This is a genomic window from Salibacterium sp. K-3 (assembly GCF_054052005.1).
In genome coordinates this window covers 1,663,404-1,721,074 of record NZ_JBSVZE010000001.1, presented here as the reverse complement: position 1 = coordinate 1,721,074, position 57,671 = coordinate 1,663,404, and the positions used below count along the sequence as shown (strand labels likewise).

62 protein-coding genes (2 of these 62 cut by a window edge) are annotated in these 57,671 nt (G+C 49.4%); all 62 read right to left on the bottom strand.

Going from position 1 to position 57,671, the window contains the following annotated elements:
* On the bottom strand, positions 1-221 hold the 5' portion of the coding sequence (gene rbfA, locus ACW9JV_RS08575; protein WP_457333290.1) for a 30S ribosome-binding factor RbfA. It extends 133 nt beyond the left edge of the window; the window shows 221 of its 354 coding nt (coding positions 1-221); its start codon is at positions 219-221; the stop codon falls past the left edge of the window.
* A gap of 16 nt (positions 222-237) precedes the next feature.
* Complete coding sequence (locus ACW9JV_RS08570; protein WP_457333288.1) at positions 238-516, bottom strand: DUF503 domain-containing protein; 279 nt, start codon at positions 514-516, stop codon at positions 238-240.
* On the bottom strand, positions 513-2,663 hold the full coding sequence (gene infB, locus ACW9JV_RS08565) for a translation initiation factor IF-2 (protein WP_457333286.1): 2,151 nt from the start codon (positions 2,661-2,663) through the stop codon (positions 513-515). The genes ACW9JV_RS08570 and infB overlap by 4 nt, the downstream gene beginning before the upstream one ends.
* 18 nt (positions 2,664-2,681) lie before the next feature.
* A complete protein-coding gene (locus tag ACW9JV_RS08560; RefSeq protein ID WP_457333284.1) occupies positions 2,682-2,984 on the bottom strand; it encodes a L7Ae/L30e/S12e/Gadd45 family ribosomal protein in 303 nt (100 codons plus the stop codon).
* Positions 2,981-3,256 carry an RNase P modulator RnpM gene (gene rnpM, locus ACW9JV_RS08555; protein ID WP_457333282.1) on the bottom strand — a complete coding sequence of 92 codons (276 nt, stop codon included), beginning with the start codon at positions 3,254-3,256 and terminating at the stop codon, positions 2,981-2,983. The genes ACW9JV_RS08560 and rnpM overlap by 4 nt, the downstream gene beginning before the upstream one ends.
* Before the next feature lie 19 nt (positions 3,257-3,275).
* On the bottom strand, positions 3,276-4,469 hold the full coding sequence (gene nusA / locus ACW9JV_RS08550) for a transcription termination factor NusA (protein WP_457333280.1): 1,194 nt from the start codon (positions 4,467-4,469) through the stop codon (positions 3,276-3,278).
* Positions 4,470-4,526: 57 nt separating this feature from the next.
* On the bottom strand, positions 4,527-4,997 hold the full coding sequence (gene rimP / locus ACW9JV_RS08545; RefSeq protein WP_457333278.1) for a ribosome maturation factor RimP: 471 nt from the start codon (positions 4,995-4,997) through the stop codon (positions 4,527-4,529).
* Between the two features lie 194 nt (positions 4,998-5,191).
* Positions 5,192-9,490 (bottom strand): PolC-type DNA polymerase III, encoded by a 4,299-nt coding sequence (locus ACW9JV_RS08540; protein ID WP_457333276.1) that lies wholly within the window; start codon positions 9,488-9,490, stop codon positions 5,192-5,194.
* A gap of 31 nt (positions 9,491-9,521) precedes the next feature.
* A complete protein-coding gene (locus ACW9JV_RS08535) occupies positions 9,522-11,222 on the bottom strand; it encodes a proline--tRNA ligase (protein ID WP_457333274.1) in 1,701 nt (566 codons plus the stop codon).
* A gap of 48 nt (positions 11,223-11,270) precedes the next feature.
* Entirely contained in the window at positions 11,271-12,533 is a 1,263-nt protein-coding gene (rseP, locus tag ACW9JV_RS08530) for an RIP metalloprotease RseP (protein WP_457333272.1), read from the bottom strand.
* Positions 12,534-12,546: 13 nt separating this feature from the next.
* Positions 12,547-13,695 (bottom strand): 1-deoxy-D-xylulose-5-phosphate reductoisomerase, encoded by a 1,149-nt coding sequence (locus tag ACW9JV_RS08525; RefSeq protein ID WP_457333270.1) that lies wholly within the window; start codon positions 13,693-13,695, stop codon positions 12,547-12,549.
* Between the two features lie 36 nt (positions 13,696-13,731).
* On the bottom strand, positions 13,732-14,532 hold the full coding sequence (locus tag ACW9JV_RS08520) for a phosphatidate cytidylyltransferase (RefSeq protein WP_457333268.1): 801 nt from the start codon (positions 14,530-14,532) through the stop codon (positions 13,732-13,734).
* Positions 14,533-14,546: 14 nt separating this feature from the next.
* Positions 14,547-15,308 carry an isoprenyl transferase gene (locus tag ACW9JV_RS08515; protein ID WP_457333266.1) on the bottom strand — a complete coding sequence of 254 codons (762 nt, stop codon included), beginning with the start codon at positions 15,306-15,308 and terminating at the stop codon, positions 14,547-14,549.
* A 166-nt stretch (positions 15,309-15,474) separates the two neighbouring features.
* Positions 15,475-16,032 carry a ribosome recycling factor gene (gene frr / locus ACW9JV_RS08510; protein WP_457333264.1) on the bottom strand — a complete coding sequence of 186 codons (558 nt, stop codon included), beginning with the start codon at positions 16,030-16,032 and terminating at the stop codon, positions 15,475-15,477.
* Positions 16,032-16,751 carry a UMP kinase gene (gene pyrH, locus ACW9JV_RS08505; protein WP_457333262.1) on the bottom strand — a complete coding sequence of 240 codons (720 nt, stop codon included), beginning with the start codon at positions 16,749-16,751 and terminating at the stop codon, positions 16,032-16,034. Before pyrH ends, frr begins: the two co-directional genes overlap by 1 nt.
* A gap of 161 nt (positions 16,752-16,912) precedes the next feature.
* On the bottom strand, positions 16,913-17,794 hold the full coding sequence (gene tsf / locus ACW9JV_RS08500) for a translation elongation factor Ts (protein ID WP_457333260.1): 882 nt from the start codon (positions 17,792-17,794) through the stop codon (positions 16,913-16,915).
* Between the two features lie 147 nt (positions 17,795-17,941).
* The gene (rpsB, locus tag ACW9JV_RS08495) at positions 17,942-18,736 is read right to left on the bottom strand and encodes a 30S ribosomal protein S2 (protein WP_457333258.1); all 795 of its coding nucleotides are present in this window, start codon (positions 18,734-18,736) and stop codon (positions 17,942-17,944) included.
* 154 nt (positions 18,737-18,890) lie between these two features.
* Entirely contained in the window at positions 18,891-19,403 is a 513-nt protein-coding gene (locus ACW9JV_RS08490; protein WP_457333256.1) for a DUF6115 domain-containing protein, read from the bottom strand.
* Positions 19,404-19,414: 11 nt separating this feature from the next.
* The gene (locus tag ACW9JV_RS08485; protein WP_457333254.1) at positions 19,415-19,726 is read right to left on the bottom strand and encodes a hypothetical protein; all 312 of its coding nucleotides are present in this window, start codon (positions 19,724-19,726) and stop codon (positions 19,415-19,417) included.
* Between the two features lie 33 nt (positions 19,727-19,759).
* Complete coding sequence (locus ACW9JV_RS08480; RefSeq protein ID WP_457333252.1) at positions 19,760-21,148, bottom strand: DUF342 domain-containing protein; 1,389 nt, start codon at positions 21,146-21,148, stop codon at positions 19,760-19,762.
* A gap of 110 nt (positions 21,149-21,258) precedes the next feature.
* Entirely contained in the window at positions 21,259-22,029 is a 771-nt protein-coding gene (locus tag ACW9JV_RS08475) for a FliA/WhiG family RNA polymerase sigma factor (RefSeq protein ID WP_457333250.1), read from the bottom strand.
* Positions 22,030-22,108: 79 nt separating this feature from the next.
* Positions 22,109-22,612, bottom strand: coding sequence for a chemotaxis protein CheD (locus ACW9JV_RS08470; protein WP_457333248.1), 504 nt, complete (start codon positions 22,610-22,612; stop codon positions 22,109-22,111).
* Positions 22,609-23,244, bottom strand: a complete 636-nt coding sequence (locus ACW9JV_RS08465; protein ID WP_457333246.1) for a chemotaxis protein CheC — start codon at positions 23,242-23,244, stop codon at positions 22,609-22,611. Before ACW9JV_RS08465 ends, ACW9JV_RS08470 begins: the two co-directional genes overlap by 4 nt.
* A gap of 12 nt (positions 23,245-23,256) precedes the next feature.
* Positions 23,257-24,312 (bottom strand): protein-glutamate methylesterase/protein-glutamine glutaminase, encoded by a 1,056-nt coding sequence (locus ACW9JV_RS08460; protein WP_457333244.1) that lies wholly within the window; start codon positions 24,310-24,312, stop codon positions 23,257-23,259.
* Complete coding sequence (locus ACW9JV_RS08455) at positions 24,309-25,190, bottom strand: MinD/ParA family protein (protein ID WP_457333242.1); 882 nt, start codon at positions 25,188-25,190, stop codon at positions 24,309-24,311. The genes ACW9JV_RS08460 and ACW9JV_RS08455 overlap by 4 nt, the downstream gene beginning before the upstream one ends.
* Positions 25,183-26,310: a flagellar biosynthesis protein FlhF gene (gene flhF / locus ACW9JV_RS08450; protein WP_457333240.1), complete on the bottom strand. Its 1,128-nt coding sequence runs from the start codon at positions 26,308-26,310 to the stop codon at positions 25,183-25,185. Before flhF ends, ACW9JV_RS08455 begins: the two co-directional genes overlap by 8 nt.
* Positions 26,310-28,343, bottom strand: coding sequence for a flagellar biosynthesis protein FlhA (gene flhA, locus ACW9JV_RS08445; RefSeq protein ID WP_457333238.1), 2,034 nt, complete (start codon positions 28,341-28,343; stop codon positions 26,310-26,312). The genes flhF and flhA overlap by 1 nt, the downstream gene beginning before the upstream one ends.
* A gap of 36 nt (positions 28,344-28,379) precedes the next feature.
* Positions 28,380-29,462: a flagellar biosynthesis protein FlhB gene (flhB, locus tag ACW9JV_RS08440; RefSeq protein ID WP_457333236.1), complete on the bottom strand. Its 1,083-nt coding sequence runs from the start codon at positions 29,460-29,462 to the stop codon at positions 28,380-28,382.
* 1 nt (position 29,463) lies between these two features.
* Positions 29,464-30,243: a flagellar biosynthetic protein FliR gene (gene fliR, locus ACW9JV_RS08435; protein WP_457333234.1), complete on the bottom strand. Its 780-nt coding sequence runs from the start codon at positions 30,241-30,243 to the stop codon at positions 29,464-29,466.
* A gap of 4 nt (positions 30,244-30,247) precedes the next feature.
* Positions 30,248-30,517: a flagellar biosynthesis protein FliQ gene (fliQ, locus tag ACW9JV_RS08430; RefSeq protein ID WP_457333232.1), complete on the bottom strand. Its 270-nt coding sequence runs from the start codon at positions 30,515-30,517 to the stop codon at positions 30,248-30,250.
* Positions 30,518-30,531: 14 nt separating this feature from the next.
* Complete coding sequence (gene fliP / locus ACW9JV_RS08425) at positions 30,532-31,212, bottom strand: flagellar type III secretion system pore protein FliP (RefSeq protein ID WP_457333230.1); 681 nt, start codon at positions 31,210-31,212, stop codon at positions 30,532-30,534.
* On the bottom strand, positions 31,209-31,883 hold the full coding sequence (gene fliO, locus ACW9JV_RS08420) for a flagellar biosynthetic protein FliO (RefSeq protein WP_457333228.1): 675 nt from the start codon (positions 31,881-31,883) through the stop codon (positions 31,209-31,211). Before fliO ends, fliP begins: the two co-directional genes overlap by 4 nt.
* Before the next feature lie 22 nt (positions 31,884-31,905).
* Positions 31,906-32,268 carry a response regulator gene (locus ACW9JV_RS08415; protein WP_457333226.1) on the bottom strand — a complete coding sequence of 121 codons (363 nt, stop codon included), beginning with the start codon at positions 32,266-32,268 and terminating at the stop codon, positions 31,906-31,908.
* A gap of 25 nt (positions 32,269-32,293) precedes the next feature.
* Entirely contained in the window at positions 32,294-33,523 is a 1,230-nt protein-coding gene (gene fliY, locus ACW9JV_RS08410; protein WP_457333225.1) for a flagellar motor switch phosphatase FliY, read from the bottom strand.
* A complete protein-coding gene (gene fliM / locus ACW9JV_RS08405; RefSeq protein ID WP_457333223.1) occupies positions 33,513-34,508 on the bottom strand; it encodes a flagellar motor switch protein FliM in 996 nt (331 codons plus the stop codon). Before fliM ends, fliY begins: the two co-directional genes overlap by 11 nt.
* 33 nt (positions 34,509-34,541) lie before the next feature.
* Positions 34,542-34,973, bottom strand: coding sequence for a flagellar basal body-associated protein FliL (gene fliL / locus ACW9JV_RS08400; RefSeq protein ID WP_457333221.1), 432 nt, complete (start codon positions 34,971-34,973; stop codon positions 34,542-34,544).
* Between the two features lies 1 nt (position 34,974).
* Positions 34,975-35,187: a flagellar FlbD family protein gene (locus tag ACW9JV_RS08395; RefSeq protein WP_457333219.1), complete on the bottom strand. Its 213-nt coding sequence runs from the start codon at positions 35,185-35,187 to the stop codon at positions 34,975-34,977.
* A 61-nt stretch (positions 35,188-35,248) separates the two neighbouring features.
* Positions 35,249-36,046 carry a flagellar basal body rod protein FlgG gene (gene flgG / locus ACW9JV_RS08390; RefSeq protein ID WP_457333217.1) on the bottom strand — a complete coding sequence of 266 codons (798 nt, stop codon included), beginning with the start codon at positions 36,044-36,046 and terminating at the stop codon, positions 35,249-35,251.
* An 83-nt stretch (positions 36,047-36,129) separates the two neighbouring features.
* Positions 36,130-36,528: a TIGR02530 family flagellar biosynthesis protein gene (locus tag ACW9JV_RS08385; RefSeq protein ID WP_457333215.1), complete on the bottom strand. Its 399-nt coding sequence runs from the start codon at positions 36,526-36,528 to the stop codon at positions 36,130-36,132.
* A 29-nt stretch (positions 36,529-36,557) separates the two neighbouring features.
* Positions 36,558-37,037 (bottom strand): flagellar hook assembly protein FlgD, encoded by a 480-nt coding sequence (gene flgD / locus ACW9JV_RS08380; RefSeq protein WP_457333213.1) that lies wholly within the window; start codon positions 37,035-37,037, stop codon positions 36,558-36,560.
* Between the two features lie 9 nt (positions 37,038-37,046).
* The gene (locus ACW9JV_RS08375; RefSeq protein ID WP_457333211.1) at positions 37,047-38,456 is read right to left on the bottom strand and encodes a flagellar hook-length control protein FliK; all 1,410 of its coding nucleotides are present in this window, start codon (positions 38,454-38,456) and stop codon (positions 37,047-37,049) included.
* 26 nt (positions 38,457-38,482) lie between these two features.
* The gene (locus tag ACW9JV_RS08370) at positions 38,483-39,052 is read right to left on the bottom strand and encodes a MotE family protein (RefSeq protein WP_457333208.1); all 570 of its coding nucleotides are present in this window, start codon (positions 39,050-39,052) and stop codon (positions 38,483-38,485) included.
* Between the two features lie 15 nt (positions 39,053-39,067).
* Positions 39,068-39,505 (bottom strand): flagellar export protein FliJ, encoded by a 438-nt coding sequence (gene fliJ / locus ACW9JV_RS08365; RefSeq protein ID WP_457333206.1) that lies wholly within the window; start codon positions 39,503-39,505, stop codon positions 39,068-39,070.
* 6 nt (positions 39,506-39,511) lie between these two features.
* On the bottom strand, positions 39,512-40,825 hold the full coding sequence (gene fliI, locus ACW9JV_RS08360; protein WP_457333204.1) for a flagellar protein export ATPase FliI: 1,314 nt from the start codon (positions 40,823-40,825) through the stop codon (positions 39,512-39,514).
* Positions 40,812-41,606: a flagellar assembly protein FliH gene (gene fliH, locus ACW9JV_RS08355; RefSeq protein ID WP_457333202.1), complete on the bottom strand. Its 795-nt coding sequence runs from the start codon at positions 41,604-41,606 to the stop codon at positions 40,812-40,814. Before fliH ends, fliI begins: the two co-directional genes overlap by 14 nt.
* A complete protein-coding gene (fliG, locus tag ACW9JV_RS08350; protein ID WP_457333200.1) occupies positions 41,599-42,612 on the bottom strand; it encodes a flagellar motor switch protein FliG in 1,014 nt (337 codons plus the stop codon). The genes fliH and fliG overlap by 8 nt, the downstream gene beginning before the upstream one ends.
* A gap of 12 nt (positions 42,613-42,624) precedes the next feature.
* Positions 42,625-44,205, bottom strand: a complete 1,581-nt coding sequence (gene fliF, locus ACW9JV_RS08345) for a flagellar basal-body MS-ring/collar protein FliF (protein ID WP_457333198.1) — start codon at positions 44,203-44,205, stop codon at positions 42,625-42,627.
* 38 nt (positions 44,206-44,243) lie between these two features.
* On the bottom strand, positions 44,244-44,558 hold the full coding sequence (fliE, locus tag ACW9JV_RS08340) for a flagellar hook-basal body complex protein FliE (RefSeq protein ID WP_457333196.1): 315 nt from the start codon (positions 44,556-44,558) through the stop codon (positions 44,244-44,246).
* 14 nt (positions 44,559-44,572) lie between these two features.
* Positions 44,573-45,037: a flagellar basal body rod protein FlgC gene (gene flgC / locus ACW9JV_RS08335; RefSeq protein ID WP_457334672.1), complete on the bottom strand. Its 465-nt coding sequence runs from the start codon at positions 45,035-45,037 to the stop codon at positions 44,573-44,575.
* Positions 45,038-45,064: 27 nt separating this feature from the next.
* Complete coding sequence (gene flgB / locus ACW9JV_RS08330) at positions 45,065-45,460, bottom strand: flagellar basal body rod protein FlgB (RefSeq protein ID WP_457333194.1); 396 nt, start codon at positions 45,458-45,460, stop codon at positions 45,065-45,067.
* Positions 45,461-45,879: 419 nt separating this feature from the next.
* Positions 45,880-46,662 carry a GTP-sensing pleiotropic transcriptional regulator CodY gene (gene codY, locus ACW9JV_RS08325; RefSeq protein ID WP_457333192.1) on the bottom strand — a complete coding sequence of 261 codons (783 nt, stop codon included), beginning with the start codon at positions 46,660-46,662 and terminating at the stop codon, positions 45,880-45,882.
* A 23-nt stretch (positions 46,663-46,685) separates the two neighbouring features.
* The gene (gene hslU, locus ACW9JV_RS08320; RefSeq protein WP_457333190.1) at positions 46,686-48,074 is read right to left on the bottom strand and encodes an ATP-dependent protease ATPase subunit HslU; all 1,389 of its coding nucleotides are present in this window, start codon (positions 48,072-48,074) and stop codon (positions 46,686-46,688) included.
* A 17-nt stretch (positions 48,075-48,091) separates the two neighbouring features.
* Positions 48,092-48,637, bottom strand: coding sequence for an ATP-dependent protease subunit HslV (gene hslV, locus ACW9JV_RS08315; protein ID WP_457333188.1), 546 nt, complete (start codon positions 48,635-48,637; stop codon positions 48,092-48,094).
* 2 nt (positions 48,638-48,639) lie between these two features.
* On the bottom strand, positions 48,640-49,563 hold the full coding sequence (gene xerC, locus ACW9JV_RS08310) for a tyrosine recombinase XerC (RefSeq protein WP_457333186.1): 924 nt from the start codon (positions 49,561-49,563) through the stop codon (positions 48,640-48,642).
* 148 nt (positions 49,564-49,711) lie between these two features.
* Entirely contained in the window at positions 49,712-51,787 is a 2,076-nt protein-coding gene (topA, locus tag ACW9JV_RS08305; RefSeq protein WP_457333184.1) for a type I DNA topoisomerase, read from the bottom strand.
* A 233-nt stretch (positions 51,788-52,020) separates the two neighbouring features.
* Positions 52,021-52,857 (bottom strand): DNA-processing protein DprA, encoded by an 837-nt coding sequence (dprA, locus tag ACW9JV_RS08300; protein ID WP_457333182.1) that lies wholly within the window; start codon positions 52,855-52,857, stop codon positions 52,021-52,023.
* Between the two features lie 94 nt (positions 52,858-52,951).
* Positions 52,952-53,866, bottom strand: coding sequence for a succinate--CoA ligase subunit alpha (gene sucD / locus ACW9JV_RS08295; protein WP_457333180.1), 915 nt, complete (start codon positions 53,864-53,866; stop codon positions 52,952-52,954).
* Positions 53,867-53,886: 20 nt separating this feature from the next.
* Positions 53,887-55,047, bottom strand: a complete 1,161-nt coding sequence (sucC, locus tag ACW9JV_RS08290; protein ID WP_457333178.1) for an ADP-forming succinate--CoA ligase subunit beta — start codon at positions 55,045-55,047, stop codon at positions 53,887-53,889.
* Positions 55,048-55,304: 257 nt separating this feature from the next.
* A complete protein-coding gene (locus ACW9JV_RS08285) occupies positions 55,305-55,466 on the bottom strand; it encodes a hypothetical protein (protein WP_457333176.1) in 162 nt (53 codons plus the stop codon).
* A gap of 46 nt (positions 55,467-55,512) precedes the next feature.
* Complete coding sequence (locus ACW9JV_RS08280; RefSeq protein ID WP_457333174.1) at positions 55,513-55,788, bottom strand: EscU/YscU/HrcU family type III secretion system export apparatus switch protein; 276 nt, start codon at positions 55,786-55,788, stop codon at positions 55,513-55,515.
* Complete coding sequence (locus ACW9JV_RS08275; RefSeq protein ID WP_457333172.1) at positions 55,785-57,596, bottom strand: hypothetical protein; 1,812 nt, start codon at positions 57,594-57,596, stop codon at positions 55,785-55,787. The genes ACW9JV_RS08280 and ACW9JV_RS08275 overlap by 4 nt, the downstream gene beginning before the upstream one ends.
* 18 nt (positions 57,597-57,614) lie before the next feature.
* Positions 57,615-57,671 carry the 3' portion of a ribonuclease HII gene (locus ACW9JV_RS08270; RefSeq protein ID WP_457333170.1) on the bottom strand. Its footprint extends 711 nt past the window's final position, so only the last 57 of its 768 coding nucleotides appear in the window; the start codon falls outside the window, past its right edge; its stop codon occupies positions 57,615-57,617.

Here is a 57,671-nt window from a genome sequence, read left to right as displayed (position 1 = left end):
ATAAAGCCGCGTGCTTTCTGGAGAGCTTTGATGGTATCTTCCTGATCTTCCTCGTTGCCAAGTACCGTGACAAACACACTGGCCTGCTGCAGATCGCCGGTCACATCGACTCCTGTCACCGTGACAAACTGAACACGAGGGTCTTTTACTTCCCTGGCGAGGATATCAGCCATTTCCTTTTTAATCTGTTCTCCTACACGGTCCGCTCTGACGTTGCTCATGTGATATTCCTCCTTTCTAGAACCACTCAAATTCGGTTATGGTGCGTTCCAGTTCCGGATGCCGGTCAATCAATTCCATGGCTTTCTGCAGCTCCTGTTCCACGACGATACGGTCCCGGTTCACGGATACGATGGTAAATGCCGTCCGCTGCCAGAGATCGTGATGATCCATTTCAGCAGCGGCTGCATTCAGCTTCTGTTTCACTCTGGTTGTCACACTTTTGACAACAGCCCGTTTTTCTTTCAGGGAGCGTGCTTCATAAATGAAACATTCGCAGTGAAGGGCTCCGATCATGCCGGCTTAACTTCCTCCATTACATATGCTTCAATGATGTCGCCTTCTTTAATGTCATTGAATTTTTCGATGGTTATACCGCACTCGTATCCGGACTGTACTTCTTTCGCATCGTCCTTATACCGTTTCAGGTCATTGATTTTTCCTTCGTGGATGACCACCCCGTCACGGATCACACGGATATTAGAGTCTCTTGTGATCTTGCCTTCCGTTACATAGCTTCCCGCGATGGTACCGATACGTGATACTTTAAATAGCTGGCGCACTTCGACCTGGCCGATTACTTTTTCCTGATAGACAGGATCAAGCATGCCTTTCATGGCCGATTCGATCTCCTCTATAGCATCATAAATAACACGATGGAGGCGGATGTCTACTTTCTCGGACTCAGCTGTCCGTTTCGCATTGGCGTCCGGACGGACATTGAATCCAATAATAATCCCATTGGAAGCGGAAGCAAGGATGACATCGGATTCTGCAATGGCTCCTGCTCCGGCATGAATGATGTTGACTTTCACACCCTCCACATCAATCTTTTCAAGTGAACCTTTTACAGCTTCAACAGACCCCTGCACGTCAGCTTTGACAATAACATTGATTTCTTTCATTTCATTTTCCTGAATCTGGCTGAAGAGATCATCAATGCTGACTTTCGCCGTCTGGCTCCGTTCTTCTTCGCGGGCTCTTACAGCGCGGGCTTCGCCAAGCTGCCGGGCTTTCTTTTCATCCTGGAACTGCACAAACTGATCACCTGCGAGCGGCACCCCGTTCAGTCCGGTGATTTCAACCGGGGTGGACGGGCCTGCCGATTTCACCCGTTTGCCTGTATCGCTCACCATGGCCCGGATTTTACCGTACGTATTGCCGACTACAAGCGGATCGCCGACATTCATGGTACCTTCCTGAACAAGCAGGGTGGCCACTGGTCCGCGTCCTTTATCCAGTTCGGCTTCCACCACGGTTCCACGTGCCCGTTTGCCGGGGTTGGCTTTCAGCTCTTCCACTTCTGCTACGAGCAGAATCATTTCAAGCAGTTCATCCAGTCCCTGGTTGTTAATGGCAGATACGTTCACAAATATAGTGTCTCCGCCCCATGCTTCCGGCACCAGTTCAAATTCGGTAAGCTCCTGCATGACACGGTCCGGATTTGCGCCTTCCTTATCCATCTTGTTAACGGCAACGATAATTGGCACTTCCGCTGCTTTCGCGTGGTTGATTGCCTCTTTTGTCTGCGGCATCACACCGTCATCGGCTGCAACCACGAGAATCGTAATATCGGTGACCTGGGCGCCGCGGGCTCGCATGGTAGTGAAGGCGGAGTGACCCGGTGTATCAAGAAATGTGATTCTCTTATCGTTTTCTTTCACCTGATACGCGCCGATGTGCTGGGTGATTCCTCCTGCTTCTCCTTCCGTCACTTTCGTATGGCGGATCGAATCAAGCAGCGTCGTTTTACCGTGATCGACATGGCCCATAATGGTAACAACCGGAGGACGTTCTTCGAGCGATTCCGGATCATCATGTTCCACCTGAAGGTCGAGATCAAGTTCGTCGACTTTCACTTCTTCCTCAACGTCTACATTGTAATCACCTGCGATCAATTCGATGGATTCCTTTTCCAGGTCTTCATTAATCGTAGCCATTACCCCAAGGTTCATCAGCTTTTTAATGATTTCCGAAGATTCCTTGTTCAGCTTATCCGCCAGCTCTCCGACGGTCAGAGTGCCGGTGAAAGTGATTTTTTCCGGAGTGGGGGCCTGCTGTTTACGCTTCTGGCCGCCGCTGTTCTTTTTATTCTTTTTGCCTTTGTGCTGGTTGTTCTGGTTGTTCTGTTTTTTATTTTTCGGCTGGTTCTGGTTCGGCTGATTCGGCTTTTTCCGATTCCCCTGGCTTTGGTTATTACTGCGTGCGCCCTGCTGATTATTATTTCCCTGGTTACTGTTTGCGGATTCTTTTTTCTGTCCGCCGCCATTGTTCGACGGTGCATCCTGTTTTTTATTTTTCCCTTCCAGCTTCGCAATGGTGTCGTCATCAATCACCGACATATGATTGGAAACCGGTATATCCATATTTTTCAGTTCATTCACTACTTCCTTACTGGATTTATTGACTGTTTTGGCGTATTCATAAATTCTCATCTTACTCATTAAGCATAACCTCCACCTTTATTCATCCAGCATGGTCATCAGCCTTTCTGCGAAACCTTTATCTGTTATGCCGACAAGCACCCGGCTTTCTTTGCCGACGGAGGCGCCGAGCTCCTGCCGGTTTCCGGTGATATAGAACGGGATCTGATAATAGCTGGATTTATCTTTAAATTTTTTTTTCGTATTCGGTGAAGCATCCCCGGCAATAAGGACAAGAAACAGAGAACGGTTTCTGATTCCATCCAAAACGACTCCCTCACCTGTTTTCACTCTGCCTGCCTTAGCGGCAAGACCCAAAAACGAATAGATCGATGCTGTCATCGTTTTATTCCTTTCTTTCTTTCCTCCAGCAGACGGTCATAATCTTCTTCGGTTACCTTGATGTTCAAATGACGGGATAGAGCATCTTTACGTTTGGCCTCCAGAAAACACTCTTCGCTGTTTGTAATATAGGCGCCGCGGCCGTTCTTTTTTCCGCCGGGATCCACGAACACTTCACCTTCCGGACTTCTCACCACCCGGATCAGCTCTTTTTTTTCAGCGGTGCTTCCTGTGACAATGCATTTTCTTATCGGCTTTTTTTTCTTCGCCATCCTCTCTCCCTTTCTGACATCAATATTCTTCCTCTATGTCGTCTTCGTCTTCAGGCTCCTCCTCTTCGGTATCCGCCTGGAAAAGGTCATCGTCCTCTTCAGCATCGTCTTCCTGCCCTTCTGCCGGAAGCGTTCCGCGGGCTCCGTAGGAAGGATTTTCAGGGTCATATAAGCCGCTTTCAAGTGCTTCGGATTCACTCTTGATATCAATCTTCCAGCCGGTCAGTTTCGCGGCCAGCCTTGCATTCTGTCCACGTTTGCCGATCGCAAGAGACAACTGGTAATCCGGTACGATGACCAATGTGCTTTTATCCTCTTCATCGACTTTCACATCCAGTACTTTGGAAGGGCTTAAGGCGTTGGTAACATATTCAAACACATCGTCGGAATAATGAACAATGTCTATTTTTTCGCCTTTCAGCTCATTCACAATCGTCTGTACCCGCTGCCCTTTCGGCCCTACACAAGAACCGACCGGATCGACTTCCGGATCTTCGGCATATACCGATATTTTGGAACGGTCCCCGGCTTCACGGGCCACGGAAAGAACTTCCACGGTACCATCATAAATCTCCGGAACTTCCAGTTCAAACAATCGCTTCAACAGTCCCGGATGAGAACGGGAAATCAGAATCTGAGGCCCCTTTGTCGTCTTTTCCACCTTTGTAATATACACTTTCAGGCGGTCATTGTGGCGGTAGGATTCATTGGGCATCTGCTCGCCCTGCGGAAGCAGAGCTTCCACCTTGCCCAGATCCACATAAATAAACCGGTTATCCTGGCGCTGGACGATACCGGTCATGATATCTTCTTCGCGGTCGATAAAATCAGAATAAATGATACCCCGTTCTGCTTCCCGGACGCGCTGTGTTACGACCTGTTTAGCCGTCTGAGCGGCGATTCTGCCGAAATCTTTCGGCGTGACCTCCAGTTCCACGACATCATCCAGTTCATAATTCGGGTCGATCTCCCCGGCTTCTTCCTGCGATATTTCCAATCTCGGATCAAATACCTCTTCGACAACCTCCTTGCGGGCAAATACGCGGATGGTGCCGTCGTCCCGGTCAATATCGATCCGCACATTCTGGGCTTGGTTGAAATTCCGTTTGTAGGCGGAAATCAAGGCAGCTTCTATCGCCTCGATAATAATTTCCTTTTCGATTCCTTTATCTGTTTCCAATGTGGACAGGGCGTCCATAAAATCACTGTTCATGAGTATCGGTTTCCCCCTTCACACCGGCTGCGGGTCTCATCTTACTGCCGGGGTCTGTTAAAATTGGATCGCAAGTCTTGCTTTGGCCACCTTGTCATATGGCACATGACGAGTGGCGGTTTTTTGTTTGTCCTGTGTTTCAATCGTAAGCCAATCTTCATCAAAAGCTGCAAGGGTTCCTTCAAAAGCTTTTTCGCCGTCCACCGCTTCATAAGTCGTTACATATACATGCTTTCCTACAGCACGGGAGAGGTCCTTTTTTGTTTTCAATGGACGTTCGGCCCCCGGGGATGACACATCCAGATAATACGCACCCTGGATCATATTTTCCTGATCCAGCGCCTCGCTCAGTTTTTCACTGACATTGCTGCAGTCTTCAATATCGACACCGTTTTCCCCGTCAATAAAAACTTTAAGAAACCAGTGCTTTCCTTCTTTTTTATATTCAATATCAACAAGCTCCAGGCCCATCTCTTCAATGAGGGGCTCTGCGAGCTCAGCTGCCTGGTCTTTAATCCTGTTACTCATCGCCTGCCTCCTTTACTGCGCTGACATAGCTTTCCCGGTATTCCACATCTCTTTCTCCACCGGTTCAAAACCAGATCCGGCGGGCAAAACGAAAGAGTGGGCTGCAACCCACTCTTCTCCGGACGTGCTTATTCGAGGTATCTGTTTCAAATCTTACCACAGTGTTCCGGTAAATGCAAGATAACCCTGCCTCTTCAAAACAGGGAGAGCTGGTTCGATTCCGGGAGTCCGTCCAGACAGCCGTGCAGATCAAGATGCTCAATAACCGTTTTGGTTGCCCTGCTGCGCTGCTGAAGGTCTTCTTTGGAGAGAAATTCACCGTCGGCGCGCGCTTTCACAATGTTGGCGGCGGCATTTGTGCCAACCCCGTCCAAAGAATCAAACGGAGGAATCAGACTGTCCCCGTCGACGACGAATTCACTCGCTTTGGAACGGTACAGGTCCACTTTCTGGAAAGAATACCCCCGTTCACACATTTCCAGAGCCAGTTCGAGCACGGTAACCAGACTTTTTTCCTTAGGAGAAGCTTCCAGACCTTTTGCCTGGATTTCTTGAATTCTTGACCGGATCGAAGCACCACCTTTTACCATCGTCGGTATTTCAAAATCACCGGCACGCACCGTAAAATACGAAGCATAGAAAAGGATGGGATGATGGACTTTAAAGTAGGCAATACGGACAGCCATTAATACATACGCTGCTGCGTGGGCTTTTGGAAACATATACTTGATTTTCAGGCAGGACTCAATATACCAGTCCGGTACTCCGTGGTTCTTCATTTCCTCGACCCATTCCTCTTCCAGTCCTCTTCCTTTCCGGACAAACTCCATGATTTTAAACGCCAGCGAGTGCTCGACGCCCTTATAAATCAGATAAACCATAATGTCGTCACGGCATCCGATGACATCTTTAAGCTCACACGTACCGCTCCGTATTAATTCATCAGCATTGCCGAGCCAGACATCAGCTCCGTGCGAAAGCCCGGAAATCTGCACCAGTTCGGAAAACGTGGAAGGGTTCGTTTCTTCCAGCATCTGACGGACAAACCGCGTTCCAAATTCAGGAATCCCATACGTCCCCGATTGACAAAGGATTTGTTCCGGTGTCACTCCAAGGATTTCCGGCCCGCTGAAAATTTTCATGACATTTTCATCATCAACTGGTATATCGTTCGGATCAATGCCGCTTAAATCCTGAAGCATACGGATCACAGTTGGATCATCGTGCCCGAGGATATCCAGTTTCAACAGATTGTCATGGATGGAATGAAAATCGTAATGGGTTGTTTTCCATTCCGAATCCTTATCATCGGCAGGGAACTGGATAGGGCTGAAATCATGAATATCGTATTCATCCGGCACAACGATAATGCCTCCGGGATGCTGGCCGGTTGTCCGTTTCACTCCGGTGCAGCCGGAGACGAGCCGGTCGATTTCCGCCCCCCGGTAATACGCGTCCAGGTCATTCTGATATCCTTTCACGAAACCGTACGCGGTTTTATCCGCCACGGTGCCGATCGTTCCTGCACGATAGACGCGATCTTCACCAAACAGCTCTTTCGTATAATTGTGGGCATATGGCTGATAATCCCCGGAAAAGTTCAAATCAATATCAGGTACTTTATCTCCCTTGAATCCTAGAAAGGTTTCAAAAGGAATGTCATGCCCGTCCTTCTGATACGTCGTCCCGCAGTTCGAGCAAGGTTTTTCCGGAAGGTCAAACCCGGAGCCGACCGAGCCGTCATTGAAGAACTCAGAATGGCAGCAGGACGGACACACATAATGCGGAGGAAGCGGGTTCACTTCGGTGATGTCGGTCATAGTTGCTACAAATGAAGAACCGACCGACCCCCGCGATCCGACAAGATACCCGTCTTCCAGCGACTTTGTCACGAGTTTCTGGGATATTAAATAAATGACGGCAAAACCGTGGCCGATAATGCTTTCCAGTTCTCTTTCAAGACGTTGTTCCACGATATCCGGCAGTTCTTTCCCGTAAATGCGTTGTGCTTTGGTATAACACATATCCCGGATTTCCTGGTCGGACCCTTCAATGTTCGGCGTATACAAATCGTCCGGCACCGGTTCCAGGTGTTCTATCTGCTGCGCCAGCCTGTTCGGCGTATGAATGACAACTTCCGCCGCTTCGTCCTCTCCGAGAAACGAAAAGCTTTCCAGCATTTCCTGTGTCGTTCTAAATGGTACATCGGGCAGCGTCTGCTTATTGAGCGGATTCGCACCGCCCTGGGAAGCAATCAGGATTTTCCGGTAAATATGCTCTTCCGGTTCAATATAATGGGCGTTTCCGGTGGCTGCGACCGGTTTTTGGAGCTCTCTGCCGAGCCGGATAATTTTCTGGATAATATCAAGCACCGCATCTTCGCTCTTCACCAGTTCCTTTTCGACCAGATGTGCATAATTCGCGGGAGGCTGCACTTCCAGATAATCATAAAATTCCGCAGCTGATCTGGCATCTTCCCACGATTTCTGCATCATCGTCTCAAACACTTCGCCTTTATCACAGGCTGAACCAACGAGAATGCCATCCCGGTGTTTCTGCAGTTTGGACCGCGGAATCCGCGGCGTCCGGTAAAAGTAATCTACATGCGACAGCGAGACAAGCTGGTATAAATTTTTCAGTCCTTCCTGCGTCTGGGCGATTAACGTGCAGTGGGAAGGACGGAGGCGGTGAAAGTCCCCCTGCCCCATGTTCCGGTTCAAATCCTTGTGGATCGTAAGATTCTGCTGCAGTGCATCTTTCACCATTTTCCAAAGCAGATAACCGGTGGCTTCCGCGTCATAAATGGCACGGTGATGGCTCACAAGCTCGATATCAAACGTTTTGCACAACGTGTTAAGGCGGTGGTTTTTTAAATGCGGATACAGGAACCGGCCCAGTTCCAGCGTATCAATGACTGGATTCGCCGCTTTTTCAAGTCCGGCTTTTTTATATCCTTCATTTAAAAAGCCCATGTCAAAACCGGCATTGTGCGCAACCAGTACGGTATCGCTGCAGAACGCGTGAAAGTCACGGAGAACATCTTCTACTTCAGGCTGATTTTCAAGCATATCATCCGTAATTCCTGTTAAATCCGTAATCGTAGCTGTCAGTTTTTCATGCGGATTGGCAAACGACTCGAACCGGTCGATAATTTCTCCGTCTTTTACTTTCACAGCAGCCAGTTCAATGATCGTGTCATACACGACGGACAATCCGGTTGTCTCGACGTCAAACACAACATATGTATCGTCGGCAAGCGGCCGGTCTGCTTCATTGTAAGCGATCGGTACTCCGTCATCGACAAGATTGGCTTCCATGCCGTACAGCACTTTTACTCCATGTTTCTTTTCGGCTTCATACGCTTCCGGGAAAGACTGCACCACAGCGTGATCCGTAATGGCAACAGCTTCATGGCCCCATTCGGCGGCTTTTTCAATGTAGCCGGATGCCGTGGCGACCGCATCCATCTGGCTCATGACGGTATGAGCATGCAGTTCCACTCTTTTTTCCCCGGACTCATCATGACGCACGGAAGGATCCACCTCTGTCACGTCATTTGCTATCATGACCAGATCACGGACGTACATATCGTTTTGTATGCCGCCGCGAACCTTCAGCCACATCCCTTTTTTAACCGCCTCATACTGCGGGACGTCCTCTTTGTCACGGGAAAACATTTTCACGAGAATAGAATCGGTATAATCCGTGATTTTGAATGTCAGCAGCGTGCGGCCGCTCCGCAGCTCTCTTGTCTCCGCTTCAAATACGTACCCCTGGGCGGTGATGCGCCGTTCCTCGTCTTCAATGGACTCCAGTGGGAGCGGGTCGTCTTTGATCGGATAACCGATCTGCAGTTTCCTTGCAGCCTGTTCCTGTTGGTTCTGCTGTTCCTGTTTCTTTTTCTCCATCATCGCTTCTACGACTTTGGACTGATCTTCCTGTTTCTTTTGTTCTTCGAAACGGGCCACTTCTTCTTCCGATGTCTCCACCGATGCAGCAACTCTGCAGGCAGGAAAACCGAACGACTGAATGATGTCATTCAGCGGTTCCTGAAGCTTTCGTTCCAGCATCGTTCCCTCTGCTTCATTCTTACAGGAAACAAACAGCGTATCATTCTCCACTTCCGGCGCCCCGCCGTTTAAGCGCTGACGCAGATACGGAGCGATGCCTTCCAGACGGGCGGTAATGGAAGGCCAGTACTCCGGAAGATGGTCCAAAGGAAGCGGTGCCGGATCATAAGTAATGGAAAACCGGACAGTGGCAATGTGGCGGAAAGCCTGCAGCATACGTTCCTGCAGACCGGCAAAGACCGTATAGGGCAGATGGCTGTTTAAGATGAAATAGAAGTGCCATGTCTGGCTTTCTTTATTGATGGACAGCTTCTGAATGCTTCCATCCTGCAGATAAGCATGTACCTGGTCTTCGGGCATGCCGATCTGCTCCATCAGAAGCTGGAAACGTTCTTTTCTTATCTGCTCGTCCTCACTCGTCATGGTAACCCCCCTTTCCAGTTACAGCACGACGTCAGCTGAATAATGATAAGAGATAACCGGCAAGACGGTCTGCGTGCACTTCTTCCATATCACCGGTCTGCCTTGTTTTCACTTCCACTATCCCGTCTGCTGCTTTTTTACCGCATGTAATCCGGACCGGCATTCCGACCAGGTCAGCGTCCTTAAACTTTACGCCCGCTCTCTCGTTCCGGTCATCAAACAGAACGTCGTAGCCTGCCTGACGGAGCGTGTCGTAAAGAGATTCACCGAGTTCCATCTGGTCTTCCTGTTTTGCGTTCAAAACGAGAAGGTGCAGGTCAAACGGCGCAAGGGCTGCCGGCCAGCTCAAGCCGTCTTCGTCATGATGCTGCTCAATGACCGCCGCCAGCGTCCGGCTGACACCGATGCCGTAACAGCCCATCAAGAGGGGCCGGGAACGACCGTTTTCATCAAGGTAAGACGCTCCAAGCGCTTCACTGTATTTCGTTCCAAGTTTAAACACGTGACCGACCTCTATGCCTTTGGCGAATTGAATCGTTCCGGTTTCATCGGGTGCAGGATCTCCTTCTTGTACAAAACGGAAGTCCCCGTACTGCTCCACCTTCATATCGCGTTCCGGATGGACATGAAGCAGGTGTGTATCCGCCTCATTCGCCCCGCACACCCCGGAAGAAACACTTTTCACGGCATAGTCCGCCACTACTGTCACATCTTCCGGAACTCCAACAGGGCCGATGAACCCGGATTCTGTGCCAAACAGCTCCCGGATTTCCTCCTCTTCTGCAAGCCTGACCTGTCCGGCATCAAACGTATTCCCGATTTTTATGTCATTCAGCTCATGGTCCCCCCGGCATACAAACAGCACCGGTTTGTCGTCGATCATAAAAAGAACCGACTTGAAGAGTCGTTCCGCCGGCAGGGAAAGATAAGACGAAACATCTTCTATCGACCGCACCTCCGGGGTATGTACTGTTTCCCTCTCTTCTGCGGGACTTCTTAGAGTGTAAACATCCGGAAGGTCGGCAATTTCAAGATTCGCTGCGTAATCGGAAGCATCGGAATAGGCAATCGTATCTTCCCCGACATCGGATAATACCATAAATTCGTGGGTTCCGCCTTTTCCGCCTATCGCGCCCGCATCGGCTTTAACCGCCCGGAAATCAAGACCGCACCGTTTAAATATATTAGAGTAGGCCTCATACATAGAATCATAGCTCAGAGCCAGGCTTTCTTCATCCGGATTAAACGAATAGGCATCTTTCATAATGAACTCCCTGGAGCGGAGCACCCCGAAACGCGGACGACGTTCATCGCGGTATTTGGTTTGAATCTGATACAGATTGACAGGGAGTTTTTTGTAGGAGTTCAGTTCATCACGAACAAGGCTCGTGATCACTTCTTCATGGGTCGGCCCCAGTACAAACTCCCGCTCATTGCGGTCATTTAACCTCATCAGTTCAGGGCCGTAATCGCCGAGACGTCCGGATTCTTCCCACAGCTCCGACGGCTGCACCGCCGGCATGAGAATCTCCTGAGCCCCGCTTTTATCCATTTCTTCCCTGATAATCTCTTCGACGTTATTCAGCACTCTTTTACCGAGCGGAAGATAGGAATAAATACCGGAAGCTGTCTGGCGGATAAGGCCTGCCCGCAGCATAAGCTGGTGACTTGGAATATCTGCACCCTGCGGTATATCCCGTAAGGTAGGATTAAATAAAAACTGCTGTCTCATACGTAAGACCCTCTTTCATCTGTTTTATGATCACTGCCGCCCCGGGCTTTACAGGAAGAAGTTATTAATATCGTTCCAGGTGACGACCAGCATCAGCAGAAATAACAGCGCAAATCCGAAAAAGTGGATCATGCCTTCTTTCTGCGGATCGACCGGTTTGCCGCGGACAGCTTCATAGCCGATGAACAGCAGCCTTCCTCCATCCAGGGCTGGAAGCGGGAGCAGATTGACAATCCCGAGGTTCACACTGATCATGGCCGCAAACTGAATCAGAATTACAATTCCCATGGATGCTGCTTCGCCTGTATAGTTGTAAATGCCGACCGGTCCTGAAACAAAATCAAGCGAAAAATCCCCTGTCACAATCATGCTGAGCGTATCCAGTATCACTGTTGTCACTTCGATAACCTGACCGGCTCCGTACTGTAAGGACCCCAGCGTCGAGTATTCAACAGGCTTATGAACTCCAACTATTCCGACTTCCTGTCCCGAAGCCTCGATAGTACGTGTATCGGTTTCCACCGACGCCATCCGCTGCTCTCCGTCACGGGTAAATTCAATATCGATTTCTTGATCAGGGTATTTCTGAATGACAGATGTCATTTCTCCCCAGTTTTGAACGGATTCTCCGGCAATAGACACGACCTGATCACCTTGCTGCATCCCGGCTTCCTCAGCCGGACTGCCACTTTCAAGTTCGCCGAACTCCGCGTCATTCTGAGGCACGCCGTTGATCAATCCAATCAGCAGAAAAACGACAAAGGCCAGGATAAAGTTCATGAACGGTCCGGCAAATATCGCCAGAGCTTTCCTGAGCGGTGATTTCGAGCGGAACTGTCTATCCAGCGGAGCAATCTGCTCCGGCTGCTCATCCACGATCAGATCACATTTATCATCGACATAAAAGGTCTGCATCTCTTCCTGGTCATCCGTATACGCTTCAATGATAAGGCGGTTTTCCAGGTCAATCCGTTCCACGGAAACGACTTTGGCTTCCGGGTGTTTGGATTTATTGTTCACAATGATCTGTCCTACCTTATCGTCTTCCTGAAAAACCAGTCCTACTTCATAACCCGGTTTGATCTGGACTTCTTCCGGATCCTCTCCCGCCATGCGGACAAACCCGCCAAGCGGCAGAAGACGCACGGTATAAACGGTTTCATTGCGTTTTGTGGAAAATATTTTCGGGCCGAAGCCGATCGCAAACTCCCGGCAGAGAATCCCCGCTTTTTGGGCCACATAAAGATGGCCCCATTCATGAACAGCGACCAGAACCCCGAACATAATGATGACAGCTATAAAAGTATCCACGTTTTTCCCACCTTCATTTTATTCGAGAGCGCACGTACGCTCTTGTCTCTTCATCCGCTTCCAGTATAGACGCAAGGTCCGGCTTTTCCAGCTTCTCATGGTGCTCGAGCGCTTCTTCTATTTTGTCTTCTATAGATAGAAATGGGATCTCGTTACGTAAAAATGCGGAAACTGCTTCTTCATTGGCAGCATTCAGGACAGCCGGCATTGTGCCGCCCTGTCGTCCGGCTTCGTAGGCAAACCGAAGGCAGCGGTACCGGTCGAAATCCGGTTTTGAAAAATGCAGAGCTCCTGTTTCCCATAAGTTTAACCTTTTTGTATCCTCTAATTCAAGCCTTTCGGGATAAGAAAGAGCATATTGAATAGGAACTCTCATATCAGGAGAACCGAGCTGTGCTATCACACTTTTATCCTTGTATTCCACGAGGGAATGAATAATGCTTTCTTTGTGGAGAACGACATCCACCGCATCATAGGGCATATCGAAGAGCCAGCGCGCTTCAATGACTTCAAATCCTTTATTCATCATCGTTGCCGAATCAATCGTGATTTTGGCTCCCATACTCCAGTTCGGATGCTGGAGCGCGTCTTCCACAGACACGCCTTCCAGTTCCTTTCTTGTCTTATCACGGAAACTCCCGCCTGAGGCAGTAAGGATAATCCTTTCCACTTCTGTGCGCTGATTTCCTTCCATGCTCTGCTGAATAGCGGAGTGTTCACTGTCTACCGGAAGCAGGCGCACCTGGTGCTGCTGCGCTTTTTCCGTCACGATATGTCCGGCAGTGACAAGTGTCTCTTTATTGGCGATGCCGATGTCCATTCCCGCCTCTATCGCCTGCAGCGTCGGTTCGAGTCCCATACTGCCGACCACCGCATTCATAAGAAGATCTGCACCCTGTGGTACAGCGGCCGCAATCAGTCCTTCTTTTCCATGGTGGATGACCGTTCCTCCGTCGATTCGTGCACGGAGATAGTCCGCATCTTCTTTTCGTTCGACCGAGGCTGTCCGGGGACGGAATTCCTGTATCTGTTCCATCATTTTATCCACATTTCTGCCCCCGGCAATGGAGAGCACGCGGAAGGAATCCGGATGTTTCCGTACGACATCGAGAGTCTGTCTGCCGATTGAACCAGTAGAACCAATGAGTGCTATATTCTTCATATATCCTCCCGTAACACTAGACGTAAAATATTCCTATCAACCGAAAAACTGTAAAAAATGAAGCACAGGCAGCACAAAAATTAAGCTGTCAAACCGATCCAGGATACCGCCATGCCCGGGGAGCACTTTTCCTGAATCCTTCACTGCATAATGACGTTTCAGCGCCGATTCAACCAGATCACCGAGTTGTCCCGAAATGGAAGTGACGACGATAAAGAGCGTGAATACAAACCATGATTCAAACACCGGAAAAACCTGATGAAACAACAGGCCGATCACTCCAGCGGTCACCACCCCGCCGATAAATCCTTCCACCGTTTTTTTCGGACTGATTTCCGGCCACAGCTTATACCTTCCCCACTGCTTTCCGACAAAAAAGGCTCCTGTATCTGTTGCCCATATAATAAACAATACGAGAAATACAAGAACTAGCCCGTTTTCTTCAATATTCCTCGTTAACAGAAGATGATAAAATCCATACCCGATATAAACGGAGGAAAGAATAACAAAACCGGCTTCGTCAAAGGTGAATGAATTTTTTGTAACAACGGTCAGAGCCAGCAGAAACAAAATCATCATTAAAAAAAGTTCCACTTTCGGAATCCCGGAAAGAAGCGTCGGCTCCAGCCAGGATTCCGGCACGAGCAGAATCCACATAAACAGATAGCTGATCAGTCCCATCATGGAACATGTTTTGATATGTTTCATTTTTAGAAGCTCATGCAAGGCGATAGAGGCCACTCCTGCTACGGCCAGGTTGAACACCCATCCTCCGAGAACCACAACCGTCAAAAAGATGAGAGCTCCTATAATTCCTGTAATCATCCGCTGCTTCATAGTATGTCCCCCATCTAAACGCCGCCGTACCGGCGTTTACGCTGCTGATACCGCTGCACCGCTTCCACTAAATGATCTCCCGTAAAGTCCGGCCATAATACGTCTGTAAACCAGAATTCACTATAAGCCAGCTGCCACAGCATAAAATTACTCAATCGAATTTCTCCGCTTGTTCTTATTAATAGATCGGGGTCCGGTATGTCACGTGTCAGCAGCCGGGAGGACAACAGGGATTCGGTGATGTCGTCAGGCTCCAGACCGCCGTTTTGTATCTCTTCCCCAATATTCCGTACGGTTTCCACCAACTCCTGGCGTCCACCGTAATTCAAGGCAAAATTCAGAATGAGGCCGGTGTTTTTTTCTGTTTCATCTACTGCTCCTTCCACAGCACTACGGGTGTGCGGAGGCAGAAGAGAAGGATCTCCGATGGTTTTTACCTGCACATTGTTTTTCATTAAACGGGGCAGTTCCTTGTCAAGAAAGCGTTCCGGAAGTTTCATCAGAAACTCCACTTCCGGTTTCGGACGTTTCCAGTTTTCCGTAGAAAAAGCATACAGTGTTACATAATGGATACCGATTTCATCCGCTTTTTCCACAACTTCCGTTATCGTTTTCATTCCTGCCCGGTGACCAGCTGAACGCGGCAGCCCTCTGCTCTTTGCCCAACGGCCGTTTCCATCCATGATGATGGCGATGTGGGAAGGGATATTGTCCTGATCAGACAGAAAATGATGATTATCATAATGATTTTTCTTACGGGAGAAAAATTGATCCATTATCAGGACACCAGCCTTTGCTATTGGTAACGTTTCTATGTATATCGTATTCTTTGCGGTACATGCTGTATGCCTGAACCAGGTCGACGGAACAGGCGGATGGTGCAAAAAAACCCTCTAATGGAAAGAGGGTTTTGGTCATGCTTTCATTGTAACGCGAATGACATTAAACTTCCATGATTTCCTGCTCTTTATTCTCCGCTGCTTTATCAATCGCGGCAATGTGCTTGTCTGTCAGTTTCTGCACTTCATCCTGCAGCTTGCGCATATCATCTTCCGGAATATCTCCCTGCTTCTGCTGCTTTTTAAATTCGTCGTTGGCATCCCGGCGGATGTTACGGACAGCCACACGGGCCTCTTCCGCATATTTATTAACGAGCTTACTTAGTTCTTTCCGGCGCTCTTCCGTTAATGACGGAACATTGATACGGATCACATTACCATCATTGTTCGGTGAAAGACCCAGGTCGGCTTTTTGGATGGCTTTGTCAATATCGCCGATCGACGACTTATCAAACGGCGTCACCACCAGCAGGCGGGCTTCCGGAACGGAAATGGTTGCAAGCTGATTGAGCGGTGTCTCCGCGCCGTAATAGTTCACCATGACTTTATCGAGCATCGACGGATTGGCACGGCCGGCCCGGAGCGTGGCCAGTTCTTTATAAAGAGAATCCACGGACTTCTGCATTCGTTCATCGGTTTCTTTTAATTTCTCATTCGCCATTATTCTTTCCCCCTGATGACAGTTCCGATATCTTCACCAAGAACCGCTTTTTTAATATTTCCTTCTTCCATGATCGAAAAGACGAGCAGTGGAATGTCATTGTCCATGCATAATGTTGAAGCTGTCGAATCCATGACATTAAGACTACCGTTTAGTAAGTCCAGATACGTCAGCTGATTATATTTTGTGGCGTTTACATTATGAGACGGGTCGGCATCATAAACACCGTCCACTCTGTTTTTTGCCATCAATATCACTTCTGCTTCAATTTCAGCTGCTCTGAGCGCCGCCGTTGTATCTGTAGAAAAATACGGGTTACCGGTTCCTCCGGCAAAAATAACGACCCGCTTTTTTTCCAGGTGCCGGATTGCTTTACGGCGTATGTAGGGCTCAGCCACCTGCCTCATTTCAATGGAAGTCTGCACCCTTGTCTCCACTTCATTGTCTTCGAGACTGTCCTGAAGGGCAAGAGAGTTCATCACTGTAGCCAGCATTCCCATATAATCAGCCGTGGCGCGGTCCATCCCTTCGGCACTTCCGGCCAGACCTCTCCATATATTCCCCCCGCCGACGACGACGGACACCTCTGCTCCCAATTCTACAATTTCTTTTATCTGGGAGGCAATGGATTGTATCACATTCGGGTCAATTCCATAGCCCTGCTCTCCGGCAAGAGCTTCCCCGCTTAACTTTAAAATAACTCGATTATACTTACCCACATTATACCCCCGTTTCCTATGTAGTATCACGGCTGCACCGTTTATGAAAAATTCCATAAAGAAGGGGCTGTGCGTACTTTTTCACGGATTGCCGCTGCGCTTTTCCCTTCAGCGGCAGAATCCATGAATAAGCTCCGCCTGAAAGCCCCTGTTCTGCTGTATTATTTTTTCGCCTGGGACATAACTTCCTCGGCAAAGTTGTCTTCCTTCTTTTCAATGCCTTCGCCGACTTCATAACGGATGAAGGTCTTCACGGAAATGCCCTTATCTTTAACAAACTGCTCTACTGTCTGATCCGTGTCTTTCACGTACTCCTGATCAAGCAGGCAGATTTGTTCAAAGTACTTGTTCAAACGGCCTTCCACCATCTTCTCCACGATGTTTTCCGGCTTGCCTTCATTCAGTGCCTGCTGCTTGAGAACTTCGCGCTCCTGTTCGGTTTCCTCGGAAGGCACTTCGTCTCTTGAAACATACGACGGCTTGACAGCGGCTACGTGCATCGCAAGATCCTTGGCAACGGTATGATCGGTCGTTCCTTCAACCAGAAGCAGAACGCCAATACTTCCTCCCATATGAAGATATTCACCGAATGCAGCATTGTCATCTTTATGAAGCACCTGAAAACGGCGCAGGGAAATTTTTTCACCGATTTTGGCAATCTGGTCATTAATGTAGCCTTCCAGTGTCGTTCCTTCTTCCACTTCGGAAGCTAGCGCGGATTCCACATCCGACGGTTCGTTTTCCAGCAGAAAGTCAGCCGTTGACTTGACCATATTCTGAAAATGCTCGTTCTTAGCCACAAAGTCGGTTTCCGCATTCACCTCGACAATGACTGCTTTATCGCCGCTGCTCGTTACATACGTAAGACCTTCAGCGGCCACACGGTCCGCTTTCTTCTGTGCTTTGGAAATGCCTTTTTCACGGAGGTAATTCACTGCCTCCTCCATACTTCCATCGGTTTCTGTCAGGGCTTTCTTGCAGTCCATCATCCCTGCACCTGTCTGTTCGCGAAGTTCCTTTACCATGCCGGCTGTAATCGCCATGCCTGATTCCTCCTTTAGTTCAATCATCATTTTTCATCACCGCTTCACCGGTCAAGAAAAAGGGTGAAAAAAGGGCTCCCCCCCTTTTATCACCCTTTGCGGCCGTCAAAAGCACCTGTTCATCTGAACAGCGGATGCTTCTGAAAATCAGGAAAGGCTTTCTTCCCCGCTTTTTTCGGTTTCCTTCTGTGCTTCCGGCTCTGCTTCTCCGCTGGAAGCTTCTTCCGGCTTTTCTGTGCTTTGTACCGGTTCTTCCGCTGCACCCTGGGTTGCTTCAATCACTGCATCAGCCATTTTGGACGTCAAGAGACGAACCGCGCGGATGGCGTCATCGTTACCGGGGATTACTTTATTGATTTCATCCGGATCGCAGTTGGTATCGACGATCGAAATAATAGGAATGTCCAGCTTGTGTGCTTCCGCTACTGCAATCCGTTCTTTGCGCGGATCAATAACAAACATCGCATCCGGAAGTTCGTTCATTTCCTTAATGCCTCCGAGAAACTTTTCAAGACGCTCCATTTCCTTACGCAGAAGCATCACTTCTTTTTTTGGAAGTACATCAAAGGTACCGTCCTCTTCCATTCTTTCGATATCTTTCAGACGTGCAATACGCTTTCGGATGGTCGCAAAGTTGGTCAGCGTGCCGCCGAGCCAGCGCTGGTTGATATAGTACATACCGGAACGCTTCGCTTCGTCACGAACCGAATCCTGCGCCTGTTTCTTTGTACCGACGAAAAGAATTTTGCCTCCGTCTGCTGCAAGATCACGGACATAATTGTACGCTTCTTCTACTTTTTTCACCGTCTTCTGCAGATCGATGATGTAAATGCCGTTTCTCTCTGTAAAGATATAGCGGCTCATTTTCGGGTTCCAACGGCGTGTCTGATGACCGAAGTGCACCCCTGCTTCAAGCAGCTGTTTCATGGATATTACTGCCATTTAAAAATCCTCCTTTGGTTTTTCCTCCGCCTGCTTCGTTTCCAGACAGGACCCGGACACCGGGCACCCCTTTCTGAATCAGCAAGGCGTGTGTAATAACACCGTGAATAAATATATCACACGGTACCGGGCAAAGCAAGGTCAGAACCATGATTTATTGATAAAATTTCAGAAACAAATCCACTTCCCCTTTGCCTATCTGCAGTTCTTTTGCTATCTCATCCCGGCTCCAGCCGCGGGCGGAAAGAGAGAGTACCCGGGCCTGTGCGGACATATCCGCTTCATCCTCTCCGGGTTCCGGAGGAGGAGGAAATGTGTCTTCGTCTTCCATTTCCGGGCGGGAAACAGGAGAGGGTTTCTGCCTTTCCTGGATATGGGGACCTGGACCCACCTCTGCCTCCGGCTTCGCTTGTTCCGTTTCGTCCTTTGGGTATCCGGACGGACGGTTCTCTTTCCCGGAGGACGCATCCACGTACTGCTTCAACTCAAGGTTCTCCTGTTTTATTTCGTCGATATACTGCCGCAGCACCTTTTCCATATCGTCACGCATGCCATGCAGTTCGCGGCGCTCTTCCGTCACTTTCCGGAGCTGCTGATAAAAAAATGCGAGCACAAAGAAAGTGATAATATGGAGCGCCACGCTGAAGACGAGCAGCACAATAGTCATTTTTCTACATCCTAACCTGTAATATCGATCGTTTTTCCTTTAAAAGGGTGATCCTGCTTTTCTTCTTTCTCCTCGCTGCGGGGGGATGGAACATCCTGATCCCTTTTTTCCGGATGACTTTCCCCATCGCCGCTCTGCAGCCTGCTCTTTTCCGACTCTGCGCTGTCGGTAACCTGTTTCCGCTGCTTTTCCAATTCTTTCTCTTCCTGGGCTGCCATCCGATCCTGGGCAGCCTGCCCCCGCTGTTGAAGCTGTTCCTGAAGTTTTCCCGCATCCTGGGTTCTTGGAAGGGCGACCTGAAGTTCCACTGCTTTCCAGCTCATGGCTTCCGCCTCCTCTTGATTCACCGTTCCCGGTTACATGACTTCCAGTGTAATTTCACCTTCCTGCATCGAAACAACAGCCCGGTCCTGAGCGATGTTTATTTTCCTGCGGTATTTGCCGAAATGTATGTCAACATTCGCATGAAGGGTTTTTTCCACTTTTATTATACCACGTTCCGGGTCCCGGGAAACCTGTGCCATCTCCTGAAGTTCCTCCGCTGCTTCCCGTGCTTTCCCTTTTGTTTCTTCAAGGGTGTTTTTAGCACGCAGTTTCATAACCCGTTCATTGGACGAAAGGGACTGTCCTTCTTGTTCCTTCTTTTTCAGGGCCTGCAGGAGCTCGGTAACTTTCCCGCTCTCTTCTTTCGCTTCATACAATGCATTCTCGAGTTGCTGGCGGCGCTGGACGTATTCGCCGGTAAGGCCGATATACAGAGAAGTTGGACTGTTCATACTGTTTCCTGCCTCTTTGACCAGGATATCTTGTACGGCAGAAATGGTGCCTCCTACAATCTGCCCTCTTGACTCTCTGCAGATCAGACTTCCACCTGCCTGACAGGTGCTGTGCAGCACTGCCTGTTTGATCACAATATCTCCGTCGGCTGAAACGTCGGCTTCATTCAGGTACGTAGCATACACATCCTGTCCTGCGCGGATTTTTCCCTTATGCTGGGCGGTGACACCGGCTGAAATATAAATCGATCCCGACGCTTCCAATACGGCGGACTCCACGGTGCCAAGAACACGGATATCACCTTGGGCTTTCAGTTCGAAACCGGAAGGAACATTGCCGCGTACCATAATATTACCGGTGAAATCAATGTTTCCCGTTTTCAGATCAAGGTCGCCTTTTATTTCGTATAATGGATTGACATGGATGGTTTTTTTCTGAACGCTTACCTGGCCTGCTTCCACAGCATATATGTCATTACCTTCAAGTCTTGTATTCTTTCCGGCTCGCAGCGTGAAATCCTTTCCATCTCTGCCCTGCAGCACGCTTTTGTCGACGCCGGTCCCATTTATTCCTGGTTGCGCCTCGACCTTCCTGCCTAAATAGGCTCCTGCTTCCACCATTGGAATGTCGATCACATGTTTCATGTCGACAGTCTCTTTGTTATTTTGTGACTGCTCTTCGGACGCAAACCGGGCCGGTTCAATATAAGCGGGTTCCCCGTTAACCGGAGAATCCCCCTGCGCCACCTCCAGCGGAAAAACGGTGGAAAGCGGGTCACTGCTCAAACGTTTTATATTTTTTTCCAGTATTCCGTATGTAACTTCTTCTTCCTCGAGAAACGTCATCCATTCTTCCACACTCCAGACAGCATCCTCCGGGGGGGACCAAGCATGAACGACGGCGGATAGTTTATCCTCTGTCACCTTCATTGTAAAATAATCACGAATCGCATATTCTTCCATATCCATCAGCCTTCTTTACTGAAAATTTTCTTTCATCAGTCCGGCTATGCCGATTTTTCCGCCTGCACACCAGGGCGGAAAAAGAGTTTTGTCATCCAACGATTATACTGATTATATCAAAAATTTCCTTTCTTAAGAAGTGCCTGTTTCAGACGAAATAATGCTTTAGAATGAATCTGGGAAATTCTCGAGGTGGAAAGCCCCATCACCTCGCCGATATCCGTCAATGTCAGTTCCTCCTGATAAAACAGCCCGATCACTGTTTTTTCTTTTTCGGACAACTGCTCCATCACTTCCGCCAGTTCGTTCACCGAAGTGGAGTGGACGAGAACATCTTCCGGAGACGGAGACGAGGTATCTTCAATGGAAGAACGGTAGGTTTCCTCCCGTTCTCCTTCCGGTGTTTCTTCATCAATGGAGAGCATGTTGGAAAAAAATGTTTCGGTCACCACTTTACGTACTTCGTCCCCATTCATATCAAGCGCCCGGCCGACTTCCTCTTCAGACACATATCTGCCGTGCCTTTGTTCCAGCTGTTCCATCGTATCCTCAATTTTTTTGGATTTGTCGCGAAGAGAGCGCGGCATCCAGTCTTCCTGCCGAAGTCCGTCTATGATGGCTCCCCGGATGCGGAACGACGCATACGTGTCAAATTTCAGGTTCCGGGAGATATCGAATTTTTTCATCGCATCGTACAATCCGCTCAGTCCGTGACTGACCAGTTCTTCTTTTGATACATTTCTGGGGAGACCGGAGCCTATACGCTGGACATGATACTGAACCAGCGGCATGTAAGCTTCCACCAGTTTATCGGCAGCTGTTTCGTCTTTTTTGTTCAGCCATCTGTCCCACCATTCATTTTGTTCTGATGATCCGGGATTCATCATGAACGTCCTCCTTTCTAAATCGATCCTGCTGTTTTATTCAGCCGGACAGATGCGTGACCTGCTGCTGTGCCGGCAGGTTTCAGATGAAGGTTTCCCCCTGATTTACCGTACGTATCGAAAGACAGCTGTCCAGCGGATTGAATTCAATCGTCCGTCCTTTACTCCCCCCTGTATCTTCTCCTCGAACAGCGATACCGTGGTCACGAAGGAACGATTTGACTGCTTCGCTGTTCCTGGGTCCTATTCTCATCATTTCACTGTTTGAAGAGAATGAAAACATCTGGGCCCCTCCCGCCAATTTCGCCTGCAGACGGTTCAGCCTGCTGCCCTTTTCGCGGAGACAGGCAAGTGCATCTTCCATTGCCGTATCGGCAAATTTCGCCCGCTGCACGGAGCGGGTTCCTGCCATCTCTGAATCCGGAAGCATAATATGTGCCATGACAGCACTCTGTCGGTCTTCGTCGTAAAGAACGACACCGACGCAGGAGCCGAGCCCGGACGTCCGCAGTTTGTCCGGTGCCATGGCTGCCCTCCAGTCTGCCATTCCTACTTTTATGACCTGTCCTTCCTGTATTTGTGTCATGACCAGTCGACTCCGAGTGCCTGGAATATTTTATCGAATGCCTCCGGGTCAGGAAGCAGAAAAAACTGGCCGTTGACAGTGTCCGTCTGATGTTTTTCCGCCTCTTCCATCACCGTATCAATCACGATGGCATGATCCCCTTTCCGGGAAATTTCAAGCAGTCCCGCACTGATGATGGCTCCTGCCATATCAACAGCAAGGGAGGGGACAGAAGGCTGCATCGAAACCGATGTAAAATCTGCGAGAGCAGACAAATAGGCTCCTGCAAGAATGTTGCCAAGTTCCCGCAGTGCCGAAGCTGCCAGTTCATCAAATGAATCGTCAATGATGTCGACATCTCTGCCGGTAAGAGAATAGGCAAGCTCCTCGGCTTCTTCTTTCTGCAGAATGAAAAACATGCTTCCCGGGGCTTCTCCCGTAATCCGTAAAAAGGCAGCTGCCACTACCTCTTCTTCTCCACCGGCGATTGCCTGCATTTCCTGAAAATCAACAATGCGGACAGATGGTACATGCAGATCTATTTTTTTATTCAACAGCTGGGACAATGCCGTTGCTGCGTTTCCGGCTCCAATATTGCCGGCTTCCCGGAGGACATCCAGATGCATCGGCCGGATATCGTTTATATCAGTCATAGGACCCCACCTTTATGTTTTTCCGCCTGGAATCAGCGAGGCCGATAAAAACCCTGCAATATCCCCGAGATCCAGGCTGTACTCTGCTGCAGCACTTTTACGTGCAGCTTTTGGCATTCCATAGACAATCGACGTCCGTTCTGATTCCGTTATAAATAAAGAGTCCTGTGCCGCCCGCAGTTCAGCTGAGCCGGAGGCACCATCCGCACCCATTCCGGTCAACACAATGCCGATGTGGCTGAATCCGCTGACAGCGGCAAGCGAGGAGAAGAGAACATCGGCAGAAGGCCGGTGGCCGTTGACAGGATCTGTATCCAGAACTTCAGTGATAAGAGATCTGCCCATTTTGCGGACGGTAAGATGCCTTCCTCCCGGGGCAATATAGACCGTTCCTGCTTTGGCAACTTCGCCGTCTTCGGCTTCCTTGACATGCAGACGGCTTAATTGATTGAGCCGTTCCGCCAGGGAGCGGGTGAAAGCAGGCGGCATATGCTGCACGACAAATATCGGCGCCGGGAGATTTTCCGGCAGAGCAGGCAGAAGCACCTGCAGCGCTTTCGGTCCGCCGGTTGATGTTGCGATGGATACCGTCTTCCTGCCGGTAACGGATGTTGCCGCCGGGGGCTCGGGAGCAGAAGAGACCCCGGTAAACGGACGGTATTTCTTTTGTATTTCGACCTGAGCCGCTGTTCTGATTTTTTCAAGCAGCTCTTCTTTTACATGATGAAGATCAAGCGAAATCGATCCGGACGGTTTTGCAACGAAGTCGACTGCTCCTATCTCCATGGCTGAAATGGTCTGCCTTGCTCCTTTTGTCGTTAAAGAGCTCACCATTATGACCGGCAGCGGATGGTTGTCCATGATATGCTGCAGTGTATCCATACCGTTCATTTCCGGCATTTCCACATCGAGGGTAACTACATCGAACGCTGTTGTGCGCATTTTTTCCAACGCATCTCTGCCGTTTCTGGCCGTAGCCTCTACCGTCATATCAGACTCCTGATTGACATAATCGCTGATCAGTTTTCTCATAAACGCAGAATCATCAACGACGAGTACACGAATCACCGGGCCTCTCCCCCTTTCAGAAATTCTTTCAGCTGTCCAAGAAACCGTTTATAGGAGGAACGATGGTTCTTGCCGGCTTTGCTTCCGGCAAAGGTATCCAGGCATGTTTTGAGCGCTTTTGAAGCCGGAGCATCCGGATAGGCGAGCGAAAACGGCTCCTGTTTTTTCACCGCCTGCAGCACATGCTTATCCTGAGGGATCGTCCCGAGAAGCGGCACCTCTTTATTCAGAAAACGCGCCGCAGCCCGCTGCAGATTTTCTCCTGTCTGCCTGCCTTCCTTTTTCGACTCAGCCCGGTTCACGAGAATCGAGGAAGCAAGCTCCGGTCCGCGGAGATGCAGGTGCTTAATCATGGCATATGCGTCTGTAATCGCTGTCGGTTCCGGGGTCGTGAGGATAATGGCTTCATGAGAAGACAGAATGAAATTCATGCTGTCCGCATCGGCCCCCGCCCCCATATCAAAAAGAATGTAGTCGAAGACACCGTCAAGCATTGCCATCTGCCTGGAAAAGCGTTCTTTTTTCCCCGGTGTCATTTCGAATATATCATTCAACCCCGAACCGCCGGCGGCAATCTGAAGGCCTCCGGGCCCCTGCTCCATAATGTCCCATATAGAGCGGTCCTTTTCGATCATATCAACGATGTCTTTGGAGGCATGAATACCAAGCAGGATGTCTACATTGGCCATCCCGATATCGAGGTCGAACAGGGCGGTCCTGTATCCCTGCTGGGCCAGACCGATGCCGAAATTTAATGAAAAGTTTGATTTTCCGACACCTCCTTTACCGCTTACGACCGAGAGAACTCTCGTATCTTTCGGAGCCTCATGTTCTCTCTGCTGCAGCACCCTTCTCAAATTGTGCGCCTGATCATTCATTTTCCTGCTCCTCTGTCAGCCATTGAACCACTTTTGTACGATCTGCTTCCTCCATATCATCCGGAACACTCTGCCCGTGCGTGATGTAGGCAGCAGGTGTTGTCGTGCGGGCCATTAAATTAAACATCGCCCCGCAGGAGGACGTTTCATCTTTTTTCGTGAAGACGAAGCGATCGATGGAAATCAACGAAAACTGTTCATAAATCGTCCGCATATCTTTGAATTTTGATGTCAGGGCAAGAACGAGATACGTCTGCATTTCCTGCTCAAAATCGACAATTTTGCCGAGCTCCCTGACGTACAGCGGATTTGTGAAATTACGGCCGGCTGAATCAATGATGACAAGATCCTTATCGGCAAACCGTTCTTTGGCTTCACGGAAATCTTCCATTGAATAGGCAACGGCGACAGGGACATCGAGAATGCCCGCATACGTTTTCAACTGTTCGACAGCAGCAATGCGGTACGTATCGGTTGTAATAAATGCAACTGATTTTTTCTCTTCGAGATGATAATAGGCCGCCAGCTTCGCTGCCGTTGTTGTCTTGCCCACCCCCGTCGGGCCTACGAGATTAATTATTTTTGACATCGAGGAAGAAGGCCCCATATGTTCAGGCAGAAGATCTTGAAGCCGGGAAACGGCCCAGGCTTTCACCTCATCCGTTCCTGCAGGTTCCGACCTTTGATACCAATCGGACAATAAGTGCCGAAGCAGTTCATAAATCCATGTGTCCTCGACTTCCTGTTCCTCGAGGAGGTTTGCAATGTGCTGAATCGGAGCGGGATAGCCGCCTGTGGCTGCCTGATTTTTTTCATAAAGTCCGTTGATCATGGTTTTCAGTTCCCGCACTTCCTCTTCCAGTTTTTCTTTCTGGGGCGGGGCTGATTCACGAAGTTTCTGTTCCCTGGGACCGGGTTCCTGTTTAACTGGAGAAGTAGCGGCAGCCGGCGTTTCATCTTTGGCTGCAATCACTTCTATTGATTTTTTCGTAAAAAGACCGAAAAATCCTCCCGAATCGACATATTTTGAATTCAAAATTACCGCATCATCGCCAAGTTCGGCACGTATTTTCGTCATCGCTTCCGGCATATCTTTCGCTGTGTATTTTTTTACTTTCATCAGGCATTCACCACCCCTGTACTCTGCACTTCTACATTTGGTTCCAGCTCATTATAAGAAAGAACGGGTACCTGCGGTAAAAATCGTTCGATCAACTGTGCGATATGCATTCTCACCGCCGGAGAGCATAACAGAACGGGAGTCTGTCCCATTTCCGACAAACGCTCTGCTTCTTGTCCGATACTTTCCACAAGCGCCTGCGAGTCATCCGGGTTCATGGCGAGAAAGTTGCCGTGTTCTGTCTGCTGGACAGAATCGGCCACTTTTTTCTCTGCCTGGCCGCTCATCGTTACAACATACAAAGGTTCCCCGGCGGGGCTGTACTGTTTGGTAATCTGTCTTGAAAGCGACTGTCTCACATATTCGGTAACCAGTGTCATGTCCTTGGTCAATGCTCCGTATTCAGCAAGCGTTTCAAAAATGGTCGGCAGATTACGGATCGATATTTTTTCTTTCAGCAGATTGGACAACACTTTCTGTATTTCCCCGAGCGAAAGCGGGGTCGGTGTCACTTCCTCGACAAGCGTCGGATACGTTTCTTTCAGGTGTTCAACCAGCTGCTTGGTTTCCTCTCTTCCGAGGAGTTCATGCGCATGTGCCTTAATCACTTCCGTCAGGTGGGTGGATATAACCGAAGGCGGATCGACGACGGTGTAGCCGGAAAGCTCGGCCTGTTCTTTCATCTCTTCACCGATCCAGAGAGCCGGCAGACCAAAGGCCGGTTCCGTCGTTTCAATGCCGGTAATGTTTTCATCTTCCACCCCGGGGCTCATTGCCATATAGTGATCGAGAAGGAGCTCCCCGGAAGCAATGTCATTGCCGTGCATTTTAATGACATATTCATTCGGCTGCAGCTGAATATTATCGCGAATCCGGATAACCGGAACCACCATGCCAAGCTCGAGAGCCAGCTGCCGGCGGATCATGACGACCCGGTCGAGCAGGTCTCCTCCCTGATTCGCATCGGCAAGTGGAATCAATCCATAGCCGAATTCAAATTCAATCGGATCAATGGTCAACAGGTTGACCACATTCTCAGGTGATTTGAGATCTTCGTCTTCCTTTTCCTCTTCCGGTTCTTCTTCCTCTTCTGACGGTCGAAGTTCCGTCCGGGTCATGATATAACCCATGACAGCCAGGGCAGCAGCAATGGCGGTTGTCAACATTAGATTTATCGGTGTAAGCAGACCGAGAAGAAAAATCGCACCGGAAGCAATATACAGCATTTTCGGAAAGGCAAACAACTGACTTGTTACATCCTGGCTTAAATTGCCTTCCGAAGCGGCACGGGTGACCACGATGCCGGTGGCTGTTGATACAAGAAGGGCGGGAATCTGGCTGACAAGCCCGTCACCGACAGTCAGCAGGGTATATGTATTTGCCGCCTGCGCAACCCCCATGCCATGTTCCACCATACCGATAACAAGACCAAATATGAGATTGATAATAACAATGACAATACCGGCGATGGCATCCCCTTTCACAAACTTGCTGGCCCCGTCCATGGACCCGTAAAAATCCGCCTCTTCCTCAATCTTTTCACGCTTCTGTTTAGCCTGCTGCTCGGAAATCATGCCAGCGTTCAGGTCAGCATCGATACTCATCTGTTTACCCGGCATTGCATCCAGTGTAAAACGTGCTCCTACTTCCGACACGCGCTCTGCGCCTTTGACAATAACAACAAACTGGATAATAACGAGAATTAAAAAGACGACAAAGCCGACGAGCGGACTTCCGCCCACAACAAAGTTTCCAAACGTATTGATGACATTTCCCGCTTCCGCGTCGCCGAGAATCGAACGGGTCGTGGACACATTCAATCCGAGACGGAACAGAGTCACCAGAAGAAGGAGGGTCGGGAAAATCGAAAACTCGAGCGGCTCTCTCGTGTTCATCGAAACGAGAATAATGATGAGGGCAAGAGAGATATTGGTAATAATTAAAATATCCAGAATATAGGTGGGCAGCGGGATAATAAGCATGACAACGATTAAAATGACACCTAATAATACGGAAAACTCTCTTGTACCCATTTTGATGCTCCTTTTTTTCCATCCATTTCATTCTCGTCAGACGAGCTGATTTTTCAGTCGGTACACGTAAGCCAGCACTTCCGCCACCGCTTTAAACAGTTCCTCCGGCACCTCATCACCGATATCGGCTTGTTCATACAACGAGCGTGCCAGCTGTTTATTTTCCACCAGCACTACGTCATGAGCCCTGGCAGTCGAACGGATCCGGTAGGCGACAAAATCAGCGCCTTTGGCCGTGATTTTCGGGGCGGCCATGTTTTCTTCTTCGTATTTCAGAACAACCGCGAAATGCGTCGGGTTCGTAATGACCACATCCGCTTCCGGAACTTCCTGCATCATCCGCTGGGTCGCCATATCCATTTGCTGCTGGCGCCGTTTCTGCTTAATCTGCGGATCGCCTTCCATTTTTTTGTTCTCATCCTTCACATCCTGCTTGGACATTTTTATCTGTTTTTCGTGGTCATGCCGCTGATACAGATAATCCGGTATCGACAAAAACAACAGGAGCAGTGCTGAAGCAACGCCGATTAATCCGGTCAACCGGGCTATTTCTCCGAATCCGTCGGCTACACTTTTCTGATTGAGATGCATCAGGGAATCCAGGTTCAGCCAGATGATCGTAAATGTAAGCAGACCGACAAGGGTAATTTTGAACATGGATTTCATAAACTCCACCAGCGCCCTTGCCGAAAAAATCCGTTTCAGTCCGCTGAGGGGATTGATCTTCGAAGGCTTGAACTTAATGGCCTCCGGGGCAAACAGAAAACCAACCTGCAGCATCGACGCCCCTGCCCCGAATACGAGCGCTACAAGCATAATCGGGGCCATCACGATGCCTGTTTCCAGTGCCAGTTCATAAAAAATTTCCGGAATCGTGTTTGCCGTGATCTCCCATAGGATAAATTCCGTGAAAACGGTCTGCATCGTTTCATATAAATGAGTGCCGAGCACCGGGGCGTACAGGAACATAAACAAAAACACGGCGAGCAGAATAAAGGCGGTGTTCACATCCGTACTTTTGGCAACCTGGCCTTTATTACGGGTTTCCTGCCTTTTTTTCGGCGTTGCTTCTTCGGTTTTTTCCTGCTGAAAATATTGCAGATCCAGCGTTAGTTTCATATCAGGCTCCCCCAAGCAGCGCCATTAACGTCCGCATCGCATCAAACGTTTCGTCAAACAGATGGTCGACTGCCATGAAAAAACCCGGCAGTGTCAAAGCCAGAAGCGGCAGACCGGCAAATAACTTCAGCGGCAGGCCGACCACAAATACGTTCATCTGCGGAACCGCTCTCGACATCATCCCGAGTGCAATATCTGTCAAAAACAGGCATCCTACGACCGGAAACGCCATCTGAAACGCAATCATGAACATGGTGCTGAAGGATTCCAGCACATGACGGGCTATCTCTTCATTCCCGAAGGGAAGAAACGGCTGATCAAGAGGGATGAATTCATAACTGTAATAAATGCCGTCCATGATCAGATGATGCCCGTCCACAGCCAGAAGGAACATGAGTGCAAATGTATAAAGAAATCCACCCATTAACGGGCTTTGTGCCCCTGTCTGCGGGTCGATCACATTGGCGACAAGAAAGCCGAGAGCAATGTCAAGAAACATGCCGGCCACCTGTACAGCATAGACCATAATTCCTGCAAGAAGCCCTATAGTAAGACCGACGAGCATTTCCTTGAAAATAAGCAGAAGGTAGGTGCTGTCTATCGATATCGTTTCTATATCAAGGGTAAATACAATTATAAAGGCAAAAAAGGCACCCAGACCTACTTTAAAATGAGACGGAACATTCCGATATGAAAACAGAGGCATGCTCGTAAAAAAAGCAAGCACCCGGACGAGTACCAACAAATACACCGGTAATTGGTTCAGCCATTCAATAGTCATAAGCCTACCTTGTATATTCCATTAAATTACTTAGAATCTGAAACGTAAAGTCGGTCAGTACCTGCAGCATCCAAGGCCCGAAAATGATAAGGGCGGCAAGAACGCCGAGAATTTTCGGGATAAAGGCAAGTGTCTGCTCCTGAATCTGGGTGGTGGCCTGGAATATGGCGACTCCGAAGCCAAGCACCAGCGCTACCACCAGCAGCGGACCCGCCACGAGAAAGACGGTCCATACCCCGTTTTCTGCAAGGCTGATAACTGTATCCGCCGTCATGGTTCCATCCCCTTCTAATAACTGAATAATAGTGATTCAACAATGAGATACCAGCCGTCCACCAGGACAAACAACAGAATCTTAAAAGGCAGCGAAATCATGACCGGCGGCAGCATCATCATCCCCATCGACATGAGAACACTGGCGACAATCATATCGATGACCAAAAACGGAATAAAGATCAAAAATCCAATCTGAAACGCCGTTTTCAGTTCACTGATCGCAAATGCCGGAACAAGAGCTGTCAATGGAATGTCTTCAATCGTTTCCGGCCGTTCCATTTCCGCGTATCCCATAAACAGGGACAGATCTTTTTCACGGGTGTGCTCGGACATGAACTCCTTCATCGGTCCGGCGGCTTCCGTAAACGCTTCTTCCTGATTCATTTCCCCATCCAGAAGCGGCGTCAGCGCCTGGTTGTTAACTTCGGAAAACACCGGCGCCATGATAAAAAACGTCATGAACAGCGCCAGACTGATCAATACCTGCGTCGGCGGCATCTGCTGGGTCGCCAGCCCCATCCGGACAAAGGAAAGAACAATGACAATCCGGGTGAAACACGTCATTAATATTAGAATGGCGGGAGCCAGCGATAATATCGTGATCAGAAAGATTAACTGCAGGCTCGTTGTTAAGTCGGATGGATCATCACTGACCAGACCACCAAGGTCAAGACCCGGAATCGCAAAAATCATTGGTCATACTCCTTTAAACGCCGGCGGACTTTTTTCCGTACCTTTTTCATTTCTCCGAGCTGGCTTTCCAGTACTTGCTGAAAGGAGGAGGGAGCGGAAGAATCCGTTTCTTCCTCCCGGTTGTTTTTTCCCGGAAACACCGCCTGCAGCCGCTTCAGCGCATTTCCATCCGGAGGCCGGTTCGGCTCCAGCAGCTCCTCGATCTCTTCCTCTTCTTCTATCTCTTTGAGCAGCTGTATCGAATCACCGACGCCTACAACAAGCAGTCGGCCGCCTACTTTCACAAGCTGCACCGATTTATTCTGGCCGAGCGGTACGCCGCCGAGATTCTGCATCGTGCGGTTGGACTGATACCGCTGCGTGCGCTTATTGATGAATTTCAAAAGAATATACATCAGCGCAATCACCGCACCAAGCGCCAAAAACAGCTGCACAAGCATCGAAAAAACATTCGTACTGTCCGCAAAGTCCATATTCTCCGTTGTCTCTGTAGATTCTTCTGATGTTCCGGCATCTTCACCGGTATTTCCGTTCTCTTCTTCTCCCTGTTCATTTTCGAGAACATCACTAATTGTCTGACTGTCTCCCGGGGACGCCTCCATGACGTGCGGGAAAAAGAGACAGAAGAGAAGCACCGCTGTCAGCCGAATAGCTGTTTTGTTCCGATTCATGCCGGATTCCTCCCCGGCCTCGTCAGCCCAGTGTTTTATTGATCGCTTCAAGAACGCGGTCTGCCTGGAATGGTTTCACAATAAAATCCTTGGCTCCGGCCTGAATGGCATCAATGACCATCGCCTGCTGCCCCATCGCTGAACACATGATGACTTTTGCATCCGGATCAAACGTCTGAATTTCTTTCAGCGCGGCAATGCCGTCTTTTTCCGGCATCGTAATGTCAAGCGTAACAAGATCCGGGGACGTCTCTTTGTACTGGTCCACCGCTTCCTGTCCATCTTTTGCCTCTCCCGCAATTTCAAATCCGTTTTTTTCGAGAATGTCCTTGATCATCATCCTCATAAATGAAGCATCATCAACAATCAGTACAGAGTGTGCCATCGCCTGTTTTCCTCCTTGTATTCTGTTATCTCAGTTTTTTGATACGGTCCGCCTGACTGACAATATCGGTCACCCGGACCCCGAAGTTTTCGTCTATGACGACCACTTCTCCTTTGGCTACCAGTTTCTGGTTCACGAGAATGTCAACCGGCTCTCCGGCCAGCTTGTCCAGTTCAATGATCGATCCTTGTGTAAACTCAAGAATGTCTTTGATCGAACGCTGGGTCCGTCCGAGTTCAACCGTCACTTCAAGCGGAATGTCCATCAGCATATCGAGGTTTTTCGATTCGTTTTCGCTTAAAGACGGGGCGTCGAACGAAGAAAACTGGGCTGCCTGCACATTTTTGGAAGGCCCGCCGACAAACCGCTCCTGCTGCTGTGAAGCCTGCGGCTGAGGTCCAGGAGCTGTATCCGGTGCCGGACTGCTTTGCTGCGGCGCAGTCTGCTGTGGGGCGGCCGGGCGTTCCTGCGGCTGTGGTTCCGGCTCCGGTGCCGGTTCTTCGGTCGTTTCCGCTTCCGGCGGGTTCATCAGGTTTTCCACCATCTGTTTGGCAAACGGAACAGATACGAGCTGCATAATCGATGAATCAATTAAATCTCCGATAATCAGCCGGAATGAAATTTTCGTCAGCGTATCGGTATCTGGAATGTTACCGGTTCCTTCGGAATTTTTGACATCCATCAGATCAATTCCGGGCGGCGTGATGTCGACTCGTTTATTGAAAATGGTGGACATCGATGTCGAAGCCGACCCCATCATCTGATTCATTGCTTCCTGTACAGCGCTGACGTGCATCTCTTCCAGTTCTTCTGCCGGATTGGTACCGTCACCGCCCAGCATCAAATCAGCAATAATCGAAGCATCCCTTGTCTTGATGACGAGCAGATTTGTTCCCTCGAATCCTTCCGTATACTTGACGTGTACGGCGACATTGGGATGTGGAAACTGGGCATCGAGCTTATCCTGGTGCACGACCGAAACGACAGGGGTCGTAATTTCCACTTTCTGACCGAGAAGCTGCGACAGGGCGGTGGCTGAACTTCCGAATGAAATGTTGCCGATTTCCCCGAGAGCATCCTGTTCGACCGTCGACAAATAATCTTCCACGTTCAGTTCCCCGTTTTCCGTTTCCGGCGCACCGGATGTGTCTTCCTCCGTATTTTCCTGTTTATCCCCGTCAGAGGAGTCATCATCGCTTCCGACACTTTTCAGCAGTTCATTGATTTCTTCCTGAGAGAGCATATCATCGTTCATACTCGTCCCCCTCCTTTATTTCATCCGTAATCTGCACGGCCATGTTTTTTTTCCATTCCCCCGGCTGACCGTAATACTTCGGCTCCCCGCCGGCTTTTATAAGCAGAGGGTCATGAATGTTCTGATCGAGCTCGAGCACATCGCCGCTGTTCAGATTCAGAAACTCTTCAATGGAAATTTCAGAGTTTCCAAGAACGGCCTGCACGGTCAGTGGAGCAGTTTTTACTGTCTGCTGCAGCTCTTGTACTTCTTCGGGATCGCGTTCCTTCTTTTTTGTCTGCATCCAGTAATGGACCGACAGATTAGGAAGAATTTCCTCCAGCACGACGTGCGGAAGGCAGATATTGATCATGCCTGTCGTTTCGCCGATCGTTGTCGACAAGGAGATAACGACGACCGTTTCGTTGGGAGAGACCATCTGCAGAAACTGGGGATTGACTTCTATATCTTCCATCTGCGGATCAATTTCCAGTACGGATTCCCATGCATTCTGGAACGTTTCGAGCATACTCTGGAACACCTGCGTCATGATTTTTGTTTCAATCTCTGTCAGGTTTTCCACTTTATTGAGGCTCGCCCCTTTTCCTCCGAGAAGGCGGTCAAGCATCGCATAACCGATGTTTGGGTTCACTTCCATGAGAAGCCGGCCGTCAAGCGGATACGCATCAAACACATTCAAGAGAGTCATCTTCGGAATCGAGCGGATAAATTCATCATACGGGAGCTGATCCACCGATGCGACCGATATCTGTACAAAGGTGCGGAGCTGGGCGGAAAAAGAGGTTGTCAACAACCTGGCAAAATTTTCATGAATCCGGGACAGGCTCCGGACCTGATCCTTGGAAAACCGGAGCGCCCGCTTAAAATCGTATGTTTTTATTTTCTTTTCGGTTTCTTCTTTTTTCAGTTCATCCGCGTCCATTTCTCCTGTAGAAAGCGCGGAAAGCAGAGAGTCTATTTCACCCTGTGAAAGAACGTCCGCCAACCTTTTTCACCTCCCTTACGTGGTAAGCTGCCATTATTGAATCATCCGCTCGGTGGTGTACACCCGGACCACATTTCCTTCATCCATCACTTCATTGATATCAGACCGGAGCGTCTCTTCAAGGGATGCTATTCCGTCCTGACTCTGCAGGTCGTCTGCGCTCATGCCGGCCAATTCGTGGATGATGATGTTGTTAATCTGAAAATCACGTTTTTCGAGTTCTGAGGCACCGGCCTTCGTTTCCGCGTGAATGCGGAAGCGGCCGCGAAACAACTCCCCGTTGTTCAGGTTGGTCGTGATTTCCTCTGTTTCCCATGAATTATCGATAATTTCATCAATCGTCGGTTCCGCTCCGGCTTCTTCAGAAGAGGAAAAATAGTTGAACAGCACAAATGCCACAACCCCGACCAGCGTCAACGATATGATAATGATAAGCATGATGTTCACTAAACGGTTCTGAAACAATTTACTGGTCCCCCTCTTTTGCTGACAGGCCAATCAGGCCGATCCGGCGGTAAAACGCCGTAATCCGCTGGCTGACGTCCTCCATGCTTTCCTGTACGACGATTTTTTTTCCGTTGCTGAGCGTAACGGTCGTATCAGGAAACGCTTCGACCTGTTCAATCATCGCAACATTCAATAGAAAGGTTTGTCCTTTTAATCTAGTTAATGTAATCATATGTATGGGATGAGCCGGGCGGCAGGACCCGGCTCGCCTCCTTTTCAAAGGGATGGCCGATTTATCGTTTCAGGTTCATGAGCTCCTGCAGTACTTCATCGGCGGTCGTGATACCGCGGGTGTTCGCCTGGAACCCGCGCTGAGCCTTAATCATTGACGTGAACTCTTCCGAAAGATCAACGTTCGACATTTCAAGAGTACCCGCTACCAATTCGCCTGTGCCATTCCCGCCTGGCCCATCGCCAACTTGTGGGTCACCAGAATTTACTGTATCAGTGTATAGGTTGTTACCCTCTTTTGATAAGCCTCCAGGATTAGCGAAGTTTGCTAAATCTATTGTTCCTTCCGTGTCATTTGTACCATCTGCCGCTGTGGTATTTACGTCTCCGTTAGCACCGATACTAAAACTTTGCGCATCTGTAGGAACAGTAATTGAATTACCACCAGTATCTAGAACATTATAGCCATCACTATTAACCATCGTTCCCGCTTCATCCAAATAGAAATTACCGGCTCTAGTATAAAATTCATTACCATCCCCATCTTCCACTCTGAAAAATCCGTCGCCGGAGATTCCGAGATCAAGACTTCGCCCGGTATTCTGCAGGCTGCCCTGCGTCTGCACGGTGTCGATGCTTCCCATCTGCGAGCCGAGACCGACCTGCATTGGGTTGGAACCGCCCATTCCTCCATCGGGAGCAGTTGCCCCCTGGATCTGCTGGCTGACCATGTCCTTGAACGTCGCTCTTCCTTTTTTGTACCCGTACGTGTTGACGTTCGCGATATTGTTACTTGTCACATCGAGCATCTGTTGGTGGTTTTTCATTCCGGAAATGCTGGAATACATTGAAGCTAACATAAGGTTTCATCCTCCATTTTAGTAGTTCGGACGGCTTCCGTCGGTCCACCGTCCCCCGGCTTCCTTTTTCAGGTCCGGCCGGTTCATCCGTTTACGGTAATCGTACCGTTAATATTGGTAAAAATATGATCCGATGCTTCTTCACGCTGCATCGCTGTAATGACGGTATTGTTTTCCGCACTGACCACAAGGGCGCTGCTGTCTGTGAACACGACCGCGTCCTTTACTCCTTTCGTACGTGCCTCTTCCAGTTTGCCGCTTATCTTCTGCCACTGTTCATCCGTTACCATAACATCCCGGTCATGCAGCCGTTTTTCGGCGTGCCTGCTTACTTTCAGCTCTTCGGTTTTCTCCAGCTGGCCGTTCAGCACATCCTGAAACGACGGGCCGGATGGGGCGGGTGCTGTGTTCTGCTTCGGCAGGGATGTTCCGGGACGGGGCAGTTGACGCAGGCCGCTGGTATCGATACCTGTACTCATCATGTTCGCCTCCTGCCTGCCATAACGGTGGGTTAACCGCCACTGTTTTCTTCTTCTGTGACACCATCCACCTGAATCAGCTGTTCACTGTTGATCCAACGGTCATCGTCCAGAAGCAGCCGGATATTGCCGCTGCCGTCCTGCTTGACAGAGGCCACTTCATTGACGACTTCTTCCGTCTGTTCGACCCCGTTGTCGTCCTCGTACGTCCGCTCCCACGTCACGGTTTTGCCGATCAGTTCGCTGTGCTGGACAAGTGACCCTTTCTGCTGGGCATTGGCCATATCCGTTATCGCAGAAGTCATATTTGTCATCTGCTCCAGTGTAGAAAACTGCGCCATCTGGCTGATAAATTCTTTGTCCTTCATCGGATTGGCCGGACTTTGATTTTGGAGCTGGGTCATCAAAATTTCGAGAAAATCGTCTTTCCCAAGTTTTCCGCTATCCTCATTGGTTCTCAGCTTGTCCGTCTGGGTAGGCATTGCATATTGATCCTGAATCGTATTCGGCATGGTATTCACCTACACTTGTTCATTAAATGTTAACGCATCGAGCATGTCAGCGAATGATTCCTCGGAACCGGCATCCGTTTCATCCTCGTGCACCTCAGGATTATCCTGCTGTTCTCCGTCTTCCTGATTTCCATCATCCTGCTGCAGCGTGGAAGGCTGCTGCTGGGAAATGTCAATCCGGTCCACCTGTATGTTCTGCTGCTGGAACGCAGCGCGGAGCTGGTGAAGCTGGCTTTCCACCATTTCTCTGGCGGTGCTTGTCGTCGTCATGAGCTGGGCGGTCAACTGCCCGTTCTGCTGCATGATTTTCACATCCAGCCGTCCCAGGCTTTCCGGCACTAATTTCACCGTGAGCTGCTGGGTGCCGTTTTTAAAGGACTGAAGATTGCTCTTGCCGAGCAGTTCCTGAAACTGCTTCATAAACTCCTGGGCGCGGGCATGTTCGGTCTTTCCTTCCCCGAGATGAATAACGGCCTGCTGGGCTTTCGCCATGACGCCGGTTGCGTCCTGCGAACTCATGGAAGCGGGCTGCGCATTCGCGCTGCTAGTGTCCCCTCCGGAAGAAGAGAGACTCCGGTTCAGAAGCTGCTGCAGGTAATTCTGTTTGGTTTCACCGCCAAAAGAAGATGTGTTTTTCCAGGTCTGCGTGAATCCTTCCATCGTTTTCAGCTGATTCTGCTGTCCGGATGCGTTCTCCATCCACTGCGACATCTGTTTTGCCGCCTGCTCCGGAGTCGCCGTCTGCTGCCGGCTGCTGCCTGTCAAAGACGCGGCCAGCATAGAAAGCGATGCGGAAAATCCGCTGCTCCCGGATGCATTCGGATTGGCCTGTGCCAACGCGCTTCCGCCATCATTCTGCTGCATGCCAGGCTGGCTCAGCGCCTGATTCAACAGAGCAAGCATGCCGGTAAATGAAGAAGCAAGCTTCTGCTCTTGTCCGTTCCAGTTCTCCACCGCTCCGGATTCCTGACCGGAAAGTTGATTCTGGATGGCTTCCGGCAGTTCGGCGCCGGCTTCTTCCGAAGAAGTGAGTGCCTGTTCCAGCCACTGCAGCATTTGTTCACTGTCCAGCTCCGTCAAGGATTGCGCAAGGTCCTGCATGCCCTGCGGGAGTTGTTCCAGCATGTCCTGCATATTACCCGACCATTCGAAATCCCCGTTTTCAAACAAAGCCTTCAGTTCACTTTTGAATTGTTCGAATAGTTTATCCCCATTCTGAAAAAAACCGGAGAGAAGATCCTCAATCGAATGTCCAGAAGCTGTACCGGACGTCTGTCCTTCTGACTCTGCAGCGTTCAGCGCTTTTCCGAGCATCTGCATAAATCCTTTCTGCCCGCCTTCACCCGATTCGCTTTTACCAGTACGCTGTGTGTTTAGTTCCGCATTCGGCAGCGTCTGCATAAGCATCTGCATCTGCATCTGTTTCACCCCCTTTCAAAAATGATCTATGATTCACTTAACGCATTCATTATGACAGAAGCCCTTGCCGGTTCCATTTCCGCCAGAATTTCAGCTCTTAATTCCGTACCCGTTTCCGACAGGTGCCGGATCACTTCTTCATTTTCCATTTCTGATAAAACAGCGGCAGCTTCGGATGCACCCATGCTTTCATAAACCTGAGCGGCTTCCTGCAGAGCCGGATTTTCCTGATCGGTTTCTTCCGCCTCGGCCTCCTGTTCAACCTGAATGGTTTCGATCTCCTGTTCCAGTTCCCGGATCTCTGTGTTTTTGGCTTCCAGCTGCTGCTCCAGCGTGGCAATCTCTTCTTCTTTGGCTGCCAGTTCTTCCGGGGATGCCTCAGGAGCAGACTCTTCAGCATTTTCTTCGGTTTCTTCCTGGCTCATGGTAATACCGGGCACTTCATTCATCATACTGCGGCCCATATCGACCACATTAACACCGAGAACAGACAGGAGAACGATACCCAGAATGAGAGCAAACACTACCGGGATAAAAATAATCAGGAAAAACCACTGTCCTTTTCCGTTTTTCTTTTCTTTTTTCTGTTTGGCCATCTGTTTCACCTAATTTCAACGAAACGCATACTTCCGGGTCGATATTTCGTCCATCATCTGCTCTTCTGCTCGTTTTTGCTCCAGATCGTGCGCCTCTTTTTCCCAGTCTTTCATTTTGGAATACTTTTTCCATTCAATGGAGGCAGCCTGCATCTCCTCTTCTTTCCGGTGCATGCTATCTCTTGCCTTCTCCGTCTGATGCTGGATGCTGCTGATTTTCTGCTGAAGCTGGGAGATCGCTTTTTCACCCTGCTGCAACTGGTGGATGTATACGCCCCCGGTCATCTGATCTTTGTAGAGGGTCTCCATCTGTTCTTTCTGTTTCAACAGTTCATACAGCGCGGAGGCCATTCTTTCAAACTGCTCTACCGACTGCTCGTATTCCTGGGTCTTCTGTTCTTTCTGCCGTTTGCGCAGCTCTAGTATTTTCTGAAAGGAATATGTAAACGACATGAATGATTACTCTCCTTTACCAAACGTATCAACCAATTCTTGTCTCGTGTCGGGGAGCGGCTGCATCTCTGTCGTATCCTGCTGCAGAAATTCATTGATCAGCGGCTGCATTTTGACAGCCTGGTCAATTTCTTTGGAAGACCCTTTCTTGTATGCCCCGATGTTAATCAAATCTTCCGACTCGGTATAAGTGGACAGGTAATGCCTCAGATTCTCTGCCGCCCGGCGGTGATCATCGTCCACGAGATCTTCCATCACCCTGCTGATGCTTCGCAGCACATTGATGGCAGGGTAATGACCTTTGTCGGCGAGTTTGCGGTCGAGTACAAGGTGGCCGTCAAGGATACCCCTTACCGCATCGGCAATCGGCTCATTTAAGTCATCACCGTCGACAAGTACGGTGTAAAATGCGGTAATGGAACCGCTCTGGCTTGTGCCGGACCGTTCCAGCAGTTTGGGAAGCATCGCAAAAACCGATGGTGTATACCCTTTTGTCGTCGGGGGCTCCCCTACAGCAAGACCGATTTCACGCTGGGCCATCGCAAATCTTGTCACCGAATCCATCATCAGGTTGACGTTTTTGCCCTGATCGCGGAAATATTCCGCCACCGCTGTCGCCGTCATCGCGCCTTTAATTCGCATTAATGCCGGCTGGTCCGATGTCGCGACGACAACGACCGATTTTTTCATGCCTTCGTCTCCGAGGTCCCGCTCAATGAAGTCCTTCACTTCTCGTCCGCGTTCGCCGATAAGGGCTATCACGTTGACGTCTGCTTCTGAATGCCTCGTGAGCATGGACAGAATGGTGCTTTTTCCAACACCGCTTCCGGCAAAAATGCCGATACGCTGTCCTTTCCCCATCGTAAGAAGACCGTCCACCGCTTTGATGCCAAGTGACAAAGGTTCATCAATTCGCGGACGCAGCAATGGATTGGGAGGTTCTGCTTCTGTTGGGACCGCAGAAAGTCCATCCGGGAGTCCGGTTCCGTCGAGGGGCTGCCCGGTTCCATCAATGACTTTTCCGATCAAACCGCTCCCGCTTTTTACCTGAAGCGGCTTCCCGGCTCCTTCGACAAGGCTTCCCGGACTGATATCAGCCGTATGGCGGAGCGGCATCAACTGCACGAATTTATCTTTAAAACCGACCACTTCGGCGAGAACCGGGGTGTTTTTTTCCTGCGGATGAATGTAGCACAATTCCCCCACAGACGTTCTCGGCCCCTTGGATTCAATCGTCAAACCGACGACCCTTGTCACTTTCCCGTATTGTTTATACGGATTCAGCGATGGTATTTCATTGACAAGATCAGCTGCTTTCATACGTTCCGCCTTCTTTCAGTTTTTCCTCCAGCTGTTCCTTGAGTTCCTGAAGCTGGCTGTCCAGCGAAGCATCTACTTTTCCGTACGGAGTTTCGATGATGCAGTCGTTCTCCTGCAGGGCTTGATCCGGATAAATAATCAATTCCTGCGAATAGGCGAGCAGATTCTCCAGTTCCCTGCGCTGCTTTTTCGTTTCTTCCAGGCGGGAGACCGGGACATAGACGGCGACTTCTTCATGGTCTTTCACTTCTTTCACCGCATTTTTAACGATCTCCATCCATGTCCCGTCGTGGTCTTCCAGAGAGTCATAAATGATCCGGTTGGCAACAGAAAGCGCGAGGTCAAGAATGACAGGTTCCGCTTTTTCAAGATAATGATGGTATTCTTCTTTTGCTTCCCTGACTGCCTGCTGCGCTTCTGCCACCGCTTCTTCAACAGCATTCCGGCCTTCCTGTTTCCCTTGTTCCAGACCCTCATTCCAGCCCTTATTCCTTGCGTGTGTATAGGCTTCTTCAATCCGCTGCTTGGAATCTTCTTCTTCTTCACTGATTCGTCTGCGGGCTTCATGGAGTTCCTGTTCCGCCTGTTTTTTTAACTGCTCCACCTCTTTTTGTTCCTGGTGAAGACGGTTCTGTTCTTCCTGCTCAGAGGTTTCATCCAAGGCGGGGTCTCCGCTGCTTTCTTCTTTAACCGCGGGATCCGGCGTTACCTGTCTGAGACCGATGGAACGCACATTTTCAGAAGACCGGGATGCGCTGGGCCGTTTGATAAGCCTAGACAATAATATCATCTCCTCCTCCGCGTGCGATCACGATTTCACCCGATTCTTCCAGTCTGCGGATAACCGCCACAATTCTGGTCTGGGATTCTTCCACATCCCGGAGGCGGACAGGTCCCATAAATTCCATTTCATCCCTGAATGTATCTGCCATCCGCTGGGACATGTTATTGAACACCAGTTCTTTCACTTCATCACTTGCCACTTTCAGGGAAAGCTGCAGATCTTCATTTTCAACATCACGGATAACCCGCTGAATGGAGCGGTTATCGAGTGTGACGATATCTTCAAAGACGAACATTCGTTTCTTGATTTCTTCAGCGAGCTCCGGATCCTGAATTTCCAGAGAGTCCAGAATAGTCCGCTCGGTACTGCGGTCGACACCATTCAGCACTTCCACAACGGCTTCAATACCGCCTGCTTCCGTGTAATCCTGCGTCACCGTAGCCGATAATTTCTGCTCGAGAATATTTTCCACTTCATTGACGATTTCCGGAGAGGTGCTGTCCATCACCGCAATTCGTTTTGCTACATCCGCCTGCACTTCCTGGGGAAGCTCGGACAATATCTGTCCGGCCTGCTCCGATTCCAGATACGATAGAATAAGAGCAATCGTCTGCGGATGTTCATTCTGAATAAAGTTAAGAATCTGGGAAGGATCCGCTTTTCGTGCGAAATCAAACGGCTTCACCTGCAGCGAAGAAGTGAGGCGGTTAATAATCTGCATCGCATCATCTTCGCCGAGAGCCTTTTCCAGCACACTTTTCGCATAGCCGATCCCACCCTGGGAAATATAGTCCTGGGCAACAGCTATCTGATGGAATTCGTCCAGAACATTCTCTTTTGTGCTGCTGTCCACTTTTCGGACATTGGATATTTCAAGGGTCAGCTTCTCAATTTCTTCCTCGCTCAGGTATTTATATACCTGTGCCGATACATCAGGACCCAGCGAGATAAGGAGCATGGCCGCTTTCTGTTTTCCAGTCAGGGAATCTTGTGCTTTCGGCATGACGAGTCCTCCTTACTCATCGGACAGCCAAGTCCGTAATAGTTTTGAAAACTCTTCCGGATTTTCCTGGGCGAGGTTTTCCAGCTGCTTTCTCCGGGCGGCTTCTTCCGAGTTTTCTTCTTCCGGCAGGTCCGGGATTGGTTCGGCCGTCTGCGTTTCTTCTTCGGTCCATTCCTCTTCCCTGTTTCTTCTCCGGATCAGCATAATAAAGAGGACAAGGACAGCCAGGAGCAGCGCGCCTCCTGCAGCATAAACCCAGAACGGTACTGCGTTTCCTGTTTCTTCCGGAACTTCCTGCTGACCATTAAACTCCTGAGTGGAGACATAAATTTTGTCCTCCAGATCAGCTGCTTCCATTTCCTCTTGATACTCCGCATCGATGCTTGTACTCACCATTGTTGTCAAAATTTCTTCCACATCTGTAAGTGTCTGCGGATCCAGAGAGTCCGGATTTTCCGGATCGGGCGGTTCGAGCATAACCTGAATACCAAGATCTCGGATTTTATACGGGCTTTCCTTAATTTCACGATGGATCCGGTTCACCTCGTAATTAATCCGTTCTTCGTCCCGTTCATAGTCGCCTTCTCCGGTTGCAGCACCGGCAGGATAGTTCGCCACATCTCCATCTCCCGCACCGGCCACTCCGCCGTCTTCGGGTGCTTCTCCTTCATAGGCTTCTTCTATCCGTTCAGCACTCACTGCGATACCTTCCATGTTTTCTTCGTCGACTGGTTCAACAAGGGCTTCCTCCCTCGTTTCCTGGGTGAAATCGAGATCAGTGGTGACTGATACAGCCACTTTGTTCAGTCCGACCATCCGACCGAGCATCTGTTGGAGTCTCTGCTGAATGTCCTGTTCGATATCTTCCTGAATGCTCCGTTGTTCTTCATATGCGTTCATGGACGAATTCGAGCCTGGATTATCATAATTAAAATGCTCAAACATCTGGTTCATAATGACGATATTATCTACAGACAGGTCGGGCACACTTTTGGACACGAGATGGTACAGCGCACGTACCTGCGACTGTTCCAGATTTGTTGTACCGCCTGTATCGACCACAACGGAAGCGGACGCCCGTTCACTATCTTCTGCCACCCACGTTGATTTTTCCGGCAGATTGATCATGACATCGGCCGCTTCCACCCCGTCTATATTCTCCATTAATGTACCCAGCTCCGTCTGCATGGCAGCTCTTTCCATCGTGTTGAATTCTTTATCCGTCATTCCAAAACCCATCTGGTCTTCAATGAAAGAATAATCGATGCTCCCGCTGTCCGGCAGACCTTCGGAAGCAAGATCCACCTTCAGGGCGTCCACCTGTTCCTCAGGAACCCTTATCGTGGAACCGTTATTGGTCAGTTCATAAGGAACGGCCCTTGAATCCAGATTTTCCGTGATCTGTCCCGATTCCTCCGGGGAAAGATCAGAGTATAAAGGGGCATAATTTGTTCTCGTTGTGAAAAAAACAGCAAGTATAATAACAAGAATAAGTAATACCACAGAGCTGATCATCAATATTTTTTGAGTGCTGCTTTTACTTTGCCAGTATTCGGTTGTTTTGTCTCTGAACTGTAAAACCTTCTCTTTCATGGGGCCTCCTGATTTCCATTCCCGCAGCTGTCAGCAGATCAGACCTGCATGCGCATAACTTTCTGGTATGATTCAAGTGCCTTATTTCTCACTTCAACCGTTGTCTGCAGCGTCACACTGGCTTTTTCTGCAGCAACCATCACTTCATGAAGATTGTCCACTTCTCCGGAAGCAAGTTTTGACGTCATTTCATTGGATTTGATCTGCGAATTGTTCACCTCTGTGATCGCATCATTCAATGCATTCTGAAACGAATGCTGTGCCTCTGCAGGGGAGGCACTGTTCTGCCGGGCCGCCTGTGCTGCACCATTCTGCTGCGCTGCAGCGGCGCCTCCTATAAAACCTTCAAACATTCAAAAACCTCCTCCTACTGACCTCTTCCGATCTCAAGAGCTTTCAGCATCATGTTTTTTGACGCATTCATGGTTGTGATATTGGCTTGATAAGAACGGCTTGCCCCCATCATATTAACCATTTCTTTCAGAGGATCCACATTCGGCATTTCCACATAGCCGTCTTCGCCGGCATCCGGATGCTCAGGGTTGTAGACCTGCTGGAAAGGGGAAGGATCCTCTACAATGCCGCTCACTTCTGTTCCGCCTCCGCTGCCTGTTTCGCCGGTTCCGCCGATGGCACTGCGGAGGTGGGAGGAAAAATCAGAATCTGAAGAACGAAGAGTAACCATCTTTCTGCGGTACGGTTCCCATTCTCCATCCACCAACGTTCCCCGGGTGGAATCAGCATTCGCCGTATTGGCAGCCGCAACGTCCATACGCAGACGCTGCGCGGTCAGCCCGGAAGCTGCAGCGTTCACGCCGTCAAATAGTCCCAACATGTATACCCCCTGTTTTTTTAGATTTTAATTCGAGCGCACTGCCGTTTTCAGGCTGCTGAACTTGCTGCTCAACCGGTCTGTCAGTGCATTGTAGTAGATTTGATTTTTCGCAGAGTCTGTCATTTCTTTGTCAATGTCAACATTATTACCGTTATGGTTATACATCGTGGAAGCATCTTCGCTTATATAAGCGGAATCACTGTTGCCGCCAAATGAAATATGTTTTTGATTTGTGCGCTGCGCCTGAAATTTGTCGTTTTGAACGGCTTCATTCAGGGTATGTTGAAATTTAGCACTTTTTGCCTTGTAATTCGGTGTGTCGACATTAGCTATATTGTCGGATATAGCCTTCTGCTCCATGGCCGCCCCTTTCAATCCCTGTTCCAGGTTATGAAACGTGGCGGAATCAAATAACCCCATACGCTACCTCCTTCCTGCTACAAAAGACCTTTATGTACCGTTGGATGATGACAATTGGCGTGAACACGCCTTTAATTCCATATTTTTCTATGCTTTAAGAACTACTACCCAGATTGTATAAAAATATGTGACATTTGTCTAACGGTGTCAGGATATCGATAAAAAAGAACCACTCCATAATTTCCAAAATATGTGGGTCTTTTTTCCTATATATTTTCTCTGGTACCGCTTCCTATTTCCCGACTTTTTTTCTTTATTCACTATAGTGAAAGGTTGGCGCCGCTTCTGTTCACTATCATTCATGCAGAACTTGTCGAATAACAGGAAAAGGTCTTACATAGGTCGAAATTATTGATTTCTGAAAATATGAAAAGCCCGCTGCTCTGTCAGAGAACAGCGGGCTTTTCATATACGACGCATTAACTGTTCGTTTTCAGTTTTTCCAGTTCATATAAAAACTTGTCGTTCAGCACTTTTATATAGGTTCCTTTCATTCCAAGAGAACGGGACTCAATCACACCGGCGCTTTCAAGTTTGCGCAGGGCATTCACGATAACAGAGCGGGTGATGCCGACTCTGTCAGCGATTTTGCTTGCCACAAGCAGCCCTTCTTTGCCTTCCAGTTCTTCAAAGATGTGCTCCACGGCCTCCAGTTCACTGTAGGAAAGCGAGCTTATTGCCATTTGGACGACCGCTTTACTGCGTGCTTCTTCTTCGATTTCCTGTGTTTTTTCGTGGAGAATTTCCATTCCTACCACGGTGGCCCCGTATTCTGCGAGAATCAGGTCATCATCATCAAATCGGTCATTCAGGCGGGCGAGCACCAGAGTCCCGAGTCGCTGTCCTCCTCCATTGATCGGTACGATCGTTGTCAGCCCGGAACTGAACAGATCTCTGTTTTCAACCGGGAACGCAGTGTAATCACTGTCGATACCGAGGTTCGGCGATGTTTCGTCCAGCTTAAATAACCCGGACGTGTATTCTTCCGGAAACTGCCTTTCTTCGAGCATTTTCTTCATGCGGTCATTTTCAATCTCCTGCTTGATCGCATAGCCGAGCAGTTTACCCCGGCGGCTTACCACGAATACATTGGAACTGATAATATCGCGGAGAGTTTCCGCCATATCTTTAAAGTTGACATGATCACCTGCTGTTTTCTGCAGCATATCATTAATTTTACGGCTTTTTGATAATAAATCCATCTGCGACTCCTCCTGTCCTTCTCTTATAATATATATCGGCTCATATCTCTGTTTTTTGCAATAGATGCCAGTTTCTCCTCCACATAGGCAGGTGTGATGGTGATCGTCTCCATTGTAATATCCGGTGCTTCAAAGGATAGGTCTTCAAGGAGACGTTCAAGCAGAGTGTGAAGCCTGCGTGCGCCGATGTTTTCGGTGTGCTGATTCACATCCTGCGCGATTTCGGCAATTTTACGAACAGCATCGTCAGAAAATTCAACATTTATACCCTCTGTATCCAGCAGCGCCTGATACTGTTTGGTGAGCGCCTGGTCCGGTTCCTGCAGAATTCGGATGAAATCCTCAACCCCAAGGTTATCGAGCTCCACCCTGATGGGAAAACGGCCCTGCAGTTCAGGAATTAGGTCGGACGGCTTAGATGTATGAAAAGCACCGGCGCTGATAAACAGAATATGATCGGTTTTCACGGTGCCGTATTTGGTCGTAATAGCGGATCCTTCCACAATCGGCAGAATATCACGCTGGACCCCTTCTCTTGAAACATCTGCACTCGACTGCTGTTTTCCGGCAACTTTGTCGATTTCATCTATGAAAACCATACCCAGCTGTTCGGCTCTTGAAACAGCAATCTGACCCACTTCATCCATATCAATCAGCTGCTGGGCTTCCTGTTCCTGCAGGATGGGCCGTGCCTCTTTGACAGCAAGCCGGCGTTTCTTTTTATTTTTCGGCATCAATCCTCCGAGCATTTCCTGCATGTTCATGCCCATCTGTTCCATTCCGGAACCCTGGAACATATCAGACATTCCCCGGCCCTGTTCTTCCACTTCGATGGTTACCATATGATCCTCCAGTTCCCCCATCGCAAGCTGGTGTTCCGTCCGGCGCCGTTTTCCGGCAATGTCCGGATCTTCATTTGAATCCTCGGCGGACTCTTCCTGATTCTGCTGAAAGATCATTTCAAACGGGTTTTTGGTCTGCTGCTGCTTCTTTTTTTCGGGAACAAGCAGTTTGACGAGTCGTTTTTCTGCTTCCCGTTCCGCTTCTTTTTTTACCTCATCCATTTTTTCCTCTTTGACAAGCCGCACTGACGTTTCCACAAGGTCCCGGATCATGGATTCCACATCCCGGCCGACATAGCCGACTTCTGTAAATTTGGTCGCTTCCACTTTAACAAATGGAGCGCCTGCCAGTTTCGCAAGTCTCCGGGCAATTTCGGTTTTTCCGACCCCGGTGGGCCCGATCATGAGAATATTTTTCGGGGTGATTTCATCACGCAGATTTTCTTCCAGCATACTTCTCCGGTACCTGTTACGGAGTGCCACTGCAACAGAGCGTTTGGCCTGGTTCTGGCCGATAATATACTGATCCAGGATTTCTACAATCCGTTTCGGTGTCAGCGGGGTATTCATCGTCCATCCGCCCTTTCCTATTCGATTTCTTCGACAACCAGCTCATCATTGGTGAATACGCAGATATCACCTGCAGTTTTCAGGGAAGCCTCGGCCATCTCTTTTGCTTCCATGTGCGGTGCATGCTGCTTCAATGCTCTTCCGGCAGCAAGCGCATAATTGCCCCCTGAACCGATGGCAATCAGGCCGTCATCCGGTTCAATGACTTCGCCCGTCCCGGCGACGAGCAGAAGGGTATCCTTATCCATGACCACCAGCATGGCTTCCAGCCTGCGGAGGGTTTTATCACTGCGCCATTCTTTGGCCAGTTCTACAGCGGCCCGCTGAAGCTGGCCGTTCCACTGCTCGAGCCTGCTTTCGAACATATCGAACAGCGTAAACGCGTCAGCGACCGATCCGGCAAATCCGGCCAGAACCCTGTCATGGTATATCTTTCTCACCTTTCTTGCTTTATGTTTCATGACAACCGCCTGACCGAAGGTGACCTGACCGTCTCCGGCCATCGCTGCTCTGCCGTTATGATGAACAGCAAAAATCGTTGTGGCGTGAAACGATTCTTCCATTTTTAAGTTCCTCCATTCTTTTCCGCTCGTGGATGGGCATTATTGTAGACTTCCCGGAGCCGATCCTTTGTCACATGGGTATATATCTGGGTGGTGGAAAGGTTTTCGTGTCCGAGAAGCTGTTGTACGCTGCGCAGGTCGGCCCCCTGATTCAAGAGGTGGGTGGCAAACGTATGCCGGAGATCATGCGGGGAGACCTGCAGCGTTGCTGACACCTCTTTTACTCTTTTCTGGATAATATAGCGAAAGCCGCGGTCTGTCAGCGGATCCCCTTTATTATTCAGAAACAGAGCGGCCGGTGTTTCTTCTTTTTTCTCTGCAAGACGCCTTCTGGCATGGTTACGGTAATAATGCACGGCTTCCAGTGCAAAGCTTCCGACCGGAACGTACCTTTCCTTCCCACCCTTTCCCTGCACAAGAATCGTACCGAGATCTTCATCCAGATGCTGTTCTTCGAGCCTGCACATTTCACTGACCCGGATTCCGGTCGCATACAGCAGTTCAAACACAGCAAGGTCGCGCTGATCCAGACCTTTATTGATATCAAAGGAATCCAGCAGCGCCTCCAGTTCCTGTTCATATAAAAACCGCGGCAGTTTCTTTTCCTTCTTCGGCAGATGAGAGGAAGCAAACGGATTGGTTTCTATCTTTTCTTCTCTTTTTAGATACCTGTAAAACGTGCGAAGCACTGAAATTTTACGGGCAGCGCTGCTCCGGTCGAAATTCTGTTCAGAAAGCCTGGTGAAATACAAACGGGCTGTGCTCGTTTCCACATCCAGAGGTGAGTGGATTCCTTCCATTTTCAGAAATGAAAAATAATCGTCCAGATCTTTTTGATAAGCATCAATCGTCAGGGGGGAAGCATTCTTTTCCACCTGAAGATACTGTTTGAATACATGATGCCAAAATTCCCATTCCTCGTTCATTCTCGTCACCTCACGCACAAAAGCTCTTAAATTCTAACATAGACCCTTTTTTCGATCAAGGAAATATATTATTTTTTCATAAAATTCTGACGGGAGAGTACGCATAGGAAAACCCCCTTTACCATAAAGGGGATTTGCTTAAGTTCCATTAGTTTGGCTCTTCTTTATAATCACAGTTCGTACACTGAACGTGAATGCCTTTTTTCGTCTTTTTCTCAACGAGCATGGCTTCACATTTCGGGCAGGGCCGCGCGATCGGTTTATCCCAGGAAATAAAATCACAATCCGGGTAGCGGTCACAGCCGTAAAACTTACGCTGTTTTTTACTTTTGCGCTCGACGACATTGCCTTCTTTACATTTCGGGCAGTCAACGCCGATTTCTTTCATAATGGCTTTTGTATTACGGCATTCCGGAAAATTGGAACAGGCCATGAACTTGCCGTAACGGCCCATTTTATAGACCATGGGACTGCCGCAATTTTCACAGTCTTCCCCGGCCGGTTCGTCGCGGATTTCCACTTCTTCCATTTCTTCTTCGGCCACTTTCAGCCGTTTTTCAAATTCCTTGTAGAACTCGTCTATGACCTCAATCCAATTTTGACGGCCTTCTTCAATATAGTCAAGATCATTTTCCATCTTGGCCGTGAACTCTACATCCAGAATTTCCGGGAAAAATTCCACGATTAATTCGAGCACGATTTCGCCGAGCTCCGTCGGGACAAACCGCTTTTCTTCAAGTGCGACATAGTTGCGGCGCTGGATCGTATCGAGTGTCGGAGCAAACGTGGACGGACGGCCGATGCCCATTTCCTCCATCGTCCGGACCAGTCTTGCCTCCGTGTAGCGGGGAGGCGGCTGCGTGAAATGCTGGTTTTCCATCAGTTCCTGCTGTTTCACCTCTTCGCCTTCTTTCAGGTCGGGAAGGAACGTGTCTTTTTCTTTTTTCCCGTCATCACTACCCTCAATGTACACTTTCATGAAACCCTGAAATTTCACTTTGGAGCCGCTGGCACGAAACATGACACCGTTATTGTCCATATCCACCGACATGGTATCCATGATGGCAGGCGCCATCCTGCTTGCCATGAGCCGTTCCCAGATTAATTTATACAACCTGTATTGGTCTCTGCTTAAATAAGGTTTTACCGTTTTCGGATCTTTGGCAATCGTCGTCGGACGCACCGCTTCATGCGCATCCTGGGCGTTGTTGTTCTGGGAAGACTGTTTCCTGTTTGTTCCGGTATATTCTTTCCCGTAATGTTCTTCAATATACGTTTTTGCATCTTCTTTTGCTGTATTGGATACTCTCGTAGAATCCGTCCGCATATAGGTGATGAGACCGATGGTTCCTTCTTTGCCGAGATCAACGCCTTCATACAGCTGCTGGGCCACCATCATGGTTTTTTTCGCGCGGAAATTCAGCTTTCTGGCTGCTTCCTGCTGCAGAGAAGAGGTGGTAAACGGCTGCACCGGATTCCGTTTTCTTTCCTTTTTGGTTACATTCTGAATGGTAAACGGTTCGTCCTTCATTCTGCTCCGTACATTGTCCACGTCCTCTTTGGAACGGAGTTCCTGTTTTTTTCCGTCCATGCCGTAAAACTTCGCTTCAAATGTATCACTGCCCCGTATAAAGGACCCATCTATGCTCCAGTATTCTTCCGGAACAAACTGCTGTATTTCTTTTTCCCGGTCGATGATCATTTTCACCGCAATCGATTGTACGCGCCCGGCACTCAATCCTTTTTTTACTTTTTTCCAGAGAAGAGGACTGATATTATACCCGACCAGCCGGTCCAAAACACGACGGGCCTGCTGGGCATCCACGAGATCCCTGTTAATTTTGCGCGGTTCCTTGAACGCATCTTTGATCGCCGACTTCGTGATTTCATTGAATACGACACGGCACTCCGATTCCGGATCAATGTTGAGGCTGTAGGCAAGGTGCCATGCAATGGCCTCTCCTTCCCGGTCAGGGTCGGCGGCAAGGTATACTTTTTTTACTTTTTTGGCGGCTGCTTTCAGTTCCTTCAGCACCGGTCCCTTGCCCCGTATCGTGATATATTTCGGATCGTAATTATAGTTTTCGGCATCGACACCCATCTGGCTTTTCGGTAAATCCCTTACGTGACCCATGGAAGCTTTTACCGTATATTTTTTCCCAAGATATTTACTGATCGTTTTCGCCTTAGCGGGAGATTCAACGATTACTAAATAATCTGCCATATCTCTTGTTTCCTCCCCCTTTTTATTCCTTTGAATTTTCCATATTATCAACCAGTTTCCATTGGTTTGTCAAATCTTTTTTCTGTTTCTCTCATTTTTGGTTTTTTCTTGGCATTCCTGTTCTGATCATTCTATTATTCTTTCTCCGCTAATTGGTAAAACTATCTGTTATTTTTGGGAAACAAATCACAATCATTTTTTCACAGTTTATGTGCCCTGTCCACCCAAAATGTCTATGTCTCTGTTATTAGTCCTGATCCGTTCCCTTGCAGATCGGACACTTCGGTAACTGCGGCAGCCCCTTCTTTAATAAGCTGATTCGTACCGGCAGACTGCGTGGAAAAGATCGAACCGGGCAGTGCCTTTACATCCCGGCCCTGCTCCAGCGCCTGATAAGCAGTAATAAGAGAGCCGCTCCGGGCAGCTGCCTCGGTGATAAAAACCGCGTCGGATAATCCGCTGATAATACGATTGCGCATGGGAAACTGCCATTTCCGCGGCGGTGTGGACGGGGAAAATTCCGAAAGAAGTAGGTGAAAGCGGGAAAGATGGTGAAAAAGGGCGGTATTTTCGCGTGGGTAAATATGATCAAAGCCGGCACCAAGGACAGCGACGGCGGATCCGTTTTCCCTTACCGCCAGTTTGTGGGCGGCTGTATCGGTGCCGGCCGCAAGTCCGCTGATGATGCTTGTTCCACTTCGGATAACAGGCGGAAGCAGTTCTTCCAGAGCCTTTAACCCGTAAGGAGTTGGTTTTCTTGTACCGACGACTGCGAGACTCTCTTTTCTCTTAAGCAGCTCTTGTTTTCCTTTGGCATACAACACCCATGGAGGATCATACATATGGCGGAGACGCTCTGGGTATTCTTTCATGAATGGGGTCAAAATATGGATGCCATTTTCCCGGTAAACGTGAAGCGGGCTTTCGGTTGTATGAAGATAACGGTACAGGGAAGAAGCGCGGTCGCGCGGAAGATGGAGACAGGAGGAGAGTTCGGAAGCGGAAAGCTTATAGGGGGCTGAAAACGCTGGATCGATCCGGCACAGTACAGCCATTCGTTTCCATGTCATATAGGGGGCTTCATGAAGATGTAATAGTCGACTCGTTTCCGTTGGGGTTCATCCTTTCAAAAAAAGGCGGGCGCCAAGGCCCGCCTCGTATTTTTTACTGCTGTGGATTGTGTGTCAGACATTTTTCAAAGAGGTTGTTATCCTTCAGCGCATTAATCATCGTATCGCCGATTTCAGCCGGTGTATCGGCAACGTGAACCCCGCAGCTTTCCAGGGTTTTAATCTTTTCGTCTGCTGTGCCTTTTCCGCCGGAAATAATAGCACCGGCATGTCCCATTCTCTTTCCGGGAGGTGCCGTGCGTCCGCCGATAAATCCGACGACCGGCTTATCCATATTGTCCCTGATCCACTCGGCCGCTTCTTCTTCAGCCGTACCGCCGATTTCACCGATCATAATGACCGCTTCTGTATCATCATCCTCATTGAATTCTTTCAGCACATCAATGAAATTCGTTCCATTTACCGGGTCACCGCCTATTCCCACAGCTGTCGACTGACCGACGCCGTTGGTGGAGAGCTGATGTACTGCCTCATACGTAAGCGTACCGGAACGGGATACGACGCCGACATGGCCTTTTTGATGAATATATCCGGGCATGATACCGATTTTACATTCTTCCGGCGTAATAACCCCGGGGCAGTTCGGCCCGACCAGACGGGTTTTCTTACCCTCCATGAAACGCTTTACTTTCAGCATATCAATAACAGGAATGCCCTCCGTGATGCAGATTGCCAGATCCATTTCTTCGTCCACCGCTTCAATGATGGCATCCGCTGCTAAAGCAGGCGGAACATAAATAACAGTGGCTGTGGCGCCTGTTTCGGTCACAGCGTCACGGAGTGTATTAAATACAGGTACGCCTTCGATTTCTGTACCGCCTTTTCCCGGCGTGACTCCTCCAACAATATTGGTTCCGTATGCAAGGGCCTGCTGGGTATGAAACAGACCGGTGGAGCCTGTGATGCCCTGAACAACAACTTTGGTATCTTTATTAATAAAGATGCTCATTTTGACTTCGTCCCGCCTTTCTATTGCACTTGTGATACGATTTTCTGCGCGCCGTCAGCCATGGAATCCGCTGCTGTAATGTTTAAACCGGATTCTTCGAGAATCTTTTTGCCGGTTTCCACATTTGTCCCTTCAAGACGGACAACAAGCGGAATCTCAAGACCGATCTGCTGGGTTGCTTTGACAACACCTTCTGCGATAACGTCACATTTCATGATGCCGCCGAAAATGTTGACATAAATCCCTTTCACCTGATCGTCTTCAAGAATGATCTTAAATGCTTCCGTTACTTTTTCGGCCGTAGCGCCGCCTCCGACATCAAGGAAATTGGCCGGATCTCCGTTGTAATATTTAATAATGTCCATCGTAGACATGGCAAGTCCGGCACCGTTCACCATGCATCCGATATTGCCGTCCAGGGCGATATAACTGAGGTCGAATTTGGACGCTTCGATTTCCTTCGGATCTTCTTCATCAAGATCACGGTATTCAAGAATATCTTTCTGACGGTACAGCGCATTGGAATCAAAATTCAGTTTCGCATCCAGTGCCATCACATTACCGTCCCCGGTTGTAACAAGCGGATTGATTTCCGCCACAGAGCAGTCTTTTTCAATGAATACATTGTACAGGCCGAGCATGAACTTTACCGCCTGCTTCAGAAGATCTTTCGGAATATTGATGTTGAATGCAAGACGGCGGGCCTGATAAGGCTGCATCCCGACTGCCGGATCAATATATTCGCGGAAAATCTTTTCCGGTGTCTGTTCTGCCACTTCCTCAATCTCCGTGCCGCCTTCTTCGGAGGCCATCATAACCACCCGCGACGTCGCACGGTCCAGAACAATTCCGACATAATATTCGCTCTGGATATCAGAACCTTCTTCAATAAAAAGACGTTTTACTTCTTTACCTTCCGAACCGGTCTGATGCGTGACAAGCGTTTTACCCAGAAGTTCTTCGGCGTATGTACGCACCTCATCCAATGTTTTTGCAATCTTGACCCCGCCGGCTTTTCCGCGCCCGCCTGCGTGGATCTGGGCTTTTACGACTGAAACATCAGAATTGAGTTCTTTAGCCGCTTCTACTGCTTCATCCGCGGAAAAGGCAACTTTTCCATTCGGTACGGCTACCCCGTATTCTCTGAGGAGCTCTTTTCCTTGATACTCATGAATATTCATGTACTCTCCATCCTCCTAACGATTCGATACGACTACCCGCCTGAGGCCGGACCTGCGGGAAAGACATCGGGTGCCAGGCGCAGGCTGTAAGTGCAGGCCATTGCTTCGCACACACTTATTATCGTATAAAAAAACACCGGCAAATTCAACAATTCGACACTATTTTATCGTAACAGGGTCCTTCTTTTTTACCGGGACAATGAAAATAATCCCCGGGGCACAGCCCCGGGGAAGCATCGTGGCATGTTCGAACGTATTCATTTCCGTTTATTTTCGGCTCGTTTTTTTGTTATTCGTTTCCAAAGTTCTTTCAGGGCGGCGAAGGACCGGATTTCTGACGAATGGCGGAAATAACCGAGTTCCTCGCCTGCTTCTTCCAAGTAGGAACGAAACTTCTCCTTTAGACGTCTTCGTTTCATGTCAGGCTCCTTTTTCCCCATAAGGTGCCCATGTACCAGTTATATATTATGACGTATGTTGATCGACCCGGTATAAAAACGCAAACACTTCCGCCACGACTTCATATAATTCCGGGGGAATCGACTGGTTGATTTCCAGCTGGGATAACAGTTCCACGAGGGAAGGATCTTCCTGCACAGGGATGTCGTTTTCTCTGGCACGTTCTATAATTTCTTCGGCCACATAGCCTTTGCCTTTCGCTTTGACACTTGGCGCATGTTCTGCCTGGGCCTGATAGCCCAGCGCCACTGCCGAGCGGCGTGGAGCCTGTCTGCCGTTCATATGCGCACATCCACTCCTTCCCGTCCTGCATAGGATTCGACCGGTGTGCCGGAAGGTTTATGCCCTTCGCGGACCGGTTTCCAATGGACCGCATTCAAATGGTAATTCTGTTCCTCCAGCCGCTTCTCAAGGTAGGGCTGGAGCAGATCCATCAGCTTATCCGGCTTATCCTTTTCGTTGAATACGTGTACAGTAACACTTCGGTTTTGAATCTGAACATCCGCAATCGTTTCTCCAAGACGTTCCATGTCAAGATAAAACAAAATACGGCAGTGGTCCGGGTGCAGGGTCCCGTCCTCCTGTTTCTTTCCTTCCCACTGAATGGAAAGGTCGGTATGGAACCCTCCCAGGGTCAGAGGAACCTGTACAGCTGTCTGCTGGAAACTGCCCTGCTGATCCTGGGAAAGGAGCTGCTGGCCCGTGATTTTGTGAAGCAGGGCTTCCGCATGCTCGCGGACAGGCTGAGGAAGGGAAGCCATATTCTGAAGCAGGGACTGTTTCAGGTTATCCATGTTTATGCCCTCGCCGCCATTCCCGGAAGACGCCTGCTGCTGAGCGATGCCGGATTCATGATGCAGGCCCAGCTGCTGAAGAAGCTGCGTCAACTGTCCGGCTGTCTGGGAAAATGGAGCCATGCCGGACGTTCGTTCATTGGTAAATGACCCTTGCAGCAGTACAGTGAGAGTCTGATTTTCTGCACTGCCTTCAGCTCGTGCCGGTAACGCCTGCATCATCTGCTGGACCTGTTCCGACGAAAACGCCGTGCCGCGCGCCTGTCCGCCTGCCTGCTGCAGAAGCGAGAGCAGCTGCTGGAGCTTCTGCCGGCCGGCTTCCCCCTCCGCCGGAGACAAACGGGTCATAAGAGTCTGAAACAACTCCGACGGCTCCATGGCAGCCAGCGGCCGTCCTTGCTGCCCGGACGCAAGATCCGGCCATATCTGCTGAACCATCCCTCTATTTTCGGGCTGTAAAACCAGCTGTTTAAATGAGGAAAGCCACTCCGGTGTATTAGATCCTGCCGGCATTGCCCCTGCTTTCTGAAGAAGGGACATCGCTCCGTTTCGGACAGATTCCGGAGCTTCAGCGGATCCGGAGAGCTGCAGAAGCCGGGCCAGCTGATGTTCCGACGAGGGGTTCATCGATCCAAGGGATAACGTATGCTGAACAGCCTGACTGACATTGACCGCAGCTCGTCCCTGGCCCTCCGGAAGAGAGGTCGTCTGCAGCTGTCCGAGAACGGTCTGGAGCTGCTGCATCTGGGCAGTCAGCGGCTTCCCGTGTTCAGCCTGATACAGACTTTGAAACGTTTCCAGTGTGAGTGGAAAATTCGACTGGTTCATAGCGGAAAGGAGCCTTACTCCCTCTCCGTTCATGGCACCTGCCTGCTTCAGCACAGCTGCTCCCTGCTGGATCATTTCCCTGGAGAACGGGAGCTTTTCTGCCTGAAACTGACGGATCATGGAAAGATTAGCCTTGTTTTCCTCCAGTCCCAGAGCCTGCAGCACCTTCGCAGCACTGCCCTGATCAGCTTGTGAACTTTTCAGCACCTGCTGGTCCACTTCCAGCGCCTGAAGGCGTGGAATACCATCATTCTGGCGTACCTGAAAAAAGTATTTCTGCCCGGCGTTCAAAGCGGCTTCCAGCCTGGCTGTTACATTCATGCCGCCAAGCCGCAGCGAGGCCGTCTGATTCGGAAACAGTTTGACTATTTCCCCTTCAAACACCTGACCTTTTTGAAGAGACAGTGATGCCTGCCTGGTACCGCTGCTTTTTGTTAACGAAGCTGCCTGCAATTGTAGAGGATCCATAGCGTTCCACCTTGTTCCTTATTTAGGGAGACCTTCACGTACCGGGGCAAAACTGCGCCGGTGCTCCGGCGTCGG

Coding starts and splice junctions, on each gene's coding strand:
- fliR (WP_457333234.1), bottom strand. CDS start 30,243: ATGACTATTGAATGGCTGAACCAATTACCGGTGTATTTGTTGGTACTC.
- fliQ (WP_457333232.1), bottom strand. CDS start 30,517: ATGACGGCGGATACAGTTATCAGCCTTGCAGAAAACGGGGTATGGACC.
- ACW9JV_RS08520 (WP_457333268.1), bottom strand. CDS start 14,532: ATGAAGCAGCGGATGATTACAGGAATTATAGGAGCTCTCATCTTTTTG.
- ACW9JV_RS08385 (WP_457333215.1), bottom strand. CDS start 36,528: ATGATGAGTACAGGTATCGATACCAGCGGCCTGCGTCAACTGCCCCGT.
- ACW9JV_RS08285 (WP_457333176.1), bottom strand. CDS start 55,466: ATGAAACGAAGACGTCTAAAGGAGAAGTTTCGTTCCTACTTGGAAGAA.
- fliY (WP_457333225.1), bottom strand. CDS start 33,523: ATGAACGATGATATGCTCTCTCAGGAAGAAATCAATGAACTGCTGAAA.
- hslU (WP_457333190.1), bottom strand. CDS start 48,074: ATGAATACCCCGCTGACACCGAAACGGATTGTAGAAATCCTGGATCAG.
- fliI (WP_457333204.1), bottom strand. CDS start 40,825: ATGAAAGCAGCTGATCTTGTCAATGAAATACCATCGCTGAATCCGTAT.
- frr (WP_457333264.1), bottom strand. CDS start 16,032: ATGGCGAATGAGAAATTAAAAGAAACCGATGAACGAATGCAGAAGTCC.
- ACW9JV_RS08560 (WP_457333284.1), bottom strand. CDS start 2,984: ATGACAGCATCGATCTATTCGTTTTTGGGTCTTGCCGCTAAGGCAGGC.
- ACW9JV_RS08375 (WP_457333211.1), bottom strand. CDS start 38,456: ATGCAGATGCAGATGCTTATGCAGACGCTGCCGAATGCGGAACTAAAC.
- sucD (WP_457333180.1), bottom strand. CDS start 53,866: ATGAGCATCTTTATTAATAAAGATACCAAAGTTGTTGTTCAGGGCATC.
- ACW9JV_RS08515 (WP_457333266.1), bottom strand. CDS start 15,308: ATGGATCAATTTTTCTCCCGTAAGAAAAATCATTATGATAATCATCAT.
- flgG (WP_457333217.1), bottom strand. CDS start 36,046: ATGTTAGCTTCAATGTATTCCAGCATTTCCGGAATGAAAAACCACCAA.
- fliF (WP_457333198.1), bottom strand. CDS start 44,205: ATGAAAGAGAAGGTTTTACAGTTCAGAGACAAAACAACCGAATACTGG.
- flhF (WP_457333240.1), bottom strand. CDS start 26,310: ATGAAAGTAAAAAAATACACAGCGAAAGATATGCCGGAAGCGATGACG.
- ACW9JV_RS08465 (WP_457333246.1), bottom strand. CDS start 23,244: ATGACTGATATAAACGATATCCGGCCGATGCATCTGGATGTCCTCCGG.
- rnpM (WP_457333282.1), bottom strand. CDS start 3,256: ATGGCGAAGAAAAAAAAGCCGATAAGAAAATGCATTGTCACAGGAAGC.
- ACW9JV_RS08470 (WP_457333248.1), bottom strand. CDS start 22,612: ATGACACAAATACAGGAAGGACAGGTCATAAAAGTAGGAATGGCAGAC.
- flhA (WP_457333238.1), bottom strand. CDS start 28,343: ATGGGTACAAGAGAGTTTTCCGTATTATTAGGTGTCATTTTAATCGTT.
- ACW9JV_RS08570 (WP_457333288.1), bottom strand. CDS start 516: ATGATCGGAGCCCTTCACTGCGAATGTTTCATTTATGAAGCACGCTCC.
- tsf (WP_457333260.1), bottom strand. CDS start 17,794: ATGGCGATTACAGCCGGCATGGTAAAGGAACTTCGCGAACAGACAGGT.
- topA (WP_457333184.1), bottom strand. CDS start 51,787: ATGGCAGATTATTTAGTAATCGTTGAATCTCCCGCTAAGGCGAAAACG.
- hslV (WP_457333188.1), bottom strand. CDS start 48,637: ATGGAAGAATCGTTTCACGCCACAACGATTTTTGCTGTTCATCATAAC.
- ACW9JV_RS08535 (WP_457333274.1), bottom strand. CDS start 11,222: ATGAGACAGCAGTTTTTATTTAATCCTACCTTACGGGATATACCGCAG.
- sucC (WP_457333178.1), bottom strand. CDS start 55,047: ATGAATATTCATGAGTATCAAGGAAAAGAGCTCCTCAGAGAATACGGG.
- fliP (WP_457333230.1), bottom strand. CDS start 31,212: ATGATTTTTGCGATTCCGGGTCTTGACCTTGGTGGTCTGGTCAGTGAT.
- fliE (WP_457333196.1), bottom strand. CDS start 44,558: ATGTTTGAAGGTTTTATAGGAGGCGCCGCTGCAGCGCAGCAGAATGGT.
- fliG (WP_457333200.1), bottom strand. CDS start 42,612: ATGCCGAAAGCACAAGATTCCCTGACTGGAAAACAGAAAGCGGCCATG.
- ACW9JV_RS08485 (WP_457333254.1), bottom strand. CDS start 19,726: ATGAGCTGGAAAGCAGTGGAACTTCAGGTCGCCCTTCCAAGAACCCAG.
- rpsB (WP_457333258.1), bottom strand. CDS start 18,736: ATGGCAGTAATATCCATGAAACAGCTGCTTGAAGCAGGGGTGCACTTC.
- codY (WP_457333192.1), bottom strand. CDS start 46,662: ATGGATTTATTATCAAAAAGCCGTAAAATTAATGATATGCTGCAGAAA.
- flhB (WP_457333236.1), bottom strand. CDS start 29,462: ATGAAACTAACGCTGGATCTGCAATATTTTCAGCAGGAAAAAACCGAA.
- xerC (WP_457333186.1), bottom strand. CDS start 49,563: ATGAACGAGGAATGGGAATTTTGGCATCATGTATTCAAACAGTATCTT.
- ACW9JV_RS08490 (WP_457333256.1), bottom strand. CDS start 19,403: ATGACTATTGTGCTGCTCGTCTTCAGCGTGGCGCTCCATATTATCACT.
- rimP (WP_457333278.1), bottom strand. CDS start 4,997: ATGAGTAACAGGATTAAAGACCAGGCAGCTGAGCTCGCAGAGCCCCTC.
- fliJ (WP_457333206.1), bottom strand. CDS start 39,505: ATGTCGTTTACATATTCCTTTCAGAAAATACTAGAGCTGCGCAAACGG.
- ACW9JV_RS08480 (WP_457333252.1), bottom strand. CDS start 21,148: ATGGATATGGAAGAATATGCGATTCGTGATTATTTTACAATGAAGGTG.
- ACW9JV_RS08475 (WP_457333250.1), bottom strand. CDS start 22,029: ATGATGAATCCCGGATCATCAGAACAAAATGAATGGTGGGACAGATGG.
- infB (WP_457333286.1), bottom strand. CDS start 2,663: ATGAGTAAGATGAGAATTTATGAATACGCCAAAACAGTCAATAAATCC.
- ACW9JV_RS08395 (WP_457333219.1), bottom strand. CDS start 35,187: ATGATTACATTAACTAGATTAAAAGGACAAACCTTTCTATTGAATGTT.
- flgD (WP_457333213.1), bottom strand. CDS start 37,037: ATGCCGAATACGATTCAGGATCAATATGCAATGCCTACCCAGACGGAC.
- ACW9JV_RS08415 (WP_457333226.1), bottom strand. CDS start 32,268: ATGGCACACTCTGTACTGATTGTTGATGATGCTTCATTTATGAGGATG.
- fliO (WP_457333228.1), bottom strand. CDS start 31,883: ATGAATCGGAACAAAACAGCTATTCGGCTGACAGCGGTGCTTCTCTTC.
- ACW9JV_RS08525 (WP_457333270.1), bottom strand. CDS start 13,695: ATGAAGAATATAGCACTCATTGGTTCTACTGGTTCAATCGGCAGACAG.
- nusA (WP_457333280.1), bottom strand. CDS start 4,469: ATGAACAGTGATTTTATGGACGCCCTGTCCACATTGGAAACAGATAAA.
- ACW9JV_RS08275 (WP_457333172.1), bottom strand. CDS start 57,596: ATGGATCCTCTACAATTGCAGGCAGCTTCGTTAACAAAAAGCAGCGGT.
- ACW9JV_RS08540 (WP_457333276.1), bottom strand. CDS start 9,490: ATGACGAGTGAGGACGAGCAGATAAGAAAAGAACGTTTCCAGCTTCTG.
- ACW9JV_RS08455 (WP_457333242.1), bottom strand. CDS start 25,190: ATGAATGATCAGGCGCACAATTTGAGAAGGGTGCTGCAGCAGAGAGAA.
- dprA (WP_457333182.1), bottom strand. CDS start 52,857: ATGACATGGAAACGAATGGCTGTACTGTGCCGGATCGATCCAGCGTTT.
- ACW9JV_RS08370 (WP_457333208.1), bottom strand. CDS start 39,052: ATGGCCAAACAGAAAAAAGAAAAGAAAAACGGAAAAGGACAGTGGTTT.
- ACW9JV_RS08280 (WP_457333174.1), bottom strand. CDS start 55,788: ATGAACGGCAGACAGGCTCCACGCCGCTCGGCAGTGGCGCTGGGCTAT.
- flgB (WP_457333194.1), bottom strand. CDS start 45,460: ATGGGGTTATTTGATTCCGCCACGTTTCATAACCTGGAACAGGGATTG.